The organism is Pseudomonas sp. P65(2024) (assembly GCF_057480955.1).
The window spans coordinates 1-44,098 of record NZ_JBLIYX010000028.1 but is presented as its reverse complement, the minus strand read 5'-3'; the positions used below and the strand labels follow the sequence as shown (position 1 = coordinate 44,098).

Below are 44,098 nucleotides of genomic sequence, written 5' to 3'. Positions count from 1 at the left end.
TTGGGGATTTTGGGCAGGTCACGCAAGGGTTTCTTTTTGGTTGGCATACATGCACCTCTTACTCATGTTATGCCCGAACACAAAATTTCTGACACCCTCATCGCAAGACCTTGAAAGGGCTGGCCGTAAGGGCGGAAAGGTGAATAAGCGTCGACATCATAAATGAATACGCATACAACTTTCAAAACCACCCAACAACAACAACAACAACAACAACACGCGCTCCCACACAGGCAGAAGCACCAGACTCACAATAAAGAACGGATAGGACCTAAAGCCCTACCCGCCCAAAGTCACCCATCCATCTCAAGCCTTACCAGCCAACCGCCCCACCAGCCCATCGACAAACGCCACGGCATTAATAACCCCCTCATGCCCATCAGCGATCACCGTCGAGCTAGCCAGCCCGTTGACCGAAGCCTGCGCCAGCAACCCCGCCTCCCCCATCCGCACCCGTTCCAAGCTACGGCTCTCGCTGGCCCACCAGCAATCCACCCGGACCGCCAGCGGCCGCAGGCGAAACGCCTGGCTCAGTTCGACGTTGCGATCGAGAACAGCGAAACCATCGACGATCTCCCGCTGCAGATGCACATCCTCATGAATGGCCCGCAGCCGCTCGGCACTGACGCCCCCGGCAGCGGCCACCTGCTCGATGACCCATTCGGTCCGGTCGACCTCGGCCGGCAGACGCCCGGCCTCGTCAATGAAACCGACGATACGGGCTTCACCCACACCCGGAGCAAACGCCAGCAGCCCACGCAGCAGGCTCTCGTCCGCCCGCGCTACCTGCACCACCTCGACGGGCTCGGCCTCGAGGCCGGACACGTCCTTCGGTAGCAGGGTATCGACCAGGCCGACGAAGCCCACCTCCTGACCGGCCTGCTCCAGGGCATGAGCCACCTCCAGCGCCAGGGCGCCGCCCAGGGACCAGCCCAGCAGATGGTAAGGGCCGCTGGCCTGGGTGCGGCGGATCTGCTCGACGTAGTAGCCAACCATCGCCTCCCAGGACTCGTCCACCCAGCCCGGCACGGCATAGCACTTGTTGACCAGGCCATACACCGGACGCTCGTCGGCCAGGCGGCTGGCCAGCGGGTAGTAAGCGTAGGCACCGCCGCCGCCCGGCGGCAGGCAGAACAGCGCCGGACGCTGGCGTTGGCAACCGTTGAGGTTGATCACCGACGTTTTCAGGCGATCCTTGCCGCCGCCGATGAAATTCGCCAGTTCCTCGAAGCTCGCCATCAGCATGAACTCATGCAGGCTGATGTTGATGGCGAAAGCTTCACGTACCCTGTTCACCAGCGTGATCACCAACAAAGAGTGGCCGCCGAGCTCGAAGAAGTTGTCGTGCAGGCCAACCTGCTCGACCTTCAGCACCTCGCTCCAGATTGCGGCCAGTTGTTGCTCCAGCGCCGTACGCGGGGCCACGTAGCCCTGTTGCAGCTGGCTGGCATGCGGTTTCGGCAGGGCCTTGCGGTCCAGCTTGCCGTTGGCCGTCAGCGGCCACTGCTCCAGCACCAGGAAGTGGGTCGGGACCATGTAGTCCGGCAGGTTGGCTTTCAGATGCTGTTTCAGCGTGTCGCGCAGCGCTACGTGGTCTGCATTTTCGTCTTGGGCGATCAGGTAGGCCGCCAGTTGCTTGCCCCCTGCCCCGTCGATATCCAGCACCAGCACTTCGCGCACCGACGCATGCTCTTGCAGGCGCGCCTCGATCTCGCCCAGTTCGATACGGAAGCCTCGGATCTTCACCTGATGGTCGATCCGACCCACGTACTCGATCACCTCCTGGCCGCGATAACGCGCCAGGTCGCCGGTGCGGTACAGGCGCCCACCTTCGCTGGTGAACGGATCCGGCACAAAGCGTTCGGCGGTCAGCGAAGCACGGTTGTGGTAACCGCGCGCCAGGCCGGCGTGACCGACGTGCAGCTCGCCCGTGCAGCCCTTGGCCACCGGATTGAAATCGGCATCCAGTACATACATCGACAGGTCCGGGATCGCCGCACCGATCGGGCTGCCCGGCTGTTGCGTATCGGCAAAGCGGATCGGCCGGTAGGTCACGTGGACCGTGGTCTCGGTGATGCCGTACATGTTGATCAGGTTGTCGCAGTCCTCGCCGAAGCGCTCGAACCACGGTTGCAGTGCCGCAACGTCCAAGGCCTCGCCACCGAAGATCACGTAGCGCAGTGCCAGATCATCAGCACTGTCACAGGCCACCCGCATCAGCGGCTTGAACGCCGACGGGGTCTGGTTCAGTACGGTCACGCCCTGCTCCACCAGCAGTTGGTGGAAGTCTTCCGGCGAACGGGTCACCTCACGCGGCACGATCACCAGGCGACCGCCGTGCAGCAGCGCGCCGAAAATCTCCCACACCGAGAAGTCGAACGCGTACGAGTGGAACAGCGTCCACACATCCTGTGGGCCGAAGCCGAACCAGGCGTCGGTGGCCTTGAACAGACGCAGCAGGTTATGGTGCGGCAACAGCGTGCCTTTCGGCTTGCCGGTCGAGCCCGAGGTGTAGATCACATAGGCCAGGTTGCCCGGCTGGGTCAGGTGCTCCGGGTTTTCATCACTGTAACCGGCCAGGTCATCTTCCAGCTTCAAGCTGCGAACCTGCGCCGGCACGGGCAGATCGGCCAGCAGATGACCTTGCGTCAGCAGCAGCAGAATGCCGCTGTCGTCCATCATGTAGCTGAGCCGATCCTGCGGGTACTCCGGATCCAGCGGTACATAAGCACCACCGGCCTTGAGGATCGCCAGCAGGCCGACGATCATCTCGAACCCGCGCTCCACCGCAATACCCACCAGCACATCCGGCCCCACGCCCTGCTCGCGCAGCTTGTGGGCCAGACGGTTGGCGCGGCGGTTGAGCTGGTCGTAGCTCAGCGATTGGCCGGCGAAGGTCACGGCGACCGCCTCAGGCGTACGTGCTGCCTGCGCCTCGATCAGCTCATGGGCACACGCCATGCTCGGATAGCTGGCAATCACCTGCTCCGGATCGGCGCTCAGGGCAATCTCGCCCAAGGCCCGTTGCGGTGCGTCCGCCAGCCCTTCCAGCAGCTCGACGAAGTGCGTCGCCAACTGCCCGACAGCCGATTCGGCGTAACGGGCGCGATCGAACTTGAAGCTGGCCGACAACCTGTCGCCCACCTGTGCCACCAGCGTCAGCGGATAGTTGGTCTGTTCCTGGCTGACCACCTCGCCGAACGCCAGCTCCTGGGGTGCACCGGCCTGCAAAGCCTCGGACACCGGGTAGTTCTCGAACACCAAGATAGTGTCGAACAGCGCCTCGCCGCTCCAGCCGGCCCAGCGCTGGATCTCGTACAGCGGCGTGTGCTCATGCTCGCGCAAGGCCAGGTTCAGTGCCTGGACCTGTTGCACCCACTCGTCAACACGCTGCTCGGAACGTGGGCTGGCGACCACCGGCAAGGTGTTGATGAACAGTCCCAGCTGCTCCTCGACGCCCGGCAGCTCGGTCGGGCGACCCGCCACGGTGGCACCGAAGGTCACGCTGGCCTGGCCGGTGTAGCGCTGCAACAGCAGCAGCCAGGCCGCCTGGACCAGGGTGTTGAGGGTGACCCGCTGCTCCCGGGCAAAATCGCCCAGGCGCTGGGTGCGCCGTGCATCGAGCGTAACCTCATGCTCGGCCTGCCCATGCCCCTGGGCGTCGGACCGCAAGGCCTGGGCCAGGCGCGTAGGCTCGTCCAGCCCGGCCAGGCGCTCGCGCCAGAAGGTTTCACTGGCCTGCTGGTCCTGATTTTGCAGCCACTGGATATAGTCGCGGTAACGGCTGGTCTTGGCCGTTGGCACGACACCGGCGTAACGCTGCAGCACCTCGCCGAACAGCCGCGAGCTGCTCCAGCCATCCAGCAGGATATGGTGGTTGGTCAATACCAGCTGGTAGTGCTGCTCGCCGGTACGGATCACCGCCAGGCGCAGCAGCGGACCGCTGGCCAGGTCGAAGCCGGCGCGCAGGTCGGCCTCGGCCCAGGCCTGCAACGCGGTCGGCAGGTCGGCCTGAGCGCGCCAGTCCAGTTCCACCAGCGGCAGGCGCACCTCGCGCAGGACAACCTGCAGCGACTGGTCGTAACCGCTGACGAAGCTGCTGCGCAGCACCTCGTGGCTGTCCAGGGTGGCCTGCCAGGCCGCGACGAAGCGTGGCACATCCAGGCCCTGCACCTCGACCCGCAGCTGGTTGATGTAGTTGCCCGCCGCCTGCTCGTAGAGGCTGTGGAACAGCATGCCCTGCTGCATCGGCGACAGCGGGTAGATGTCCTCGATATTGCCCGCCGCCACCGGCAACGCCGCCAACTGGCGCTGGTCGAGGCTGGCCAGCGGGAAGTCCGACGGCGTCACGCCCGCCACGCCCGGGGTGGTGCAGTGGGCGATCAGCTGGCGCAGTTCCTCGGCGTACTCGTCGGCCAGGCGCTGGATCTGCCCACGCTCGAACACGGCGCTGCTGAAACTCCAGTCCAGGGCCAGTTCACCGGCGTAGACCTGGCCATCGATGCTGAGCAGGCTGCCCAGCGGCGCCTCCGGGCTCTGCCCCTGTCCCGCGCCTTCCGGCGCCGGGACGAACAGGCCCTGCTCGCTGTCGAAGCTGCCATCGAACTGCCCCAGGTAGTTGAATACGATGCTGCCCTGGGCCAGGGCGCCGAGGGCCTGGCGGGCCTGCTCGTCGCCCAGGTAGCGCAGCACGCCGTAGCCGATGCCCTTGGCCGGCACGGCGCGCAGCTGTTCCTTGACCGCCATGATCGATGCGCCCAGGTCGCTTGCCGGGGTCAGTTTCAATGGATACAGGCTGCTGAACCAACCGACCGTGCGGGTGATGTCGAGGTCGTCGAACAGGTCTTCGCGGCCGTGGCCTTCCAGGCGAATCAGCGCGTGCGCCTCGCCGGTCCAGCGGCGGATGACCCGGGCCAGCGCCGTCAGCAGCAGGTCGTTGACCTGGGTGCGGTAGGCGGCCGGCGCCTCCTGCAGCAGTTGCCGGGTCAGCTCGGCGTTCAGCTGGGTGCGCACCGAGATCTCATGTTTACGCTGCTGACCGCCCTCTGGGTTCGCCCCGGGCAGGACGTCGCTGACACCCTGCAACTGCGCCTGCCAGTAAGCCAGCTCGGCCGCCAGCGCGGGGCTGCGGGCATGCTCGCGCAGGTGCTCGGCCCAGGCCTTGAGCGAGCTGCTCTTGGCCGGCAGCACCGGCGTCTTGCCGGCCGACAGGGCCTGGCAGGCCGCCTGCAGGTCTTCGAGCAGGACGCGCCAGGACACGCCGTCGACCACCAGGTGATGGATCACCACCAGCAGGCGCTGCTGGCCTTCGGGCAGGTCGATCAGCACCACCCGCAGCAACGGGCCATGCTTCAGGTCCAGGCTGCGCTGGGCCTCGTCGGCCAGCTCCGGCAGGCGCGCGGCGTCGTCCAGCTGATGCACCCACAGCAACTGCTGCGCATCGACCGGCGCGAATTGCCCATGCCACTGCCCCTGCTCTTCGCTGAACCGCAGGCGCAGGGCATCGTGCTGCTCCACCAGCAGCTTGAGCGCCGCCTGCAGCAACACCACGGTCAACGGCTGGCGTGGGCTCAGCATCACCGCCTGGTTCCAGTGGTGACGCTGGGGAATCGCGGTATCGAAGAAGCGCGCCTGGATCGGCACCAACGCCAACGAGCCGCTCACCAGCTCGACCACTTCGGCTGCCGGCTTCTTCTCGATCAGCTTGGCCACCGCCGCCAGTTGGCCGATGGTCTGCTTCTCGAACAGCTGCTTGGGGCTCAGCTTGATGCCCTGGCGCTTGGCCCGGGCGATGATCTGCAGGCTGAGGATGGAATCGCCGCCCAGCTCGAAGAAGTTGTCGGTGCTGCCCACCTGCTCGCGCTTGAGCACTTCGCACCAGATCGCGGCAAGTTTCTCCTCGATTTCGCCCACCGGCGCGGTGTAGCGCTGCCTGGCCACGCCCGGCTTGGGCAGGGCCTTTTTGTCCAGCTTGCCGTTGGCGGTCAATGGCAGGCGCTCGAGCAGCAGCACCTGTGCCGGTACCAGGTACTCCGGCAGGCGCGCCTGCAAGGCCTGGCGCAGCGCCTCGGCCTGCAACTCGACGCCCGCCGCCGGCACGGCCCAGGCCACCAGTTGCAGACGCGACGGATCGCTGTCCAGGGGCAGCGCCAGCACCACGGCTTCGCCGACCCCAGGCAGGCCTTGCAGCACCTGGCCAACTTCGCCCGGCTCGACCCGGTAGCCGCGAATCTTCACCTGGTCGTCGCCGCGCCCCAGGTATTCCAGCACGCCCTGGTCCAGGCGCGCGCGGTCACCGGCACGGTACAGCCGCTCGCCGTTCTGGCCAAAGGGGTCGGGGACGAAACGCTCGGCGGTCAGCCCCGGCTGGCCGACATAGCCCTGGGCCAGGCCCTGGCCACCCAGGTACAAATCGCCTGCCACCCGCTCGGGCAGCGGGTTGAGGTAGGCATCCAGCACCCGCGCCTGACCGTTGTCCAGCGGCCGGCCCACCGGCACGCTGCGCCAGCCGGGCAGGCGTTCGCCGACTTCGTGGGTGAGGATGCCCACGGTGGTCTCGGTCGGACCGTAGTGGTTGATGATCCGGCAGCCGGGCTTCAGACGCCGGACCTGCTCGATCAGGGCCCAGGAGCTGGCCTCGCCGCCAAGGATCAGCAGCTGCTCGGGCAACACCCGCTCAGGCTGCGCGGCCTGCAGCAGGCCTTGCAGGTGGCTGGGCACGATCTTCAGCACATCGACCCGGTGCTCGGCCATGTAGCTGGCAAAACCGTCCGGATCGAAGCCCTGGTCGTGGCCCAGCAGGTGCAGCAGCCGGCCCGAGGCCAGCGCGCCGAACAGCACGGTGTGGCCCAGGTCCGCGGCCACGGTGGAGACCATCGCCAGGCTGGCGCCGGGTTGCAGGTCGAGGCGTTGCAGCACGCCCTGCAGGTAGTTGGCCAGTGCGCCGCGGCTGATCACCACGCCCTTGGGCTGCCCGGTGGAACCCGAGGTGTAGATGATGTAGGCCGCTTGCTGCGGATCGATGTGTACCGCCGGTGGCTGGTCGCTGCGGTCGCCGTGCTGCGCTGCGTCAAAAGCCAGCGCCGGGCACACGCCCAGCCCCGCCGCCTGGGCGTCGCCCAAGGCGTGCACCAGCAGGCGCGCGTCGCTGGCCTGCAGCAGCTGCTGCAGGCGTTCGGCGGGCTGGCGGCTGTCCAGCGGCAGGTACACCGCGCCCAGTTTGAGCACGGCCAGCAGGCTGGTCACCCATTCGATGGAGCGCTCCTGGCACAGCGCCACGGTCATGCCCGGGGCGATACCCTGTGCCTGCAGATAGTGAGCGAAGCGGTTGGCTTGCTGCTCCAGCTCCGCGTAGCTGACCCTACGATCACCCGCGCGCAGCGCCGGCTGCTCGGCACCGGTGTTCAGGCCCTGGCGCCACAGGGCGAGGAAGTCCGCCTGCGGCCAGCTGTGGGTGCTGGCCTCGACCTGCGCGGCCTGGGCATCGGGGTGTTCGCACAGCGCCGCCTCGGGGTGCTCGACGAGCGTGCGCAGCACCGCCTGGAACGAAGCGGCCAGGCGCTCGATGGTCGCGGCCTCGAACAGGTCCGTGCTGTAGTTGAAGTAGCCTTGCAGGCCGTCGGGGGTCTCGGTGAAATCGTAGGCCAGGTCGAAACGGGCGTCGTTGCCTTCGACCGGGAAACCGCTGACGCTCAGCTCGCCCAGCATCTGCCGGGCTTGGGCGCCTGCCTCGGTGTCGGCCATGTTCTGGTTGATCTTCACCTGGAACAGCGGGTTGTGCCCCAGGTTGCGCTCCGGCGCCAGGGCATCTACCAGGTGCTCGAACGGCAGTTCCTGGTGCGACTGCGCGCCACTGACCACCTGCTTCACCTGCTCCAGCAGGGCCGCGCCGCTCTGGCGCTCGTCCACCTGCACCCGCAGCACCTGGGTGTTGATGAAGAAGCCGATCAGGCCTTCGACCTCCTTGCGGTTGCGCCCGGCATTGGGCGCGCCGATGCGGATGTCGGCCTGGCCGCTGTAGCGCGCCAGGGTCACGGCCAGGGCCGCGAGGGTCAGCATGAACACGGTCTGGCCCTGGCTGCGCGCCTGGGCCTTGAGCTTGGCCGACAGCGCCGCCGGCACATCGCTGCGCAGGGTCGCGCCGCGGTAGCTGGGGTGCGCCGGACGCTCATGATCCAACGGCAGTTCCAGCACCGGGTGCTCGTCCCCCAGTTGCTGCTTCCAGTATTGCAACTGGCGCTCGCCCTCGCCGGCCTCGAGCCAGGCGCGCTGCCAGATCGCATAGTCGGCGTACTGCACCTCGAGCGGTGGCAGGTCGGCGGCGCGGCCCTGGGACAGCGCTTCGTACAGGTGCACGAACTCCTGCACCATCAGCTCGCCCGACCAGCCGTCGGAGACGATATGGTGCATGCACACCGTCAGCACATGTTCGGTGGGCGCCAGGCGCAGCAACCGGACCCGCAGCAGCGGCCCGTCGAGCAGGTCGAAGGGCGCATCCAGTGCCTCACGCACCTCGGTGCGCAGGCACTGTTCGATATCCTCGCCCGGCCCGGCCTGTACCTCGCGCACTTCCAGGCTCACGCCCGACTGCTCAAGGACCTGCTGGTGAAACTCCCCCTCCTCGGAGACGAAACGCGTGCGCAGGCTTTCGTGACGCCGCACCAGCGCGTCCAGGGCCTCGGCCAGGGCCTGCTGGTTCAGCGAACCGCTCAGGCGCACCGCCATCGGCACGTTGTAGAAGCTGCTCTGCGGCTCCAGCTGCCAGAGGAACAGCATGCGCTGCTGGGCATAGGACAGCGGGATGCGCGGGCTGTCGTGGCGGGTGACGGCGATCGGCAACAGGCGGAAGCTCTGCCCGGTCTCGCGCATCTTGTCGAAGATCTGCCGACGCTGCTCCAGGGCAAGGCCCACAAAGCGCTTGGCGATACGTTCTGCTGTGCTCTTGTCCATCTCAGACGCCCGCCATTTCATTCATCATTCTTTCGATATCGGACAAGCCGTCCTCGCTCAACGACAGGCCGGTGGAGGCACAAGCCTGGGCAAAATCATTCAATTGCGGTTTCTCGAATAGCAGGCGCAGCGGGATGTCGATCCCCAGGCCCGAGTTGATCTTGGAAATCAGCTGGGCCGCCAGCAGCGAGTGCCCGCCCAGCTCGAAGAAGTCGTCATTCAGGCCCACCCGCTCGACCTCCAGCACCTCGGCCCAGAGCGCCGCCAACTGCTGCTCCAGTTCGCTGACCGGGGCCACGTAGGCCGACTGCGCCTGGCGGGTATCGGGGGCCGGCAGCGCCTTGCGGTCGAGCTTGCCGTTGGGTAGCAGAGGCATGCGCTCGAGCAGCACCAGGTACATCGGCACCATGTAGTCCGGCAGGCTGGCGCCCAGGTGCGCCTTCAGTTCGGCGCGCAGGCCGCCCTGCTCCTCGGGCATCGCGTTGGGCACCAGGTAGGCGGCCAGTTGCTTGCCGCCCGGGCCGTCGATATCGACCACCAGCACCTCGCGCACCGCCGGATGCTCACGCAGGCGCGCCTCGATCTCGCCCAGTTCGATACGGAAGCCGCGGATCTTGACCTGGTGGTCGATGCGCCCGGCGTACTCGACCAGCCCCTGTTCGCGATAGCGCGCCAAGTCGCCGGTGCGGTACAGGCGGGCACCCGGCGTAGTGGCGAACGGATCGGGGATGAAACGCTCGGCGGTCAGCCCCGGGCGGTTGTGGTAACCGCGGGCCAGCAGCTCGCCACCCACCAGCAGCTCGCCGATGGCCCCTGGCAGGGCCAGGTCGCCGTCGGCATCCACCAGGTGGATCGAACGCCCGGCCAGGGCCTTGCCGATCGGGACCTGCACCGGCAGGGGCTGCTCGCCGGTGACATAGGCACTGCAGTCATGGCTCATGACGCTGACGGTAGCCTCGGTCGGCCCGTAGGTGTTGAGCAGGCGCACATGGCCGAGCCCGGCCTGTTGCCAGGCCAGCACGCCGTCGGCGGCCATGGCCTCGCCGCCCATGTGCACCTGGCGCAGCACGCCATAGTCGCGCGGGCCCTTGGCCGCGAAGTCCTTGGCCAACAGGTACCAGTAGGCGGTCGGCAGGTCGGCGAAGGTGATGCCTTGGCTCAGCACTTCGCGGTAGAAGGTCTCGCTGTCCCACAGTGTCGGGCCGCGCACCACCACGCTGGCGCCGCAGATCAGCGCCGGGTACAGCTGCTCGACGAAGGCGTCGAAGTTGAAGGTGGAGAACTGCAGCACCCGGTCGGCCGCCGACAGCCCGCAGAAGCCCTTGGCGACATGGGCGTGCCGGCTCAGGGCAGCAGCGCTGATGCCCACGCCTTTGGGACGGCCGGTGGAACCGGAGGTGTACATGATGTACGCCAGGTTGTCGGGGTCGCCCAGCTCGGGCAATGCATGGCTCGGCCAGGCGTCAAGGGCCTCGCTGTCCAGGCACAGGCTGCGCACGTGCGGCGCCACGGCCAGGTCCTGCAGCTGCGCGCTGTGGCCGAGCAGCAGGACGATGCCGCTGTCCTCCATCATGTAGGCGAGGCGCTCGTGCGGGTAGTCGGGGTCCAGTGGCACATAAGTGCCGCCGGCCTTGAGCACCGCCAGCAGGCCGACCACCATGTCCAGGCTGCGCGGCAGGGCGATGCCCACGCGAACATCCGGGCCGATGCCTTCCTGGCGCAGGCGGTGGGCCAGCTGGTTGGCGCGCTGGTCCAGGGCCTGGTAGGTGAGCTGCTGCCCTTTGCAGATCAGCGCCGTGGCCTGCGGCGTGCGCGCGGCCTGGTCGGCAATCAGCTGCTGCACGGTGCGCTGGTCGGGGTAGACGGCCTCGTGCCGGCTCCATTGCTCAAGGAGGGTCTGGCGCTGCGCCGCATCCAGCAGCGGCAGTTCGACGATGCGCTGGGCCGGCTGGGTGCTGACCGCCTGCAACAGGTTCAGCCAGTGCCCGGCCATGCGCTCGATGCTGGCGTGCTCGAACAGGTCGCTGACGTAGGTCAGGGTCGCGCCCAGGCCGTCCTCGCTCTCAAAGGTGTCCAGGGCCAGGTCGAGATGCGCCGTGGGATTGTCCCAGGCCAGGCCGGCGATGCTCAGCCCCGGCAGCTCGCGGACATTCTCCGCACGGTAGGCCTGGTGGTTGAACATCACCTGGAACAGCGGGTTGTGGCTCAGGCTGCGCTCCGGTTGCAGCGCCTCGACCAGTTGCTCAAACGGCAGGTCCTGGTGGGCCTGGGCCTGCAGGGCGGTGTGCTTGACCTGCTGCAGCAGCTCGCTGAAGGTGGTCTGCAGGTCGAACTCGGCCTTGAGCACCTGGGTGTTGACGAAGAAGCCGATCAGCCCTTCGGTCTCGGCCCGGGTGCGGTTGGCGATCGGCACGCCGACGCGGATATCGGCCTGGCCGGTCTGGCGGTGCAACAAGCTCTGGAACGAAGCCAGCAGCAGCATGAACAAGGTCACCCCTTGCTCGCGCGCCTGCGCCTTGAGCGCCTGGGCCAGGGCCGCCGGGACCTCGAGGGTCAGGCTGCGTCCGGCATGGCTCTGCACGGTGGGACGCGGGTGATCGGTGGGCAGTTGCAGCACATAGTGCTCGCCACCCAGCTGCGCCAGCCAGTAGTCCAGCTGGCGGGCCTGCTCGCCGGCCTCCATCCACTGGCGCTGCCAGGCGGCGTAGTCGGCGTACTGCACGGCCAGGGCAGGCAGCTCGGGTTGCTGGCCCTGGCTCAAGGCCAGGTAGGCGTCGACCACTTCGTCGACCATGATCGGCATCGACCAGCCATCGGCGACGATGTGGTGCAGGGTCAGCACCAGCACGTGATCGTCCTCGGCCAGGCGTAGCAGGCGTACCCGCAGCAGCGGCCCCTGGCTCAGGTCGAACGGGCGCTGCACTTCGCGGGCCACGCGCTCGCGAACCGCCTCGGCGCGGGTGTCCTGGAGCGACTCCATGACCAGGGTGAAGGTGCTCGCCGGGTGAATGCGCTGCAGCGCTTGTCCGCCCTCCTGGTGGAAGGTGGTACGCAGGCTTTCGTGACGGGCCACCAGGGCCTCGAACGCCTGGCGCAGCGCTTCCAGGTTAAGCCGGCCTTTGAGTTGCAGGGCGGCGGGGATGTGATAGGCGGCGCTGCCCGGCTCCAGTTGCCAGAGGAACCACTGGCGCTGCTGGGCATAGGACAGCGCCAGCGGCTGGCCGCGGTCCACCGGCAGCAACGCCGGAGCCAGGCTGGTACTGCCTTGTGCGGCGAGCGCGGCGAAGCCTTGCAGGTCGGGGCACTCGAACAGACTGCGCAACGCCAGCTCCAGGCCCAGCCCCTGGCGCACCCGGGCAATCACCTGGGTCGCCAGCAGCGAGTGGCCGCCGAGCTCGAAGAAGTTGTCGTGCAGGCCGACCTGTTCGACCTTGAGCACCTCGGCCCAGATCGCGGCCAGGCGTTGCTCCAGCTCGCTGCGCGGCGCCACGTAGTCCGCTTGCGCCTGGCTGGCGTCAGGCTTGGGCAAGGCCTTGCGGTCGAGCTTGCCGTTCGGCGTCTGCGGCATCGCCTCGAGGAACACCAGGTGCGCGGGCACCATGTACTCCGGCAGGCCGGCCTTCAGTTGACGCAACAGGTCGGCACGCAGATCGTCACCGGCCTGCGCGCTCGGCACCAGGTAGGCCGCCAGTTGCTTGCCGCCCGCGCCGTCGATGTCGATCACCAGCGCCTCGCGCACCCCCGGGTGCTCGCGCAGGCGGGCATCGATCTCGCCCAGCTCGATACGGAAACCGCGGATCTTCACCTGATGGTCGACCCGGCCGACGAACTCGATGACGCCATCGGCGCGCAAGCGCGCCAGGTCGCCGGTGCGGTACAGGCGCCCACCGGCACTGGCGCCGAACGGGTCGGGAATGAAGCGCTCGGCGCTCTGGCCCGGACGGTTGTGGTAACCCCGGGCCAGCAGCTCGCCGCCCACCAGCAGCTCGCCGATCGAACCCGGCAAGGCCAGGTTGCCGGCCGCATCGACCAGGTAGACACTGCGTCCGGGCAGGGCCTGGCCGATCGGGATCTGGCCGGGCAAGGCGGCCTGGCCAGTGACATAGTCGCTGCAGTCATGGCTGGTGATGCACACCGTGGCCTCGGTCGGGCCGTAGGTGTTGACCAGCCGCACACCGGCCAGCCCCGCGGCGCGCCAGGCCAGTACGCCATCGGCGGCCATGGCTTCGCCGCCCATGTGCACGCGGCGCAGCTGGCCGTAATCCCGCGGCCCGTGGGCGGCGAAGTCCTTGGCCAGCATGTGCCAGTAGGCGGTCGGCAGGTCGCTGAAGGTCACGCCCTGCTCCAGCACTTGGCGGTACCAGGTCTCGCTGTCCCACAGCGCCTGGCCGCGCAGCACCACGCGGGCGCCGCAGACCAGCGCCGGGTACAGCTGCTCGACGAAGGCGTCGAAGTTGAAGGTGGAGAACTGCAGCGCCCGGTCCGCCGCCGTCAGCCCGAAGCGGCCGACGAAGCCCAGCACGTGCCCGCGCAGGGCCGCGGCGCTGATGCCAACGCCCTTGGGGCGGCCAGTGGAGCCGGAGGTGTACATGATGTACGCCAGGTTGTCCGCCTGGGTCAGGTTGGCCAGGTCGTCCTCGACGCAGCCTTGCAGCCAGTCGTCGCCCTGGTCCAGGCACAGGTTGCGGACCTCTGGGGCAACGTTCAGGCGCGCCAGCACGCCCGACTGGGTCAGCAGCAGGCGCAGGCCGCTGTCCTGGATCATGTAGGCCAGACGGTCGTGGGGGTAGTCGGGGTCCAGCGGCACATAGGCGCCGCCGGCCTTGAGCACCGCCAGCACGCTGACCACCATGTCCAGGCCGCGCTCGATGGCGATGCCGACCGGTACGTCCGGGCCGACACCGAGGGCGCGCAGCTTGTGGGCAATGCGGTTGGCGCGGCGGTTCAGCGCCTGGTAGGTCAGTTGCTCGCCCTCGCAGACCAGCGCCACGGCTTGCGGGGCCTGGGCGGCCTGCGCCTCGAACAGCTGATGCACGCAAGGGGCGGCGCTGAAGTCGGCAGGTTGTTCGGACCCGCTCGCCAGCTGCCGGTGTTGCTCGAAGTCCAGCAGCGCCAGGTCGCTGATCGCCTGCTGCGGCTGCCGGGCGATGGCGCGCAGCAGGACCAGCCAGTAACCGGCCAGGCGCTCGACGGTGGCGCGCTCGAACAGCTCGGTGACATAGGTCAGGCTTGCGCCCAGGCCGTCATCGCTCTCGAAGGTGTCCAGGCTCAGGTCCAGCTGGGCGGTGTGGTTGTCCCAGGCCAGCCCTTCGACGGTCAGCCCCGGCAGTTGGCGGGCATCGCCTGCGCGGTAGGTCTGGTGGTTGAACATCACCTGGAACAGCGGGCTATGGCTCAGGCTGCGCTCGGGCTGCAGCGCCTCGACCAATTGCTCGAAGGGCAGGTCCTGATGGGCCTGGGCCTGCAGGGCGGTGTGCTTGACCTGCTGCAACAGCTCGCCAAAGGTGGTGCGCAGGTCGAACTCGGCCTTGAGCACCTGGGTGTTGACGAAGAAGCCGATCAGGCCTTCGGTTTCGGCGCGGGTGCGGTTGGCGATCGGCACGCCGACGCGGATATCGGTTTGCCCGGACACGCGGTGCAACAGGCTCTGGAATGAAGCCAGCAGCAGCATGAACAGGGTCACGCCCTGTTCGCGTGCCGTGGCCTTCAGGGCCTCGGCCAGCTCGCGTTCGAGGGTGATGTCCAGGCGCTCGCCGACATGGCTCTGCAACAGCGTACGCGGACGGTCGAGCGGCAGTTCCAGCACTGGCTGCACGTCGCCCAGCTGTCCGCGCCAGTAGTCCAGCTGGCGGGTCTGCTCGCCAGCGGCCATCCACTGGCGCTGCCAGGCGGCGTAGTCGGCGTACTGGAACGCCAGGGCCGGCAGTGGCGCGGCAGCGCCCTGACAGTAGCCGGCATACAGGCGCACCACCTCATCGACCATGATTGGCATCGACCAGCCGTCGGCGACGATATGGTGCAGGGTCAGCACCAGCACATGGTCGTCTTCGGCCAGGCGCAGCAGGCGGGCACGCAGCAGCGGGCCGTTTTCCAGGTGGAATGGCTGGCGGGCTTCTTCGGCCACCCGCGCTTGCAAGGCGTCAGCGCTGACCGCATCGACAGCCAGGTCGAAGTCGCTGGCCGGGTGGATGCGCTGCCAGGTCTGCTCGCCTTCCTGATGGAAGGTGGTGCGCAGGGTTTCGTGACGGGCGATCAGCGCGGCGAAGCTGCTGCGCAGGGCCTCGATGTTCAGCTCGCCCTTCAGGCGCAGGGCCGATGGGATGTTGTAGGCGGCGCTTTCAGGCTCCAGCTGCCAGAGGAACCACTGGCGTTGTTGGGCGTAGGACAGCGGCAGCGGCTGGTTGCGGTCCACGACAGTGAATGCAGGCGCCTGGCTGGCCGAGCCTTGGCCGGCGGCCTGGGCGAAGGCCAGAAGGTCGGCGGACTCGAACAGGCTGCGCAGCGGGACCTCCAGGTCCAGACGCTGGCGGATGCGCGAGGTCACCTGGGTGGCCAGCAGCGAATGACCGCCGAGCTCGAAGAAGTTGTCGTGCAAGCCAACCTGCTCGACTTTCAGCACTTCACTCCAGATCGCGGCCAGTTGTTGCTCCAGTTGCGTACGTGGCGCTACATAGCCTTGTTGTAGCTGGCTGGCGTCGGGCTTCGGCAGGGCCTTCCGGTCCAGCTTGCCGTTGGCCGTCAGCGGCCACTGCTCCAGCACCAGGAAGTGGGTCGGGACCATGTAGTCCGGCAGGTTGGCTTTCAGGTGCTGTTTCAGCGTGTCGCGCAGGGCGGCGTGGTCGGTGGATGGGTCTTGAGCGATCAGGTAGGCCGCCAGTTGCTTGCCCCCTGCCCCGTCGATATCCAGCACCAGCACTTCGCGCACGGAGGCGTGCTCTTGCAGGCGTGCCTCGATCTCGCCCAGTTCGATACGGAAGCCTCGGATCTTCACCTGATGGTCGATCCGGCCCACGTACTCGATCACCTCCTGGCCGCGATATCGCGCCAGGTCGCCGGTGCGATACAGACGTCCACCTTCGCTGGAGAACGGGTCCGGCACGAAGCGTTCAGCAGTCAACGAGGCGCGGTTGTGGTAACCGCGTGCCAGCCCGGCATGACCGACGTGCAGCTCGCCCGTGCAACCCTTGGCCACCGGATTGAAATCGGCATCCAGTACATACATCGACAGGTCCGGAATCGCCGCACCGATCGGGCTGCCCGGCTGTTGCGTATCGGCGAAGCGGATCGGCCGGTAGGTCACATGGACCGTGGTCTCGGTGATGCCGTACATGTTGATCAGGTTGTCGCAGTCCTCGCCGAAGCGCTCGAACCACGGTTGCAGTGCCGCAACGTCCAAGGCCTCGCCACCGAAGATCACGTAGCGCAGCGAAAGGTCGGACGCCCTGTCACAAGCCACCCGCATCAGCGGCTTGAACGCCGACGGGGTCTGGTTCAGTACGGTCACGCCCTGCTCCATCAGCAACTGGTGGAAGTCTTCCGGCGAACGGGTCACCTCACGCGGCACGATCACCAGGCGACCACCGTGCAGCAGTGCACCGAAGATCTCCCACACCGAGAAGTCGAAGGCATAGGAGTGGAACAGCGTCCACACATCCTGCGGGCCGAAGCCGAACCAGGCATCGGTGGCCTTGAACAGACGCAGCAGGTTGTGGTGCGGCAGCAGCGTGCCTTTCGGCTTGCCGGTCGAGCCAGAGGTGTAGATCACATAGGCCAGGTTGCCCGGCTGGGTCAGGTGCTCCGGGTTTTCATCACTGTAACCGGCCAGGTCATCTTCCAGCTTCAAGCTGCGAACCTGCGCCGGCACGGGCAGATCGGCCAGCAGATGACCTTGCGTCAGCAGCAGTTGAATGCCGCTGTCTTCCATCATGTAGCTCAGACGGTCCTGCGGGTACTCCGGATCCAGCGGTACATAAGCACCACCGGCCTTCAGGATCGCCAGCACGCCGACGATCATCTCGAAGCCGCGCTCCACGGCGATGCCCACCAGCACATCCGGCCCCACGCCCTGCTCGCGCAGCTTGTGGGCCAGGCGGTTGGCACGACGGTTGAGCTGGTCATAGCTCAACGCCTGCCCGGCGAAAGTCACGGCAATCGCCTCAGGCGTACGCGCCGCCTGCGCCTCGATCAGCTCATGGGCGCACAGCGTGCTTGGGTAGCGCTGCACTTCGGCTTTCCACTCGCCTTGCTCAGCCATGTCGAGCAACGGCAATTGCGCCACACGCTGCGCGTGGTCCTGGCAGATGCCCTGCAACAGGTTGCGCCAATGCCGGCCGATGCGCTCGACCGTGGCCGGGTCGAATAGCGAGGTGGCGTAGGTCAGTGCCGCGATCAGCCCGCCGTCGTGTTCGGCGGTGTTGAGGATCAGGTCGAACTGGGTGGTCTGCCCTTCCCAGCTCAAGCCCTCGACCTGCAGCTCACCCAGCTGACGGGCCATGCCCGGACTTTCGGCCTGGTGGTTGAACAGCACCTGGAACAGCGGGTTGTGGCTCATGCTGCGCTCGGGCTGCAGCGCCTCGACCAGCTGTTCGAACGGTAGGTCCTGGTGCGCCTGGGCCTGCAGCGCGGCCTCGCGGACCTGCTGCAGCAACGCGGTGAAGGTGATCTGCGGCGCGAACTCGGCCTTGAGCACCTGGGTATTGACGAAGAAGCCGATCAGCCCCTGGGTTTCGGCACGGGCACGGTTGGCCACCGGTACGCCGACACGGATATCGGCCTGCCCGCTGTAGCGGTGCAGCAGCGTCTGGAACGACGCCAGCAACAGCATGAACAGGGTCACTCCCTGCTGGCGGGCCAAGGCCTTGAGTGCCTGCGCCAGGGAGGCATCGATATCGATGGCCAGGCGCGCGCCGTGGAAGTTCTGCACCGACGGCCGCGGACGGTCGACGGGCAGCTCCAGCAGCGGTTGCTCGCCGGCCAGTTGCTGGCGCCAGTAGCCGAGCTGGCGTTCCTGCTCGCCGGCTTCCATCCAGTCACGCTGCCACACCGCGTAGTCGGCGTACTGGATCGGCAGCTCGGCCAGGGTCACTGGCGAGCCCTGGCGCAAGCCTTGGTAAAGACGGATCAGCTCGTCCACCAAAATTGGCGTGGACCAGCCATCGGAGACGATATGGTGCACGGTGAGGATCAGCACATGCTCTTCAGGCCCCAGCACCAGCAGCCTGACTCGCAGCAGCGGGCCCTGTTGCAGGTCGAAGGGTTGTTGCACCTCGACCTCCACCCGCGCGCGGATGGCCGCTTCCAGGCTGGCCGGATCGGCAACCGCCAACGGCTCCACCGCCAATGCCAGCGGCATCGACGGATGGACGATCTGCACCGCGCCGTCACCCTCCTGGCGGAAGGTCGTGCGCAGGGTCTCGTGGCGCGCCACCAGGCTGTCGAAGCTGCGCTGCAATGCTTCGATGTCCAGCGCGCCCTTGAGCCGCAGCGCCGCCGGAATGTTATAGGCGGCGCTGTGCGGATCGAGCTGCCAGAGGAACCACTGGCGCTGCTGTGCGTATGAAAGCGCTGCCCCGTCCGCAGATTCCCTTCTGAAGATCGGGGTGACCCCGTAGAGGTTGACACCCTGGCGCTTGAGCAAGGCTGCCAATGCCTTGCGCTCCCTGGTGGACAGCGACTTTACGGAGTCGAGCAGCTCTTGCACTTTGAATGTCTCCCGCTAAGCGATCAGATTATCTATTTCCTGTGCAGTAAGACGTTTCAAGGCCTCCAGGGATTTAGTCAGTTCGTCATGGGCGTTGGCGACCTGCCCCGACTTGCGTTCGACCACCTGGCTGAAATCGCCCAGGGTGGCCTGCTCGAACAGCTCGTTCAGGCTCAGATCGACGCCCAGTTGCTCACGCACCCGGCCGATCACCTGGACGATCAGCAGCGAGTGCCCACCGAGGTCGAAGAAGTTGTCCTGCAGGCCCACCCGCTCGACGTGCAGCACCTCGGCCCAGATCACCGCCAGCTTGCGCTCCAGCTCCGTGACCGGCGCCACATGGGCTGGCTGCAGTTGGCTGGCGTCCGGCAGCGGCAGGGCCTTGCGGTCCAGCTTGCCGTTGGGGGTCTGGGGCATGCGCGCCAGGCCCACCAGGTGGCCCGGCACCATGTAGTCCGGCAGGCCGGCCTTCAGGTGCGCGCGCAGCTCGCCGCGAAGCGCTTCCACGCCTTGCTGCGCGTCGTGCAGCACCAGGTAGGCCGCCAATTGCTTGCCGGCCGGACCGTCGATATCGATCACCGCGGCCTCGCGGATCGCCGGGTGCAGCAGCAGGCGCTCCTCGATTTCGCCCAGCTCGATACGGAAGCCACGGATCTTCACCTGATGGTCCAGACGCCCGACATACTCGATCACGCCGTCGTCGCGGTAGCGGGTCAGGTCGCCGGTGCGGTACAGGCGCGCGCCCGGCTCGCTGGCGAACGGATCCGGCACGAAGCGTTCGGCGGTCAGCCCCGGACGGTTGTGGTAGCCGCGCGCCAGGCCATCGCCGCCGATCAGCAGCTCGCCGCGCGCGCCTTGCGGCAACACGTCCAGCTCGGCGCCGAGCACATGCAGGCGGGTGTTGGCCAGCGGACGGCCCAGCCATACGTCGTCGCTGGCGGTCAGGTAGTGGCAGGCCGACCAGATGGTGGTCTCGGTCGGGCCGTAGACGTTCCACACATGCCCGGCCTGGGCAATCAGGCGCTGGGCCAGCTCGGCGCTCAGCGCCTCGCCGCCACACAACACCTTCTTGCCGGCGAAGGCCCCGGGCGCCGCGGCATCCAGCAGCATGCGCCAGGTCGATGGCGTGGCCTGGACGACGCTGACCGCTTGGGCCTGGATCACCGCCAGCAAGGCCTGCGGGTCCTTGTTCACCTGCTCGCCCAGCAGCACCACGCGGGCGCCGCGCAGCAACGGCAGGTACAGCTCAAGGCCGGCAATGTCGAACGACAGCGAGGTCAGCGACAGCACCTTGTCCGAGGCATCGATGCCCGGCTGGCGCGCCATGCTGCACAGGAAGTTGACCAGCGCGTCGTGGCGGATGGTCACGCCCTTGGGCTTGCCGGTGGAGCCGGAGGTATAGATCACGTAGGCGAGGTTGTCCGGCAGTGCCAGCTGGCGCGGGTTGTCCTCGCCGTGCTCGGCCGGCAGCGGCCGGTCCAGGCACAGGCTGTGCACCTGCGGCGGAATCGGCAGGCGCTGCAGCAGGCCGGACTGGGTCAGCAGCAGCGCGATGCCGCTGTCCTCCATCATGTACGCCAGGCGGTCCTCGGGGAATTGCGGGTCCAGCGGCACGTAGGCGCCACCGGCCTTGAGCACCGCCAGCAGGCCGACCAACATGTCCAGGCTGCGCTCCACGGCAATCCCCACCAGCACATCGGGGCCGACGCCCAGGCTGCACAGGTGATGGGCCAGGGCGTTGGCGCGACGGTTCAGTTGCTCGTAGCTCAGCGACTGCTCGCCCAGCACCGCGGCGATGGCCTGCGGCGTACGCGCGGCTTGCGCCTCGATCAGCTGCTGGATGGTCTGCCAGCGTGGGTAGTCGGCGGCGCTGTCGTTCCAGGCGTGCAGGGTGCGCTCGCGCTCCTCGCGGCTCAGCAACGGCAGTTCGGCAACCCGCTGCCCGGCGTCCTGGCAGATGCCCTGCAGCAGGTTGCACCAATGCTCGGCCATGCGCGCCACGCTGGCAGCCTCGAACAGGCTGGTGGCGTAGGTCAGGGTCGCGCTCAGGCCGCCTTCGTGCTCGGCAGTGTCCAGGGTCAGGTCGAACTGCGCGGTCTGCTTGTCCGAGACCAGCCCCTGCAGGCTGAGGCCCGCCAGTTCGCGGGACTCGCCCAGCACCTGGGTCTGATGGTTGAACATTACCTGGAACAGTGGGCTATGGCTCAGGCTGCGCTCCGGCTGCAGGGCCTCGACCAGTTGCTCGAAGGGCAGCTCCTGGTGCGCCTGAGCACCCAGGGCGGTGTGCTTGACCTGTTGCAACAATTCGTCGAAGCGCAGTTGCGGCTGGAAGCGGGCATCCAGCACCAGGGTGTTGACGAAGAAGCCGATCAGCCCTTCGGTCTCGGCCCGTGTGCGGTTGGCCACCGGCACGCCGACGCGGATATCGGCCTGACCGGAATGGCGATGCAGCAAGGCCTGGAACGAAGCCAGCAGGAGCATGAACAGGGTCACGTCCTGTTGCCCGGCCAGTGCCTTGAGCTGGGCGACCAGGCCCGGTTCCAGGCTCACCTGCAGGCGAGCACCGTCGTATTGCTGCACGGCCGGGCGTGGGCGGTCGGTGGCCAGTTCGAGGATCGGCTGGGTACTGCCCAGGCGCGCTTGCCAGTAGTCCAGCTGGCGCCGTTGCTCGCCGGCCTCCATCCACTGGCGCTGCCAGGCGGCATAGTCGGCGTACTGGAACGCCAGGGCCGGCAGCTGCGGGGCCTTACCCTGCAGATGGCTTTCATAGCCGCGCACCAGTTCGTCGACCATGATCGGCATCGACCAGCCGTCAGCGACGATGTGGTGCAGGGTCAGCACCAGCACGTGTTCGTCGGCGGCCAGGCGCAGCAGGCGGGCGCGCAGCAGCGGGCCGTGCTCGAGGTTGAACGGCTCGCGCACCTGGGCCTCGACCCAGGCATGCAGCGCCGGCTCATCCAGGGCAGCCGAAACGACCTGCAGCGGAACATCGAGCGTCGGGTGCACCACCTGCTGGGCACTGTCGCCCTGCTGCCTGAAGGTAGTACGCAGGGTTTCATGACGGGCGATCAGCGCGGCGAAGCTGCTGCGCAGGGCCTCGATGTTCAGCTCGCCCTTCAGGCGCAGGGCCGAAGGGATGTTGTAGGCGGCGCTTTCAGGCTCCAGCTGCCAGAGGAACCACTGGCGTTGTTGGGCGTAGGACAGCGGCAGCGGCTGGTTGCGGTCCACGGCAGTGAATGCAGGCGCCTGGCTGGCCGAGCCTTGGCCGGCGGCCTGGGCGAAGGCCAGAAGGTCGGCGGACTCGAACAGGCTGCGCAGCGGGACTTCCAGGTCCAGGCGCTGGCGGATGCGCGAGGTCACCTGGGTGGCCAGCAGCGAATGACCGCCGAGCTCGAAGAAGTTGTCGTGCAAGCCAACCTGCTCGACTTTCAGCACTTCGCTCCAGATCGCGGCCAGTTGTTGCTCCAGTTGCGTACGTGTCGCTACATAGCCTTGTTGTAGCTGGCTGGCGTCGGGCTTCGGCAGGGCCTTGCGGTCCAGCTTGCCGTTGGCCGTCAGCGGCCACTGCTCCAGCACCAGGAAGTGGGTCGGGACCATGTAGTCTGGCAGGTTGGCTTTCAGGTGCTGTTTCAGCGTGTCGCGCAGGGCGGCGTGGTCGGTGGATGGGTCTTGAGCGATCAGGTAGGCCGCCAGTTGCTTGCCCCCTGCCCCGTCGATATCCAGCACCAGCACTTCGCGCACGGCAGCGTGCTCTTGCAGGCGCGCCTCGATCTCGCCCAGTTCGATACGGAAGCCTCGGATCTTCACCTGGTGGTCGATCCGACCTACGTACTCGATCACCTCCTGGCCGCGATAACGCGCCAGGTCGCCGGTGCGGTACAGGCGTCCGCCTTCGCTGGAGAACGGATCCGGCACAAAGCGTTCGGCGGTCAGCGAGGCACGGTTGTGGTAACCGCGCGCCAGGCCGGCGTGACCGACGTGCAGCTCGCCCGTGCAACCCTTGGCCACCGGATTGAAATCGGCATCCAGTACATACATCGACAGGTCCGGAATCGCCGCACCGATCGGGCTGCCCGGCTGTTGCGTATCGGCGAAGCGGATCGGCCGGTAGGTCACATGGACCGTGGTCTCGGTGATGCCGTACATGTTGATCAGGTTGTCGCAGTCCTCGCCGAAACGCTCGAACCACGGTTGCAGTGCCGCCACATCCAGGGCTTCGCCACCGAAGATCACATAGCGCAGTGCCAGATCATCAGCACTGTCACAGGCCACCCGCATCAGCGGCTTGAACGCCGATGGGGTCTGGTTGAGCACGGTGACACCCTGCTCCACCAGCAGCTGGTGGAAGTCTTCCGGCGAACGGGTCACCTCACGCGGCACGATCACCAGGCGACCGCCGTGCAGCAGCGCGCCGAAAATCTCCCACACCGAGAAGTCGAACGCATAGGAGTGGAACAGCGTCCACACATCCTGCGGGCCGAAGCCAAACCAGGCGTCGGTGGCCTTGAACAGACGCAGCAGGTTATGGTGCGGCAGCAGCGTACCTTTCGGCTTCCCGGTGGAACCCGAGGTATAGATCACATAGGCTAGGTTGTCCGGCTGGGTCAGGTGCTCGGGGTTTTCATCGCTGTAACCGGCCAGGTCATCTTCCAGCTTCAGGCTGCGAACCTGCGCCGGCACGGGCAGAGCGGCCAGCAGATGACCTTGCGTCAGCAGCAGCTGAATGCCGCTGTCGTCCATCATGTAGCTCAGGCGGTCCTGCGGATATTCCGGATCCAGCGGCACATAAGCGCCACCGGCCTTCAGGATCGCCAGCAGGCCGACGATCATCTCGAGCCCACGCTCCACCGCAATACCCACCAGCACATCCGGCCCCACGCCCTGCTCGCGCAGCTTGTGGGCCAGGCGGTTGGCACGACGGTTGAGCTGGTCGTAGCTCAGCGATTGCCCGGCGAAGGTCACGGCGACCGCCTCAGGCGTACGTGCTGCCTGCGCCTCGATCAGCTCATGGGCACACGCCGTGCTCGGATAGCTGGCCACCACCTGCTGGTCTTCCACCGGCAGGCTAATTACACCCAGTGCGCGCTCACCGTCAGCCGCCAACTGCACAAGCAAGTGCTGGAAGTGCCCCGCCAACTGGTCGATGGCCTGTTCGCTGAAGCACTGGCGATCGAAACTGAAACTCGCCTCCAGGCGCTCACCTACATGCACCACCAAGGTCAGCGGGTAGTTGGTCTGCTCCTGGTTGAGCACCTCGCCGAACTGCAGCCCCCGCGGCGCGCCCTGTTGCAGCGCCTCGGCGACCGGGTAGTTCTCGAAGACCAGAATATTGTCGAACAGCGCCTCGCCGCTCCAGCCGGCCCAGCGCTGGATCTCGTACAGCGGCGTGTGTTCGTGTTCGCGCAAGGCCAGGTTCAGCGCCTGGACCTGCTGCACCCAGTCGCCCACGGTCTGTTCCGGGCGCGGGCTGGCGACCACCGGCAAAGTGTTGATGAACAGCCCCAGTTGCTCCTCGACACCCGGTAACTCGGCCGGGCGTCCGGCCACGGTGGCACCGAAGGTTACGCTGGCCTGGCCGGTGTAGCGCTGCAACAGCAGCAGCCAGGCCGCCTGGACCAGGGTGTTGAGGGTGACGCGCTGGTCCCGGGCGAAGTCCGCCAGCTGCCGGGTCTGCTGCGCCTCGAAACGCAGCGCCAGCGCACCATGGCCCTGCCCCTGGGCCGAGGACTTGAACGCCTGGACCAGACGGGTCGGCTCTTGCAGCTCGGCCACCTGCTCACGCCAGAAGGTTTCGCTGGCCTGCTGGTCCTGGCCTTGCAGCCACTGGATATAGTCGCGGTAACGGCTGGTCTTGGCGCCCGGCGTCACACCACTGTAGCGCTGCAGCACTTCGCCCAGCAGGCGCGAGCTGCTCCAGCCATCCATCAGAATGTGATGGCTGGTGTAGATCAGGTGATGACTGTCATCATCCGTGCGGATCAGCGTCAGGCGCAGCAGCGGGCCGCTGGCCAGGTCGAAACCGGACTGGCGCTCGGCCTGGGCCACGGCATCCGGATCCTGGGGCGGGTCGAGTTCGACGAAAGGCACCTGTACCTGACGGCGCACCACCTGCACCGGCGCCGGCAGATCCTGCGGGAAGCAGCTGCGCAGCACTTCGTGGTTGTCCACCACCGCCTGCCAGGCCGTCCGGAAACGCGCCATGTCCAGCCCGCGCACATCCACGCGCAGCTGGTTGATGTAGTTGCCCGCCGCCTGCTCGTAGAGGCTGTGGAACAGCATGCCCTGCTGCATCGGCGACAGCGGATAGAGGTCCTCGATGTCCCCGGCCACCAGCGGCAGGCCATCCAGTTGCGCCTGGGTCAGCTCGGCCAACGGGAAGTCAGACGGCGTGACGCCCTGGTGTGGCGCCTGGGCGCAGTGCTCGACCAACTCGGTGAGCACCTGCTCGTAGCGACGCGCCAGGGCCTCGATGGTCTCGGGGCGGAACACCTCGCGGCTGAAGCCCCAGTCCAGTTCCAGCTCGCCCTGGTAGACCTGACCGGTGATGCCGAGCCAGTTGCCCAGCGGGCTGTCCAGATCCTGGGTGGCGCCGCCGCCCTCGCTGGCCGGGGTGAACAGGGCGCCCTCGGCCTCGGCGAAGCTGCCGTCGAACTGGCCCAGGTAGTTGAAGGTCACCCGTGGCTGTGGCAATGCCGCCAGGCGCTCGCGCAGGTCGGGCTCGCCGAGGTAGCGCAGCACGCCGTAGCCGATGCCTTTGTTCGGCACCGCGCGCAACTGCTCCTTGATCGCACACAGCCCCGCGCCCAGCGCCCGGGCCGGCGTCAGGCGTACCGGGAACAGGCTGCTGAACCAGCCCAGGGTGCGGCTGAGGTCCAGTTCCGGGAACAGGTCCTCGCGGCCATGGCCTTCGAGCTGGATCAGGATCGACTCCTCTTGAGTCCAATCGCACAATACACGCGCCAGGGCCGCCAGCAGCAGATCGTTGACCTGGGTGCGGTAGGCAGCGGGCGCCACCTGCAGCAGTTTGCGGGTCAGCGCGGTGTCCAGACGCGACGAGGCATGGGCGACGTGACGGTTGGTCTGGGCGCCCGACGGATTGTCCCGGGGCAATTCATCGCCAGCGGCTGCGAGGCCGTCCAGCCAGTAATCGGCTTCGGCCAGCAGTTCGGGGCTGCGGGCATAGGCGCCAAGGCGCTCGGCCCAGGCCTTGAGCGAACTGCTCTTGGCCGCCAGCGTCAGCGGCTTGCCCGCGGCCAGGGCGGTGTAGGCCAGTTGCAGGTCTTCCAGCAGCACCCGCCAGGACACCCCGTCGACCACCAGGTGGTGGATCACCAGCAGCAAACGCTGCTGGCCTTCGGGCAGGTCGACCAGCAACGCCCGCAGCAGCGGCCCCTTGGCCAGGTCGAGGCTGCGCTGGGCCTGCTCGGCCAGGGCCGGCAGCTCGGCCACATCATTCAACGCGCGAACCCAAAGCATGTCCTCGGCCTTGCCGGCCTGGAACTCGGCCTGCCAGGTATCGCGCTGGGTGAAGCGCAGGCGCAGGGCGTCGTGCTGGTCGACCAAAGCCTGCAGCGCGCCCGTCAGGCAGTCGGCGCGCAGCGCCTGGGTCGGCTTGAGCAGCAGCGCCTGGTTCCAGTGCTGGCGCTCGGGAATATCGGTTTCGAAGAAACGCGCCTGGATCGGCAGCAACGCCAGCGTGCCACTGACCTGCTCGAGCGCTGTGGCCTTTTTCTCGATGCGCTTGGCCACCGCCGCCAGCTGGCCGATGGTCTGTTTCTCGAACAATTGCTTGGGGCTGAGCTTGATGCCCTGGCGCTTGGCCCGGGCAATGATCTGCAAGCTGAGGATCGAGTCGCCGCCCAGCTCGAAGAAGTTGTCGGTGCTGCCGACCTGGTCGAGCTTGAGCACCTCGGCCCAGATCGCCGCCAGGGCCTGCTCGATCTCGCCGACCGGCGCGGTGTACTGGCGCCGGGCGACACCCGGTGCCGGCAGGGCGCGCTTGTCGAGCTTGCCGTTGGCGGTCAGCGGCAGGCGCTCCAGGACCAGGATCTGCGCCGGCACCATGTAGTCCGGCAGGCGGTCCTGCAATTGCTGGCGCAAGGCTTCACCCTGCAGCCCCTGCCCCACGCACCAGCCCACCAGTTGCAGGCGGCTGTCGTCACCGTCCACCGGCTGGGCCAGGACCACCGCTTCGGCGACCCCGTCCAGCCCCAGCAGCACCCGCGCCACTTCGGCCGGTTCAACGCGATAACCGCGCACCTTGACCTGGTCGTCGGCGCGGCCAATGAATTCCACCTGGCCCGAACGGTTGCGCCGCACGCGGTCGCCGCTGCGGTACAGGCGATGACCTGGCCGCGTCGGGTCCGGCACGAAGCGTTCGGCGGTCAGACCCGGCTGGCCCAGGTAACCCTGGGCCACGCTGGCACCGCCGATATACAGCTCGCCCGCGACCTGGTCGGCCACCGGGTTGAGCACATCATCGAGCAGCAGCACATGGGCGCCCGGCAGCGCCGTGCCCACTGGCACGGCGCGGGCCTCGGCGGCGAGGGTCGAGACCTCGTGGGTCAGCACGCCGACCGTGGTCTCGCTCGGGCCATAGTGGTTGATCAGGCGGCAGCCCGGCTTGAGCCGGCGCACCTGCTCCACCAGGGCGGGCGTGCAGGCCTCGCCACCGACGATCAGCGCCTGTTCGGGCAGCACATCGGCGGGCGTGCCGGCCTGCAGCAGCGCCGCCAGGTGGCCGGGGACGATTTTCAGCACGCCGACCCGGTGTTCGGCCATGTAGCGAGCGAAGGCGTCCGGGTCGAAGCCCAGCGCCTCGGGCAGCACGTGCAGCAAGCGCCCGCCGCACAGGGCGCCGAACAGCACGGTGTGGCCCAGGTCGGCGGCGATGGTCGAGACCAGCGCCATGCTCGCCTCCGGCGCCGGCGCCAAGCGTTCGAGCAGGCCGGCGACGTAGCTGGCCAGGGCGCCATGGCTGACCAGCACGCCCTTGGGCTGGCCGGTGGAGCCGGAGGTGTGGATCACATAGGCCGGCGATTCGGCCCACAGCGTGATGGCTGGCGCGCTGGCTGGCAGGTGCTGCCATTGTTCGGGCACATAGGCCAAGCACAGGCGATCGACGGCGGCCAGGCTGGTCAGTCGGGCATCGCCGGCGGCGCACAACAGTACCTTGGCCTGCGCCGCGTCGAGCATCTGCCGCAGGCGCGCCTCAGGCGCCTTGGTGTCCAGCGGCATGTACACGGCGCCGGCCTTGAGAATGCCGAGCATGCCGGTCAGCCAGTCCAGCGAACGCTCCATCAGCACCGCGACCGGCTGGCCGCGGGTCACGCCCTGGCGTTGCAGGTAATGGGCCAGGCGGTTGGCGGCCTGATCGAGGGCATCGAAGCTCAGGCTGTGCTCCAGGCTACGGGCGGCGAGCGCCTCGGGCTGCCGTTGCACCTGCTGCTGCCACTGCTCCAGCACCAGTGCCGGCGCCTCGCGCTCCGGCGCCTGCCCGACACGCAGCGGCGCGGCCAGGCGATGCAGCGGCAGTTGCGGCGCGTCGAGCAACTGGCCCAGCAGCTCGATGAACGCCGGAATGAACGCCTCCACCGTGGAACGCTGGTAGAGGTCGCTGGCGAAGGTCATCTCGCCATGGATCAGCTGGCCGTCGTCGGTGATATCCAGCGCCAGGTCGAAGTGGGTGCCGACCTTGTCCAGCGGGTACTCGGCGACGCTCAGACCCGGCAGGGCCAGCGAGCGCTGGCGTTGCATGCCGACGTTCTGGTTGAACTTGACCTGGAACAGCGGGTTGTGGCCCAGGTTGCGCTCCGGCACCAGCGCGTCCACCAGTTGCTCGAACGGCAGTTCCTGGCGCGCCTGGGCACCGAGCACCGCTTCGCGCACCTGGGCCAGCAGGTCGTCGAAGCTCAGGCGCTCGTCCACCTGGCAGCGCAGCACCTGGGTGTTGACGAAGAAGCCGATCAGCCCCTCGACCTCGGCGCGGCCGCGGTTGGCGTTGGGCACGCCGATGCGGATATCGCGCTGCCCGGCCTGGCGCGAGAGGAACAGCGAGAAGCCCGCCAGCACCAGCATGAACAGGGTCATGCCCTGGGCGCGGGCGTAGCCGCCCAGGCGTCGGGAAAGCTCGGCACCGAAGTCGAAGCTCAAGGTCTGGCCGTCGAAGCTCTGGGTCAACGGGCGGGCAAAATCAGCGGCCACTTCGAGCAGCGGCTGCTCCTGGCCCAACTGCTGGCGCCAGTAGTCGAGCTGGCGCTCGCCCTCCCCGGCCTCCAGCCAGCTGCGCTGCCAGATCGCATAGTCGGCGTACTGCACCTCCAGCGCCGGCAGCTGCGGCGCCTGGCCCTGGCTGAAGGCCTGGTAGCTGTGCACGAACTCCTTGACCATCACGTCCATCGACCAGCCGTCGGAGACGATATGATGCATGCTCACCAGCAGCACGTAGTCTTCAGCCGCCAGCCGGTACAGGCTGGCACGCAGCAGCGGCCCGTGCAGCAGGTCGAAGGGTTGGTGGCTGGCCTCGCGCACCTGCGCGGCCAGCTCGGCCTCGCGCCGCTCACTGGCGACCTGGGTGAGATCGACCTGCTCCAGCGGCACGACCTGGGTTTCGAGGATTACCTGGCGCGGCTGTTCGCCATCGACCTGGAACACCGTGCGCAGCGCCTCGTGGCGTGCCACCAGGTGCTCGAACGAGCGCTGCAGGGCCGCCACGTCGAGCCGGCCGCTCAGGCGCAGGCCGGCGGCCATGTTGTAGGCCGCGCTGTGTGGCTCCAACTGCCAGAGGAACAGCAGGCGCTGCTGGGCGAAGGACAGGGGAATGCTGGCGAAGTCGTGACGCGACTCGACCACCGGCAACAGGCTGAAGTCCTTGCCGTCCTCGCGCAGCTTGGCGAGGAACTGCCGGCGCTGCGCCAGGGGCAGGCTGACGAACCGTTTCGCAATGCGTACCGCCATGTTGCCACTCATGCCTCAACCCCTTCCAACGAACTCATGAACGCATCCATATCCGACCAGTCGTCATCCTTATCGCCACCCTCCAGGCGGCCCAGCTCGGCGGCCAGGTCGCCCAGCGCCGGGTGTTCGAACAAGCTGCGCAACGGCAGCACCAGGCCCAGCTGGTCCTTGATCCGCGCCAGCACCTGGGCGGCCAGCAACGAGTGCCCGCCCAGCTCGAAGAAGTGATCGTCCAGGCCGACCTTGGCCACGCCCAGCACCTGCATCCAGATCTGCGCCAGCTGCTGCTCGGTGGCGCTCTGCGGCGGCCGATACTCAGCCTGCAACGCGCTCGGGTCCGGTACCGGCAGGGCCTTGCGGTCCAGCTTGCCGCTGGGCGTCAGGGGCAGGCGCGGCAACAGCAGCAGGTGGCCGGGCACCATGTATTCGGGCAGGCGGGCCTTGAGCAGGCTGCGCACCTGCTGGCGGAAACGCGCCTGCTCGGCGGCGTCCTGTTCGGCGGCGTCGGGTACCACATAGGCGACCAGTTGCAGGCCACCGGTCATCGGCAGGGCCAGCACCACCGCCTCACGCACGCCCGGGCACTGCTGCAGGCGCGCCTCGATCTCGCCAAGCTCGATGCGGAAGCCCCGCACCTTGACCTGGTGATCGACACGGCCGATGTACTCGATGGCGCCGTCGGCGCCCAGGCGCGCGCGGTCGCCGGTGCGGTACAGGCGCTCGCTATGGGCGAACGGGTCGGCGACGAAGCGCTGGGCGCTCAGCGCCGGCTGGCCATGGTAGCCGCGAGCCAGGCCCGGGCCACCGATGTACAGCTCGCCCACGGCGCCCGGCGGCAGCAGTTCGAGGTCATCGTCGAGGATGTACAACCGACGCTGCGCCAGGCCCTGGCCGATGGGGATGCCGCGCCAGGACACCGCCTCGTGGCCGAGCCCGGTGCAGTCGTGGATGGTCGAGACCACCGTGGCCTCGGTCGGGCCATAGGTGTTGAGCAGGCGCACATGGCCCAGCCCGGCCAGTTGCCACAGGCGCAACCCGTCCACCGCCATCGCCTCGCCGCCGACGTGGATCTGGCGCAGCGCGCCGTAGTTGGCCGGCGGACGCGCCGCGAAGTCCTGTACCAGCCAGTACCAGTACGCGGCCGGCAGGTCGGCCAGGGTCACGCCGTGGCTGACCAGCACCTCGTGCAGGGCGGCGCTGTCCCACAGGCGGGTATCGCGCAGCACCACGCAGGCACCGTGGCACAGCGGCGGGAAGAACTGCTCGACGAAGCCGTCGAAGCTGCTGGTGGCGAACTGCAGGACACGGTCGCCTTCGCGCAGGTCGCTGTAGTCGATGGCGCGGGCGATGAACTCGCTCAGGGCGCCGTGGCTGATGGCCACGCCCTTGGGCCGGCCGGTGGAGCCGGAGGTGTAGATCACATAGGCCAGGTTGTCGTGCGTGACGGTAAGCGCCAGGTCGTCCGCCGGTACGTCGTCCAGCGCCAGTTGGTCCAGGCACAGGCAGCGCAGCCCATCCTGCGCCGGCAGGCCGGGCAACTGGGCGGTGGTGGTCAGCAGCCATTGCAGGCCGCTGTCCTCGAAGACATGGCCCAGGCGTTCGGCCGGCGCCTGCAGGTCCAGCGGCACATAGGCGCCACCGGCCTTGAGCACGGCGAGCAGGGCCACGGCCAGGTACAGCGAGCGGTCCAGGGCCACGCCCACCAGCACATCGGGGCCGACGCCCTGGTGGCGCAGGTGGCGGGCCAGGCGATTGCTGCGGGCGTTGAGTTCGGCGTAACTCATCGACGGCGCCGCAGCGCCGTCGGCCAGGATCAGCGCCAGCGCCTCGCCGCTGCGGGCGGCCTGGGCTTCGAACAGGCGCTGCACCGGCACCCGCGGCGACACTTCGGACACCGGGCACAGCAGCGCCTGGCGCTCGGCCTCGGCCAGCAGCGGCAACTCGCCCAGGCGCTGGCGCGGCGCCTGGCAGACCGCGCGCAGCAGGTTGCGCCAGTGCCCGGCCAGGGCGGCGATGGTGGTTTCGTCGAAGAGGTCGGTGGCATAGGTGAAGGCGGCGAACAATTGCTCGCCCTCTTCCCGCGTATCGAGCATCAGGTCGCTGGTGGCGGCATGCTGGCGACGGCTGCCGGCCAACTGCTCGGCGCTCAGGTAGCCTACGCACAGACCGCAGTCCAGACGCACGTCATTGAGGTCGGTAACCAGCGGCTGGTGGTTGAACATCACCTGGAACAGCGGCGTATGACTCTGGCTGCGCTGGGGCTGCAGGGCCTCGATCAGCGCGTCGAACGGCAGGTCCTGGTGCGCCTGGGCACCGACCGAAGCCTGGTGCAGGCTGCGCAGCAGGTCGCTGAAAGGCGTCTGCGCGGTGAACTGGCTGCGCAGCACCTGGGTATTGACGAAGAAGCCGACCAGCCCTTCGGTTTCGCTGCGGTTGCGGTTGGCGATCAGGCCGCCGACACGAATGTCGGTCTGGCCGCTGTAGCGGTACAGCAGGGTCTTGAACACCGCCAGCAGCACCGTGGACAGGGTCACGCCGTGCTGCTGGGCCAGCTGCTTCAGGTCCTCGCGCAGGCCCGCGTCGAGCGTCAGCTCCAGGCGCTCGCCGAGGTGGCTGGGCTGGGCCGGGTAAGGCCGGTCGGTCGGCAGCTCCAGCAACGGGTGCTCGTCACCCAACTGCTCGCGCCAGTAGTCCAGCTGGCGCTCGCGCTCGCCGGCCTCCAGCCAACTGCGCTGCCACAGCGCATAGTCGCGGTAGTGCACCTTGAGCTCCGCCAGCTGCGGCTCGCGCCCCGCCACCAGGGCGTCGTAGCTGCGCATGAACTCGTCGATCAGGATGTTCATCGACCAGCCGTCGGCGATGATGTGGTGCAGGGTCAGCAGCAGCACGTGCTCCTGGGGCGCCAGGCGCAACAGGGCGATGCCGAACAGTGGCCCGCCTTCGAGGTCGAAGGCCTGGGTGGCCTGGGCCGCCATCTGCTGGTGCGCGCGCTCCCAGCGCGTGGTTTCAGGCAGGTCGGCCAGGTCGAACAGCTGGATGCTCACCGGCGCCGGTTCCGCCACCTGCTGCAACGCCCGCTCGCCGTCCTGGGCGAAGGTGGTGCGCAGGCATTCGTGGCGGGCGACCAGCAGGCTGAACGCCCGCTCCAGCGCCTCGACCTGCAGCTCGCCGTCGAGGCGCACGGCCATCGGCAGGTTGTAGGCGGCGCTGTGGGGTTCCAACTGCCAGAGGAACCACATGCGCTGCTGGGCGTAGGACAGGCCGTCGCGCTCGCTCAGGCCGACACAGGACGACATGGGCAGCTGCGCGAAATCAATGCCCTCGCGTCGCATCCCTTCGAGGAACAAGCGGCGCTTGTCCAGGGGCAACTCGATGAAACGGCGGGAAAGTTTCTGGGCGTCTACGGCATTCATGTGTGAGGTCCTTGCTGGTCGGCGGCGCGACCGGAAGGTCCGGGCGCATCAACAAGAACGAATGGGCGCAGGGATGATTTAGCGGCAGGCGTTCTACGCTGGCGCCCCGGGGGCGCTGCGCGCCCCTTTCGCGACGCAAGGCCGCTCCCACAAGAATTCGCGCCGGCCTGCCGGAACACGAAAGGGCTGCGCAGCAGCCCTGGGGATCGGCAAATCAGGCCTGGTCCAGCGAATGCCCCTCGGCCATTGCCACGATCACCTTGCGCGGGCCTTCGAATGGCGCGCGGGCATGGGCGGCGAGCATGTTGTCGAGCATCATCACGTCACCCTCCTGCCAGGGGAAGCTGATCTTGCAGCCCTCCAGCACCTGGCGGATCTCGTCGAGCACCTCGTCCTCGATGGGCGAACCGTCGCCGTAGTAGACGTTGCGCGGCAGGTCTTCCTCGTCGACGATGTCCAGCAGGCTCTCGCGCACGTCGGCCGGCAGGTTGGAGATGTGAAACAGGTGCGCCTGGTTGAACCAGACCATGTCGCCGGTCACCGGGTGCCGGGCCACCGCCTGGCACACCTGGCGGGTACGCAGCTCGCCGTCATCCTTCCACTCGCAGGTGATGCCATGGCCCCTGCAGTAGGCCTCGACCTCCTCCTGGTCCTCGGTGTTGAACACCTGCTCCCAGGACACGTCCAAACCGTTGCCGAAGTTGCGCACGTACATCAGGCCCTTGCTGACGAAGCGCTCGCGGATATGCGCCGGCACGCGACGATAGACCTCGCGACTGTCGGCGATCGGCGTCTCGCCACCACTGCGGGCGGCAATCATGCTGTAGAACCAGATCTTCATCGGCCAGTCGCGGGAGTAGGCCTGCTCGTTGTGCAGCGGAATATGCTGGTGCGCCGGGTACTCGGTGGAGGTGTAGACCCCCTGGGTAACGTTGGTACGCGGTGTCGAGCCGAACTCGTAGTTGAGCAACGGATGACCGAAGCTGGCGGCGAACTGACGGAACTGCTCGGCGCCCTCCAGGCGGAATCCACGAAACAGGATGCCACCGTCGCGCGGCAGGTGTTCATCCACCAGCGCCTTGAGCTCGTCGAACACCTCCAACAGGTGGGTGTCGTCGTCACCCGCCTCCACCAGCAACGGCAAACGTCCCTGCTCCGGCAATAGCGGACGCACTGTAAATCCCACAGCAACACCCATGACGGGCCTCCTGTACACATTCGATGAAAGGGACCGGCGGCCCGTGGGCACGCTCGCGTCCGGTGATAGGAGGACGTTTCGAAGCGCGGGCAAATTAGTCGACCATTCCCACACCCCGCAGGACTCCCTGGAAACACTTGCTTGCAATTGGCTCATCAGGTTTTGCCCTGCTCATGCGTCTCTTTCTGATACGGCCGGGCTTTTGCCCCTGAACTTCGCCATTGACACTGCGTACCCCATGTCGAAAAAGTCACGCTCGAAAATCTGGTTCCTCGTGCACAGCTGGCTGGCCCTGCCCATCTGGTTCTTCGTGCTGATCGTCTGCGTCACCGGCACCCTGGCGGTGATCAGCCGCGAGATCGTCTGGCTGGCCAACCCGGAAACCCGTGCCAACCCGCCTTCGGACGAGGCCCGGCGGCTTAACTACGACGAACTGCTGGTGGCCATGCAGCGCGATCAGCCCGGTATCGCCGTGGCCAGCCTGATGACCCTGAGCGAAGCGCACTTCGCCATGCTGTCGGACGTCACCTACCCCGACGGCCGCACGGTCCGGGTCTACGTCAACCCCTACACCGGGCATATCCAGGGCGTCACCCCGTCGTTCAACTTCGAGGAGTTCACCCGCGCCCTGCACGGTTGGTGGCTGGTGCCGCATACCAACGGCTACAGCTGGGGCTGGTACCTGGTGTCGCTGCTCGGCCTGCCGATGCTGGCCTCGCTGGTCACCGGGCTGGTGATCTACAAGCGATTCTGGAAAGGTTTCTTCAAGCCGACCCTGCGCTTCAACCAGGGCGCGCGGATCTTCTGGGGCGATTTTCACCGCCTGAGCGGTATCTGGTCGATCTGGTTCATCGCGGTGATCTCCATCACCGGCGTCTGGTTCCTGATCAAGGCCTTGCTCGCCGACAACCACATATCGATCTCCAGCGAGCCGATCGTGCCGGTGATCGCCCGGGAAAAGGTGCCACTGACCGCCGACGGCAGCCCGACGCCGATGATCAGCCCGGACGAGGCCGTGCGCATCACCCAGCGCGAGATCCCCGGCTTCGACGTCGACTATGTCGGTTTCCCCAGCAATGCCTACGCCCACCTGAGCATCGGCGGCATCAGCTGGTACCCGCTGATGTACCAGAAAGCCGAGATCAACCCCTACACCGGCGAGGTGGACGCCACGCGCCTGCTCGCCGACCGCAAGCCCCTGGAGTTCGTCACCGAGTCCATGCGCCCGCTGCATACCGGCGACTTCGGCGGCCTGCCGGTCAAGCTGATCTGGTTCTTCTTCGGCCTGTTGCTGAGCATGATGGTGCTCAGCGGCCTGCTGATCTGGAGCAAACGCACCGCCCTGGCCACCGCCAACGCACTCAAGCGCAGCCAGAAGCAGGCGCGGGTGGCCAAGGCACCGGTTTCGACGGAGGTCACGTCCAGCCCTTGAAACATTTTCTTTCATTTGCCTTGGCAGCTTTCTGATTCTCATTCGTCCTTACTGATGCAGCCTTCCAGGTTGAGCACAGACTCGACCGTATTTTTATATGCAGAAGACCGAGCGATGGCCCGACAATCGAGAAAGAAATCCAATTCCAAGCTGTGGTTTTTGGTCCACAGCTGGCTTGCCCTGCCGATCTGGTTCTTCGTCCTGATCGTCTGCTTCACCGGCATGCTCGCGGTGGTCAGCCAGGAGATCGTCTGGCTGGCCAACGCCGATGTGCGCGCCAGCAAGCCCGACGACGACAGCCAGCGCCTGAGCTACCAGCAGGTGCTCGACGCCATGCACAAGGCCGAACCGGACCTGGCGGTGCGCTTTTTCAGCCAGCCGGACGGTTCGCACTTCGCCCTGCAGGCCTCGGTGACCCGCGCCGACGGCACCAACGCACTGCTCTACGTCAACCCCTACTCCGGGGCTATCCAGGGCCAGCGCCCGGACTTCGACTTCGAAGCGTTCACCCGCGCCCTGCACGGCTGGTGGCTGGTGCCCTTCACCAACGGCTACAGCTGGGGCTGGTACCTGGTGTCGCTGCTCGGGTTGCCGATGCTCGCCTCGCTGGTCACGGGGCTGGTGGTGTACAAGAAGTTCTGGCGTGGTTTCTTCAAGCCCCTGCGCACCGGCCACGGCCCAAGGATCTTCTGGGGCGACGTGCACCGGTTGGCCGGCGTGTGGTCGATCTGGTTCATCGCGGTGATCGCCATCACTGGCACCTGGTTCCTGATCCAGGCGATCCTCGCCGACAACCACGTGACGATCTCCAGCGAGCCGATCACGCCGGTGATCGCCCGCCAGCAGGTGCCGCAGACGGTCGATGGCAGCCCGGCGCCACGCATCGACCTGGACGAGGCCACCCGCATCGCCACCGAGGCCATTCCCGGGCTGGACATCAGCTTCATCACCCTGCCCGCCACCGCCTACAGCCACTATGGCCTGGGCGGGCGCGGCTGGTACCCATTGATGTTCCAGACCGCCGAGGTCAACCCCTACACGCGCAACGTCGACAGCCAGTTCCTGCTCCGCGACCGCTCCACCCTGGAGTTCGTCACCGAATCCATGCGCCCGCTGCATACCGGTGACTTCGGTGGCCTGGCGATCAAGCTGATCTGGTTCTTCTTCGGCCTGGTCCTGACCCTGATGGTGTTCAGCGGCCTGCTGATCTGGACCAAACGCACCACCCAGGCCACCCTCGCCGCCCTCAAGCGCGGCGAGCGTCCGCGCTCACGCGCCACGGCCAGCCCAACCACCCTGGAGGCCCAACCTTGAGCCAGACCGACACCCTGCCGCCAAGCGGCCTGAAGCAGCTGTGGCTGAAATGGCGCTTCCATTTGAACATCCTGCTGATCCTCATTCCCCTGGGCTTCATGCCCAAGTACTTCGCCGACGCCAGCCTGTTCCGCGGCGACAGCGGCCTGGGTGCCAATATCGTCAAGGATCTCAAGGTCGGGCGCTGGACCCTGGACCTGGCCGAACTGCGTGACGAAGCCCCGCGCGCCGAGGGCCCGGCCGGCTACTTCAAGGCCTTCAACGCCGCCTGCACGAGCTGCGACGAAGGCGTCAAGGCCATCTACCTGCGGGTGGGCAAGCCGCGCAGCCTGCGCGCCGCCGGCACGATTTTCTTCGGCGCGCCGGCGCGCATGGGCACCGCGCTGCCGATCCCGCCGCGCACCCGCCCCGATGCCGACATCTGGATCACCATCGAAGGCTGGGACGGCAAGATGTACCAGGCCTCGGTGCCACTGGCCAAGGCATCCCCCGCCACCGCGGCCTGGCTCGAGAAACAAGGAGGCAACAAATGAAACAGCTGATGCGCAGGCTCGCCCTGCCCCTCTTGGCCCTGGCCGCCACCCCGGCGCTGGCGCACAACCCGATGTGCGAGTGCACCGAACACGGCGAACAGATCACCTGCAAGGGTGGCTTCTCCGACGGCAGCGGCGCCCCCGGCGTGACCCTGGACGTGATCGGCTACGACGAGCAGGTGCTGGTGGCGAGCAAGCTCGGCGACGACTCGACCCTGACCTTCAAGCGCCCCGACGGTGAGTTCTACGTGCTGTTCGATGCCGGCCCCGGCCATGTGGTGGAAGTCGACCACGCCGACATCGGTGCGCCATGAGCCGCGCCCAGGTGGTGCGCCCGGCCGGCGCCGGGCACGAGACCCTCTACGTGCTGTTGGCCGCGCTGCTGATCGTGGTGCTGGCCGCCAGCGTGGTGGCCGCGCGCGGCGAGCGCGAGGATGAACAGGCCATCGCCGCCCACCAGCTCGACGCCCGTCGCGACCTCAATGCCGCCGAACAGGGCATCCACACCGACCTGTGGGTGGCCGTCGAGGAGATCCGTGCCCTACGCGAGGACAACGGCACCGCCCCGGATGCCCAGGCCCTGGCCGACGAGGGACTGCCGCCGTTCGTCAGCGACGCCAGCAGTCAGAGCCGCGGCAGCCACCAGTGGTCGCTGCTGGCCAACGGCGCCTACCTGGGCCGCAGCCAGGACGCCCAGGTGGCCGGCAGTTTCCTGGTAATCCTGCCCGCCGCCAGCGATGCCCAGCCGGATGTCTGGTTGCGCCGCGACAGCACCGCCCTGCCCCCCGACGCGCTGGACAGCGACGCACTGATCGCCGCCGGCTGGCAGCAGATCGTCACCCACTACGACGCCGGGGTCACCCGTCAACACCGTCACTAAGGACCTGCCCATGCTCCGCTTCGCCCGCCTCACCCTGGCGCTGCTCCTGGCCTGCGCCCTGCCCGCCGTGGCCCTCGCCGACAATGGCAAGCCGCTGCGCATCGGCATCACCCTGCACCCCTACTACAGCTACGTGAGCAACATCGTCGGGGACAAGGCCGAGGTGGTGCCGCTGATCCCGGCCGGCTTCAACCCCCACGCCTACGAACCCCGCGCCGAGGACATCAAGCGCATCGGCAGCCTCGACGTGATCGTGCTCAACGGTGTCGGCCATGACGACTTTGCCGACCGCATGATCGCCGCCAGCGAAAAACCCGATATCAAGACCATCGAGTCCAATGCCAACGTGCCGCTGCTGGCGGCCACCGGCATCGCCGCCCGCGGCGCCGGCAAGGTGGTCAACCCGCATACCTTCCTGTCGATCAGCGCCACCATCGCCCAGGTCAACAACATCGCCCGCGAGCTGGGCAAGCTCGACCCGGACAACGCCAAGTTCTACACGCAGAACGCCCGGGCCTACGCCAAGCGTCTGCGTGCCCTGCGCGCCGAGGCCCTGGCCAAGGTCACCCAGGCGCCGGACGCGACCTTCCGCGTGGCCACCATCCACGCCGCCTACGACTACCTGGTGCGCGACTTCGGCCTCGAGGTCACCGCGGTGGTGGAACCGGCCCACGGCATCGAACCGAGCCCGGCACAGCTGAAGAAGACCATCGACCAGCTCAAGGCCCTGGATGTGAAGGTGATCTTCTCGGAGATGGACTTCCCGTCAGCGTACGTCGACACCATCCATCGCGAGTCCGGCGTGCGCATCTACCCGCTCACGCACATCTCCTACGGCGACTACACCCAGGAAAAGTACGAGTTGGAGATGAAGCGCAACCTCGACACGGTGGTCCAGGCCATCCAGGAGAACCGCACGTGACCGCCGCCGCCAACCTCACAACCGCCAGCGGGCCACGCATCGAGTTCGACGGCATCGACCTCACCCTGGGCCGCACGCGCATTCTCGAGAACGTGCGCTTCAGCGTCGCCCCCGGCAGCGTGCACGCCATCGTCGGCCCCAACGGCGGCGGCAAGAGTTCGCTGATCAAGACCCTGCTCGGGCAGATGCCGCACCAGGGCCAGCTGACCCTGCACTGGCCCGGTGAGCGTGAAGTGATCGGCTACGTGCCCCAGGCCCTGGAATTCGACCGCGGCCTGCCGATGACCGTGGACGACTTCATGGCCGCCATGTGCCAGCGCCGCCCGGCGTTCCTCGGCCTGTCACGGCGCGTACGCCCGGCGATCGACGCGGCGCTGGCGCGGGTGGGCATGCTCGACAAGCGCAAGCGGCGCATGGGCGCGCTGTCCGGCGGCGAGCGCCAGCGCGTGCTGCTGGCCCAGGGGCTGATCCCCGAGCCACAGCTGCTGGTGCTGGACGAGCCGATGTCGGCCCTCGACGAGGCTGGCATCCAGGTGTTCGAGCAACTGTTGCACGGCTGGCGCCAGGCCGGCACCACCGTGCTGTGGATCGAGCACGACCTGGAAGCGGTGCTGCGCCTGGCCGACCGGGTCACCGGGCTGAGCCGCCAGGTGCTGTTCGACGCCCCGCCGGCCCAGGCCCTGACCCCCGAGCGCCTGCTCGGGCTGTTCTCCGTCCACCCGCGCAGCGAGAGCCTTGCCTGATGAGTTTCGAATCGTTCCGCCAGCTGGTCCAGGACTGGGCCACCGCTGGTTATCTGCCGGAAGCCCTGGCCTACGGTTTCGTGGTCAACGCCCTGCTGGCGGGCCTGATGATCGGCCCGGTGCTGGGCGGGCTGGGCACCCTGGTGGTGGTCAAGCGCTTCGCCTTCTTCTCCGAGGCGGTCGGCCATGCCGCGCTGACCGGCGTGGCCATCGGCATCCTGCTCGGCGAGCCCTACACCGGCCCGTACGGCAGCCTGTTCGGCTACTGCCTGCTGTTCGGCATCCTGCTCAATTTCCTGCGCAACCGCACCGGATTGTCCCCGGACACGCTGATCGGCGTGTTCCTCTCGGTGTCGCTGGCCCTGGGCGCGAGTTTGCTGCTGATGCTGGCCGGCAAGATCAACGTGCACATCCTCGAGAACGTACTGTTTGGCTCGGTGCTCACCGTCAGCGCCCATGACCTGCTGGTGCTGGGCATCGTCGCCGTGCTGGTGCTGGCCTTGGCCCTGCCGCTGTACAACCGCATCATGCTGGCCAGTTTCAACCCGCAGCTGGCGGCGGTGCGCGGGGTGGCGGTGAAGACCCTCGACTACCTGTTCGTGGTGCTGGTGACCCTGGTTACCGTGGCCTCGGTGAAGGTGATCGGCGCGATCCTGGTCGGTGCCCTGCTGGTGATCCCGGCGGCGGCGGCGCGGCTGGTCAGCCAGTCGCTCAAGGGCTTCTTCTTCGTCTCGGTGATCATCGCCACCCTGAGCACCCTGCTCGGCATCCTGCTGCCGATCGTCTTTGACCTGCCAGTGCCCTCGGGCGCGGCGATCATCCTGGTCGCCGGGATCTGCTTCGCCCTCGCGGCCCTGGCCCGCGCCCTCGTCCCCCGCCTGCAAGGAAACCCGGCATGACCCTGAACAAACTGCCCCTGGTCCTGGTCCTGAGTGGCCTGCCACTGCTGGCCAGTGCCACCGAAGTGCTGACCACCCTGCCGGTGACCCACAGCTTGGCCAGCGTATTGCTCGACGGCACCTCGGTGCAGCTCAAGCGCGCCGCCCCGGCCAACCTGCCAGCCAGCCGCCAGCCCTCGTACTTCAGTGGCCGTGGCGGCGCCAGCCTGCAGAAGGTGGCGCTGAAAGCCGACGCAGTGATCGGCGTGCGCTCGATCTGGCGTGACGATCCGCTCTACCCCATGGCCCGACGCAGCAACATCCGCATCGTCGAGATCGACGCCGCGCGCCCGGTGGACGGTGCCCTGCCCGGCATCGCGGTCAAGGGCGACGAGGCCTTCACTGCCTATCCCTGGCTGAACCCGACCAACCTGGGGCGCATGGCCGATGTCGTCGCCAACGACCTGGAGCGCCTCTCGCCAACAGACAAGGCCAAGATCCAGGGCAACCTCGCCGGCCTCAAACGACAGATGCTGGAGCTGACCGCCAACAGCCAGACACGCCTGGCCGAGGTCGACAACCTGACCGTGGTCAGCCTGTCCGAGCGCCTGGGCTACCTGGCCAGTGGGTTGAACCTGGATATGGTCGAACAGCCGCTGCCAGCCGACGGCAAGTGGGACGAAGCCGCGCTCAAGGCACTGGGGGAAAACCTCAAGGCGCAGGATGTGGCCCTGGTGCTGCACCATCGCCAGCCAGACGCAAAGGTGGCCGAGGCGATCGCCGCTTCCGGGGCGAAGTTGCTGGTGGTGGACAGCGATCCGGACGACACCGTGGCGGGGCTCAAGGCCAGCGTCGAGCAGGTGGTCAAGGCGCTGGGCGACAGTTGAACGCCTCTGTAGGAGCGGCCTTGCGTCGCGAAAGGGCTGCGCAGCAGCCCCAGCAATGTTGATGGTGGCTTAGAACCTGGGGCCGCTGCGCGCCCCTTTCGCGACGCAAGGCCGCTCCCACAGGGGAACCGTTCCCTGCGCAACTGCGCAGCCCCTAAGGGCTGGGCTATCGCCTACAGGGACCGCCTCAACGCTTCATGCAGCGCTGATAACGCTCATCCACCCTGCCGGCAAACCACGCCGTGGTCAGCTTGCGGGTAATTTTCGGGCTCTTCAGCTCGATCCCCGGCAGCACCGCCCGTGGCAACGCCTTGCCCGCCTTCGCCTCAGCCAGGGCGAACACCCCGCGATACAACGCGGTGTCCTCCAGCGCCAGGCCATTTTCCTTCTCCAGTTGAGCCCTGATCTGTGGATTGCGCAGCCCAAGCTTCGCTCCCAGCTTGCGCGCCGCCTGCTCGGTGGTGCCAGGCAGGATCGCACCGGGGGCGATCAGGTCGCCGTCGAGCGCCAGCGACACCCCGCTCGCCCGGCTCAATGCCGCCTGGAACGCCGCGTTGCGGCTGGCGTACCAACCGGCATTGAAATCGGCGAAGCGGTACAGCTGACGCTCATAGTGGGTCGGATAGCCAAGCAGGTGGGCGATGCCGAAGTACATCCCGCCGCGACGGCTGAACACCTCCTGACGGATGCTGCCCGTGTGCTCGTAGGGATAGCCCTTGGCGTGCCGCTCGGCAAAATCCACGCTGACCTGCATCGGCCCACCGGTGCGCACCGGGTTCAGCCCGCCGAGCAGCGAGCGCCCCAGCGGCAGGCCGCCGATAACTTCGTCGTACAGGGCACTGAGCTGCTTCTCGCTGCGCACGGCGAGCAGCCGTTGCTGGTAGGTCTTGCCGTTGGCCGAGGGCGTGCTCAGGGCGCCATCAACCAACAGCCGGGGCACATGCAGGCGCGCCGCCCGTCGGTCGATCTCCTCGCGGGCGATGCGCCCCAGGTTCGGTACCTGTGGGTCGGCGTTGAAGGTGGACTCCTGCTCGGTCACCGCCAGCACCGCGCACAGGTTGCTCTTGCTCGGGCTGAGGCCCTGGGCCTGGAACGCCACCTGGATATCCTCGGCCCAGCCCTGGCGGTCCTTGACCTGGGCCGGCAGCAGGTGCAGGAGCTGGGCGCGAACCTTGGCCGGGTCGGCCTCGCCGGCCTCCTCACGTCGTCCGGCGCAGCCTTGCAGCAGGCCCAGGGCCAACAGCGCGGTGGTCAGCAGGCGGGCGTTCAGGGCTGTTCACCGACCAGGTAGGTCTTGCTGATCTGGCGGAACAGCGGGTGGCTGGAGCTGCCCAGCAACTCGAACAGCACCATCTCGCGGGTGACCACCTGCGCCCCGGCATCGCGCATGCGCGCCAGGCCCGCTGCCTTGCTGGCCGGGGAACGGCTGTCGCAGGCGTCCTCGACCACGAACACCTGCTTGCCCAAGGCGCGCAGGCCGAGCACGGTCTGCAGCACGCAGACGTGGGTCTCCATGCCGCAGACGATTACCTGTTCGCGGTCGAGCAGGCTGGGGGGCAGGCATTCGGCGGCGACGCAGGAGAAGTGCAGCTTCTCGACGATCTCGGCGGCTGGCGCCGCGGCTTTGAGGGCGGCCAGGGTGTGGCCCAGGCCCTTGGGGTATTGCTCGGAGATCACCGTGGGGAGTTTTAGTTCGGCGGTGGCCGCGAGCAGCCAGCGGGCGCGGGCCGCGGTGCCCTCGGGGTCGCTCATGGCGCCTATCAGTTTTTCCTGGATGTCGATGACCAGCAGCGTGGCCTTGCGGGGATCGATCAGCATTGGCGGACTCATGGCTTGGGAGGAAGGGGTAGCCTTACCCAGGCGGGGAGTGGCGTCAATCAGAGGCTGCTGGTTTTGAAGGCGGAACCAGTAACTGCTGACATCTGAATTTAGTGCGCCTGTAGTTTTAAAGTTTGTTTTTATAGTTGTATACGCATTCATTGGCGATGGTGACGCATCGTCACCTTTTCGCCTTTACGGCGACCTACTTTTGCTCTTTCTTGGGCAAAAGTAGGCAAAAACCGCTGGCTCCATTCATCCGGCCCCTGCGCTTCGCTCCGGGGTTCCCTCGCTCCCACACTATTCCCGCCCCAAGCTGAATCATCTGCGTGGGAGCGGGCTTGCCCCGCGAAACAATCGAGAGTTTAACTAAAAACCAACTAGCGACAGCTGCGCCAGTTCAGGCGCCGCCCGTAACTTCGCGACTTCAGGAGGCCGAACGCAGGACTTGCGGAGGGAGGTGACGGGCATGGAT

General features: G+C 67.4%; 15 protein-coding genes and 1 pseudogene. 9 read left to right on the top strand and 7 right to left on the bottom strand.

Going from position 1 to position 44,098, the window contains the following annotated elements:
- Positions 1-306: 306 nt before the first annotated feature.
- The 5 genes and pseudogenes from AC25MA_RS24705 to AC25MA_RS24685 all read right to left on the bottom strand — a co-directional run bounded on the left by AC25MA_RS24705 (position 307) and on the right by AC25MA_RS24685 (position 34,216).
- A complete protein-coding gene (locus tag AC25MA_RS24705; protein ID WP_486972485.1) occupies positions 307-8,949 on the bottom strand; it encodes an amino acid adenylation domain-containing protein in 8,643 nt (2,880 codons plus the stop codon).
- Between the two features lies 1 nt (position 8,950).
- Positions 8,951-18,511, bottom strand: a pseudogene (locus AC25MA_RS24700) (amino acid adenylation domain-containing protein); the annotation flags it as partial.
- A 153-nt stretch (positions 18,512-18,664) separates the two neighbouring features.
- The gene (locus AC25MA_RS24695) at positions 18,665-29,617 is read right to left on the bottom strand and encodes an amino acid adenylation domain-containing protein (RefSeq protein ID WP_486972484.1); all 10,953 of its coding nucleotides are present in this window, start codon (positions 29,615-29,617) and stop codon (positions 18,665-18,667) included.
- On the bottom strand, positions 29,614-33,018 hold the full coding sequence (locus tag AC25MA_RS24690; RefSeq protein WP_486972483.1) for an amino acid adenylation domain-containing protein: 3,405 nt from the start codon (positions 33,016-33,018) through the stop codon (positions 29,614-29,616). Before AC25MA_RS24690 ends, AC25MA_RS24695 begins: the two co-directional genes overlap by 4 nt.
- 214 nt (positions 33,019-33,232) lie before the next feature.
- The gene (locus AC25MA_RS24685; RefSeq protein WP_486972482.1) at positions 33,233-34,216 is read right to left on the bottom strand and encodes a TauD/TfdA family dioxygenase; all 984 of its coding nucleotides are present in this window, start codon (positions 34,214-34,216) and stop codon (positions 33,233-33,235) included.
- A 238-nt stretch (positions 34,217-34,454) separates the two neighbouring features.
- Here AC25MA_RS24685 and AC25MA_RS24680 point away from each other — a divergent pair, with 238 nt between their 5' ends.
- The 9 genes from AC25MA_RS24680 (at position 34,455) to AC25MA_RS24640 (ending at position 41,805) form a co-directional block, all read left to right on the top strand.
- Positions 34,455-35,648, top strand: a complete 1,194-nt coding sequence (locus AC25MA_RS24680; protein WP_062363881.1) for a PepSY-associated TM helix domain-containing protein — start codon at positions 34,455-34,457, stop codon at positions 35,646-35,648.
- Between the two features lie 114 nt (positions 35,649-35,762).
- Positions 35,763-36,962, top strand: coding sequence for a PepSY-associated TM helix domain-containing protein (locus AC25MA_RS24675; RefSeq protein WP_486972481.1), 1,200 nt, complete (start codon positions 35,763-35,765; stop codon positions 36,960-36,962).
- A complete protein-coding gene (locus AC25MA_RS24670; protein WP_207852431.1) occupies positions 36,959-37,495 on the top strand; it encodes a thiamine pyrophosphate-binding protein in 537 nt (178 codons plus the stop codon). The genes AC25MA_RS24675 and AC25MA_RS24670 overlap by 4 nt, the downstream gene beginning before the upstream one ends.
- Positions 37,492-37,809, top strand: a complete 318-nt coding sequence (locus AC25MA_RS24665; protein WP_028692195.1) for a hypothetical protein — start codon at positions 37,492-37,494, stop codon at positions 37,807-37,809. The genes AC25MA_RS24670 and AC25MA_RS24665 overlap by 4 nt, the downstream gene beginning before the upstream one ends.
- A complete protein-coding gene (locus AC25MA_RS24660) occupies positions 37,806-38,375 on the top strand; it encodes a DUF6162 family protein (protein ID WP_028692194.1) in 570 nt (189 codons plus the stop codon). Before AC25MA_RS24665 ends, AC25MA_RS24660 begins: the two co-directional genes overlap by 4 nt.
- A gap of 10 nt (positions 38,376-38,385) precedes the next feature.
- On the top strand, positions 38,386-39,297 hold the full coding sequence (locus AC25MA_RS24655; protein ID WP_486972480.1) for a metal ABC transporter substrate-binding protein: 912 nt from the start codon (positions 38,386-38,388) through the stop codon (positions 39,295-39,297).
- Entirely contained in the window at positions 39,294-40,040 is a 747-nt protein-coding gene (locus AC25MA_RS24650; RefSeq protein ID WP_028692192.1) for a metal ABC transporter ATP-binding protein, read from the top strand. Before AC25MA_RS24655 ends, AC25MA_RS24650 begins: the two co-directional genes overlap by 4 nt.
- Positions 40,040-40,939, top strand: a complete 900-nt coding sequence (locus AC25MA_RS24645) for a metal ABC transporter permease (protein ID WP_028692191.1) — start codon at positions 40,040-40,042, stop codon at positions 40,937-40,939. The genes AC25MA_RS24650 and AC25MA_RS24645 overlap by 1 nt, the downstream gene beginning before the upstream one ends.
- Complete coding sequence (locus AC25MA_RS24640) at positions 40,936-41,805, top strand: metal ABC transporter solute-binding protein, Zn/Mn family (RefSeq protein WP_062363887.1); 870 nt, start codon at positions 40,936-40,938, stop codon at positions 41,803-41,805. The genes AC25MA_RS24645 and AC25MA_RS24640 overlap by 4 nt, the downstream gene beginning before the upstream one ends.
- A 187-nt stretch (positions 41,806-41,992) precedes the next feature.
- Here AC25MA_RS24640 and AC25MA_RS24635 read toward each other — a convergent pair whose 3' ends face one another.
- Together AC25MA_RS24635 and AC25MA_RS24630 are read right to left on the bottom strand one after the other, a co-directional pair.
- On the bottom strand, positions 41,993-43,075 hold the full coding sequence (locus AC25MA_RS24635) for a DUF1615 domain-containing protein (RefSeq protein WP_284144539.1): 1,083 nt from the start codon (positions 43,073-43,075) through the stop codon (positions 41,993-41,995).
- A complete protein-coding gene (locus AC25MA_RS24630) occupies positions 43,072-43,623 on the bottom strand; it encodes an isochorismatase family protein (protein ID WP_028692188.1) in 552 nt (183 codons plus the stop codon). The genes AC25MA_RS24635 and AC25MA_RS24630 overlap by 4 nt, the downstream gene beginning before the upstream one ends.
- Positions 43,624-44,098 lie beyond the last annotated feature (475 nt).

Coding starts and splice junctions, on each gene's coding strand:
- AC25MA_RS24695 (WP_486972484.1), bottom strand. CDS start 29,617: ATGAGTGGCAACATGGCGGTACGCATTGCGAAACGGTTCGTCAGCCTG.
- AC25MA_RS24645 (WP_028692191.1), top strand. CDS start 40,040: ATGAGTTTCGAATCGTTCCGCCAGCTGGTCCAGGACTGGGCCACCGCT.
- AC25MA_RS24690 (WP_486972483.1), bottom strand. CDS start 33,018: ATGAATGCCGTAGACGCCCAGAAACTTTCCCGCCGTTTCATCGAGTTG.
- AC25MA_RS24705 (WP_486972485.1), bottom strand. CDS start 8,949: ATGGACAAGAGCACAGCAGAACGTATCGCCAAGCGCTTTGTGGGCCTT.
- AC25MA_RS24660 (WP_028692194.1), top strand. CDS start 37,806: ATGAGCCGCGCCCAGGTGGTGCGCCCGGCCGGCGCCGGGCACGAGACC.
- AC25MA_RS24665 (WP_028692195.1), top strand. CDS start 37,492: ATGAAACAGCTGATGCGCAGGCTCGCCCTGCCCCTCTTGGCCCTGGCC.
- AC25MA_RS24680 (WP_062363881.1), top strand. CDS start 34,455: ATGTCGAAAAAGTCACGCTCGAAAATCTGGTTCCTCGTGCACAGCTGG.
- AC25MA_RS24675 (WP_486972481.1), top strand. CDS start 35,763: ATGGCCCGACAATCGAGAAAGAAATCCAATTCCAAGCTGTGGTTTTTG.
- AC25MA_RS24640 (WP_062363887.1), top strand. CDS start 40,936: ATGACCCTGAACAAACTGCCCCTGGTCCTGGTCCTGAGTGGCCTGCCA.
- AC25MA_RS24655 (WP_486972480.1), top strand. CDS start 38,386: ATGCTCCGCTTCGCCCGCCTCACCCTGGCGCTGCTCCTGGCCTGCGCC.
- AC25MA_RS24685 (WP_486972482.1), bottom strand. CDS start 34,216: ATGGGTGTTGCTGTGGGATTTACAGTGCGTCCGCTATTGCCGGAGCAG.
- AC25MA_RS24630 (WP_028692188.1), bottom strand. CDS start 43,623: ATGCTGATCGATCCCCGCAAGGCCACGCTGCTGGTCATCGACATCCAG.